The sequence below is a fragment of the Paenirhodobacter sp. genome (assembly GCF_047600745.1).
GTDB lineage: Bacteria > Pseudomonadota > Alphaproteobacteria > Rhodobacterales > Rhodobacteraceae > Rhodobacter.
Genome location: NZ_JASGKI010000003.1, coordinates 56,566 through 114,236 on the forward strand (window position 1 = coordinate 56,566; position 57,671 = coordinate 114,236).

Sequence of the window (57,671 nt, forward strand, 5' to 3'; positions counted from 1 at the left end):
CGGCGATGGCGCGGCACGGCCTTGCGCCCCGGCTGCGGATGGCGGCGCCCACGCCCGAGGCCGGGCATGCCGCGCTCGCCGACCTGCTGTCCGAGAGGCCGGAGGCGGTGGTGCTGTCGAACGGGCTGTTCACCGGGGCGATGCTGCGGCTGTGCCGGGAACGCGCCCTGGCGATTCCGCGCGACATTGCCGTCTGCGGGTTTGACGACGAGGCTTGGGCCTCTTTCGTCGAGCCGGGGATCACGGTGATCCGCCAGCCGCTGGAGACCTTCGGGCGCGAGGCGATGCAGATGCTTCTGGCGCGGCTGGCCCGGCCCGACCTGCCGCATCGCACCGTTACGCTGTCGGGCGAGCTTGTGGTGCGTGGATCGACCGCCCGCTGACATGAACCCTAGGTGTCCGTCGCCATGATCCGCCCCGCCGTTTCGCGGATCAGCCCGCCCAGCCGGTGCAGCACCGGGCCGAGCGCCGAACTCGGGCGCCAGATCAGGCCGATCGTCCGGCTTGGCGGCGGATCGTCCGAGAAGGGCACGAAGCACAGATTGCCTTCGGGCGCCAGCGGGCCGCGCGTGGCGAGCGCGGGCATCAGCGTGATCCCCATCCCCGCCGCCACCATCTGCCGCAGGGTTTCGAGCGATGTCGCCCGGAACCCCGACGTTTCATCGGCACCCGACCGGCGGCACAGGCTCAGCGCCTGATCGCGCAGGCAATGCCCGTCTTCGAGCAGCATCAGCCGCTGCCCCCTCAGGTCGTCGAGCGCGATCATAGGGCGCCCGGCCAGCGGATGGGCGGGCGGCGCGGCCAGAAGGAACGGTTCCTCAAACAGCTCCTCGACCCGATACCCCTCCGCCACCGGCAGCGCGAGCAGCGCCGCATCCAGCCGCCCGGTGCGCAGCTTCTCGATCAGCCGTTCGCTCTTTTCCTCGACCAGTTGCAGTTCCAGCGCCGGGAAGGCCGCCGCGATCCCGGGCACCAGCGCGGGCAGCAGATAAGGGCCGAGCGTCTGAAACACACCGAGCCGCAGCCGCCCGGACTCCGGCGCCCGGTGCCGCTGCGCGAGCGCGCGAATACCCTGCGCCTCGTCCAGCATCCGCTGCGCATGGGCGAGGATCTCCTCCCCCGCCGCAGTCAGGATCACCCGGCGCGCGCCGCGTTCGACCAGCACGACGCCCAGTTCATCCTCCAGCTTGCGCAACTGGGTGGAGAGCGTCGGCTGGCTGACGTTGCAGACCTCGGCCGCGCGGCGGAAATTGCCCAGCCGCGCCAGCTCCACCAGATACTGCAACTCCCGCAGGGTCACCTCAGGCGGCCTGCTCCGTCGCCGGCGCCGTCACGCGGATCAGGTGGTCGAAGGCGGCGAGCGAGGCCGTGGCCCCCGCCCCCATCGCGATCACGATCTGCTTGTAGGGCACCGTCGTGCAGTCGCCCGCAGCGAAGACGCCGGGCATCGAGGTCGCGCCATGGCTGTCGATCACGATCTCCCCGCGCGGGGTCAGATCGACCGCGCCCTTCAGGAAATCGGTGTTCGGCAGCAGGCCGATCTGCACGAAGATCCCTTCGAGCGGGATTTCATGCACCTGCCCGCCCACGCGGTCCTTGTAGACCAGCGCGGTGACCTTCGATCCGTCGCCGGTCACTTCGGTCGTCTGCGCGGAAACGATGATATTGACGTTCGGCAGGCTGCGCAGCTTGCGTTGCAGCACCTCGTCCGCACGCAGCCGCGCGTCGAATTCGATCAGCGTGACATGGGCCACCACGCCCGCCAGGTCGATCGCCGCCTCGACGCCCGAATTGCCGCCACCGATCACCGCGACGCGCTTGCCCTTGAACAGCGGGCCGTCGCAATGCGGGCAATAGGTCACGCCCTTGTTGCGGTATTGCTCTTCGCCCGGCACGCCCATCTGCCGCCAGCGCGCGCCGGTGGACAGGATCACCGTCCGCGCCGACAGCGTGGCGCCCGAGGCCAGCGCGACCTCGACCAGATCGCCCTTCCGGGTCAGGCCGGTGGCCTTTTGCAGGTTCATGATGTCCACGTCATATTCGCGGACATGGGTTTCCAGCGCCTGCGCCAGACGCGGCCCCTCGGTATGCGGCACGGAAATCAGGTTCTCGATCGACATGGTGTCGAGCACCTGCCCGCCGAAACGCTCCGCCGCGATGCCGGTACGGATGCCCTTGCGCGCGGCATAGATCGCCGCCGCCGCACCGGCCGGGCCACCGCCCACCACCAGCACGTCGAACGCCTCTTTCGCCGCAAGGTTCGCCGCCTCGCGCTCCGCCGCGCCGGTATCGACCTTGGACAGGATCTCTTCGAGCGTCATCCGGCCCTGGCCGAAGACCTCGCCGTTCAGATAGACGGTCGGCACCGACATCACCTGCCGGGCATCCACCTCGGCCTTGAAGTCCGATCCGTCGATCGCCACCACCTTCACGCCGGGGTTCAGCACCGCCATCAGGTTCAGCGCCTGCACCACATCCGGGCAGTTCTGGCAGCTTTGCGAGAAATAGGTCTCAAAAGTGAAATCGCCCTTCAGCGCCTTCACCTGATCCAGCACCGCCTGTTCCACCTTCGGCGGGTAGCCCCCCACCTGCAACAGCGCCAGCACCAGCGAAGTGAATTCATGCCCCATCGGCAGCCCCGCAAAGCGCAGGGTGATGTCCTGCCCGGGCGAGGTCAGCGCGAAGGACGGCCGCCGTTCGTCCGTGCCCTCGGTCACCGTCACCTTGTCGGACAGTTCCGCGATTTCGCCCAGAAGCTCCATCATCTCGGCCGATTTCGGCGTATCGTTCGGCGCCGCGACGATGACGACGGGGCGGGTCAGCCGCTCCAGATAAGCCTTGAGCTGCGTCTTCAGATTCTGGTCGAGCATGGGAGGTCTCCGGACAAAGGGGGAGGATCCCGGCGTCGGGCGCCGGGACCGAAAGGCGCGTCAGGTCAGATCTTGCCGACCAGTTCCAGCGACGGCGCGAGGGTCTTTTCCCCTTCCTGCCACTTCGCCGGGCAGACTTCGCCGGGGTGGTTGCGGACGTAGATCGCGGCCTTGATCTTGCGCACGAGGTCCGCCGCATCACGGCCAATGCCTTCGGCGGTGATTTCCATCGCCTGGATCACGCCGTCCGGGTCCACCACGAAGGTCGCGCGGTCGGCCAGCCCTTCGGCTTCGCGCATCGCATCGAAGTTGCGGGTGATGATGCCCACCGGGTCGCCGATCATCGCATAGTTGATCTTGCCGATGGTGTCCGAGGTTTCGTGCCAGGCCTTGTGGGTGAAATGCGTGTCGGTCGAGACCGAGAACACCTCGACGCCCAGCTTTTGCAGCTCGGCATAATGGTCGGCCAGATCGCCCAGTTCGGTCGGGCAGACGAAGGTGAAGTCCGCCGGATAGAAGAAGAAGACCGCCCATTTGCCCGCGATGTCGGCATCGGTCACGTCGATGAACTTGCCTTGCTTGAAGGCCTTCGCCGTGAACGGTTTGATCTTGGTGTTGATCAGCGCCATTTTTTCCTCACTGTCTGCTGGCCGGAAGGGAGGCCCCGGCCTTCTGCGATGCAGTATATATATGCTGCGGCTGCATTGGTAAAATAGATTGAGACGGAAAATGTGATAGATTTTGTCTATGGGCGGCGCCCCGCAAGGCGCCGCCCATGGGGTCACTTGATCCCGCGCGCCGCCACTTCGGCCGCCGTGCGCTCAAGGATCACCGCCATCAGGCGCAGGATCTCCGCCACGTCCGCCTCGGTCACGATCAGCGGCGGGCAGAGCGCCAGCGTGTCGCCGATCGCGCGCAGGATCAGCCCCTCTTCATGGGCGATGGCATTGGCGATCTGGCCAACCTGACCGGGCTTTGCGAAGGGCCGTTTCGTCGCCTTGTCCGCCGAAAGCTCCACCGCCGCCATCATGCCGACGCCGCGCGCCTCGCCCACGATCGGGCTGTCGGCCAGCGCGCGCATGCCCGCCTGAAACGCCGGGGCCAGACGGGCGGCATTGCCGATCAGGTCGCGCTCCTCGATGATCTTCAGGTTTTCCAGCGCGACCGCCGTCGCCACCGGATGCCCCGCCGCGGTGAAGCCATGGGCAAAGGTGCCGATCTTGTGGCTGTTATCCGCCACCGCCTGATAGATCGCATCCGAGAACACCACCGCCGAGAGCGGCATATAGCTCGACGTGATCTGTTTCGAGACGGTCATGATGTCGGGGGTGAAGCCCATCCGCTCCGCCCCGAAGGGCGTGCCAAGGCGGCCGAAACCGTTGATCACCTCATCCGCGACGAGAAGGATGTCATGCTTGCGGCAGATCGCCTCGACCCCCGGCCAGTAGCCCTCGGGCGGCACGATCACGCCGCCCGCGCCCATCACCGGTTCACCGATGAAAGCGGCGATGGTCTCGGCGCCCTCGCGCGCGATGGTGTCCTCAAGCTCCGCGAGCAGCCGGGCGGTGAACTGCGCCTCGGTCTCGTCCGCCGTGCCTTCCTTGTAGAAATGCGGGCAGGTCAGGTGGATCACCGGCAGGATCGGCAGGTCGAAATCCTTGTGATCGACCACGATCCCGGTCAGGCTGCCCGAAGCCATGGTGATGCCGTGATAAGCGTTGTTGCGCGCGAGGAACTTCTTCTTCTCCGGGCGGCCAAGCGCGTTGTTGTAATACCACACCAGCTTGACGACGGTATCGTTCCCCTCGGACCCCGAATTGGCATAAAGCACATGGCTCAGCCCCTCGGGCGCGATCTCGGCCAGCTTCTCGGACAGCCGGATCGAGGGTTCGTGCCCCTTGGCGGAAAAGGTGTGGTAATAGGGCAGCTTGAGCAACTGCGCATAGGCGGCATCGGCCAGCCGCTTTTCGTTGAAGCCGACCGCCACGGACCACAGCCCGGCCATCCCCTCGATGTATTTCTTGCCGGTCGTGTCATAGACATGGATGCCTTCGCCGCGGTCGATGATCAGCGGGCCGTTCTTCTCCAGCACGCGCGCATCGGTGAAAGGGTGCAGGTGATGCGCCGCATCCAGCGCGGCGAGCGAATTTGAAAGGGTCATGTCCATCCTCATGCCTGTCCGGTCCCCCATGGGATGGGTCCGAATCCGTGCCGCCGCAAGGAAAAACGCCGATCCGGCGCGGAATCCGGCGCGCGGCGCGGTGAACGTGCTGCAAATGCGGCGTTTCACAGCCCCGCCGTTCTCTTTGCGCCCCCTCCCACAGGGAAAATGATCCACGCAGAAGCGCCCGGCCCGGCTTTTCTCCCTGAATTTCAAAGCACTCTTGGAGAGCGCGCGGAAAAGCGTCACAAGGAGCCGCTATCCCTGCAAGAAAGCCCGCACCATGACCCCTGCCCCGACCCGCGCGCTGACCCATCTTCGCAATCTCGAAGCGGAAAGCATCCATATCATGCGCGAGGTGGTCGCGACCGCCGAAAACCCGGTGATGCTCTATTCCGTGGGCAAGGATTCCGCCTGCATGCTGCATCTGGCGAAGAAGGCGTTCTATCCCGCGCCGCCGCCGTTTCCGCTCTTGCATGTCGATACGACGTGGAAGTTCCGCGTGATGTATGACCTGCGCGACAAGGCCGCGAAGGATGCGGGGATGGAGCTTCTGGTCTATCAGAACCCCGAGGCGGTGGAGAAGGGCATCAACCCCTTCGACCATGGCAGCCTGCACACCGACATGTGGAAGACCGAGGGGCTGAAACAGGCGCTGACGAAATACGGCTTCGACGTGGCCTTCGGCGGCGCGCGGCGCGACGAGGAGAAATCCCGCGCGAAGGAGCGGATCTTCTCTTTCCGTTCCGCCAACCACCGCTGGGATCCGAAGAACCAGCGCCCCGAGCTGTGGAAGCTGTATAACACCCGCAAGGCGAAGGGCGAGAGCATCCGCGTGTTCCCGCTGTCGAACTGGACCGAGCTTGACATCTGGCAATATATCCACCTCGAAGGCATTGAAATCGTGCCGCTTTACTTTGCCGCCCCGCGCCCGGTGGTGGAGCGTGACGGCCTGCTGATCATGGTGGATGACGACCGCTTCCGGCTGAAGCCCGGCGAGGTGCCGCAGATGAAATCGGTGCGGTTCCGCACGCTCGGCTGCTACCCGCTCACCGGCGCGGTGGAATCCACGGCGGCGACGCTCACCGAGGTGATCCGGGAGATGCTGCTCACCACCACCTCGGAACGGCAGGGCCGCGCGATCGACCACGACCAATCCGCCTCGATGGAAAAGAAGAAGCAGGAGGGCTATTTCTGATGTCCGGCGATCTGAAAGCGCATGTCTACGAGGCCGACCACCTGATTGCCGAGGACATCGAAGCCTATCTCGACCTGCATCAGCACAAGACGATGCTGCGCTTCATCACCTGCGGTTCGGTGGATGACGGAAAATCGACGCTGATCGGGCGGCTGCTGTACGACAGCAAGATGATCTTCGAGGATCAGCTGGCGAGCCTTGAGCATGACAGCAAGACCTCCGGCACGCAGGGCGGCGATATCGACTTTGCCCTCTTGGTGGACGGTCTGGCGGCGGAGCGCGAACAGGGCATCACCATCGACGTCGCCTATCGCTTCTTCGCCACGGAAAAGCGGAAATTCATCGTCGCCGACACCCCCGGGCATGAACAATACACCCGCAACATGGTCACCGGCGCCTCGACCGCCGATCTGGCGGTGATCCTGGTCGATGCGCGGCAGGGCGTGCTGACGCAGACCCGGCGGCACAGCTATCTGGTGAACCTGCTCGGCATCCGCAACATCGTGCTGGCGATCAACAAGATGGATCTGGTCGGCTATGCGCAGGACCGGTTCGACGAGATCGTCCGCGACTATGCCGATTTCGCGCAGCGGATCGGGATGGAGAGCTTTGCCCCGATCCCGATTTCCGGCCTGAAGGGCGACAATATCGTCACCCACAGCCCGGAAATGCCCTGGTATGACGGCCCGACCCTGATGGCGCATCTGGAGCAGGCCCCGGTCAATGCGACCCGGCTGCAAGAAGGCCCGTTCCGCATGCCGGTGCAATGGGTGAACCGGCCGAACCTCGACTTCCGCGGCTTTGCCGGGCAGGTCGCGGCGGGCACGGTGCGCCCGGGCGATGCGGTGCGGGTGCTGCCCTCGGGCAAGACGACGACGGTGAAGGCGATCCCGTCCTTTGACGGCGACAAGGACAGCGCGGTCGCGGGCGAATCCGTCACCCTGACCTTCGCGGATGAAATCGACTGTTCGCGCGGCGACGTCATCACCCGCGCCGATGCGCCCTGCGAAGTGGCCGATCAGTTCGAAGCCTCCATCGTGTGGATGGACGAGGCCGAGATGCTGCCCGGTCGGCCCTATCTGCTCAAGATCGGCACGCAGATGGTCACCGCCACCGTGACCGAACCGAAATACGAGGTGAACGTCAACACGCTCGACCATCTGGCGTCGAAAACGCTGAAGCTGAACGCGATCGGGGTGTGCAACATCTCGACCGACCGGCCCGTGCCGTTCGAGCCCTATGCGGTGAACCACGACCTTGGCGGCTTCATCCTGATCGACCGGATGACGAATGCCACCGTCGCCGCCGGGATGATCCATTTCGCCCTGCGCCGCAGCCAGAACATCCATTGGCAGGCGGTGGACATCAACCGCGAAGCCCATGCCGCGCAGAAGAACCAGAAGCCCTGCGTGGTCTGGTTCACCGGCCTGTCGGGGGCGGGGAAATCCACCATCGCCAATCTGGTGGAAAAGAAGCTGCATGCGATGGGCAAGCACACCTTCCTGCTGGACGGCGACAACGTGCGCCACGGGCTGAACCGCGATCTGGGCTTTACCGATGCCGACCGGGTGGAGAACATCCGCCGCGTGGGCGAGGTGGCGAAGCTGATGACCGACGCCGGGCTGATCGTGCTGACGGCCTTCATCTCGCCCTTCCGCTCCGAACGGCGGATGGTGCGCGAGATGCTGCCCGAGGGCGAGTTCCTGGAGGTCTATGTCGACACCCCCCTCGCCGTGGCCGAAGCGCGCGACGTGAAGGGCCTGTATAAAAAGGCCCGCTCCGGCGCGCTGAAGAACTTCACCGGCATCGACAGCCCCTATGAGGCCCCCGAGGCGCCGGAGGTCGTGGTCAACACCGCCACCCTCAGCGCCGAAGAAGCCGCCGATCAGGTGGTGGCCGCGATCCTCGGCTGAGCGGTGACGATCTTTGCCCGAACCGGTGACGCCCATGGCACCGGTTCGGCATGGCATCCCAACGGGACGGCCCCTGTATCCTTGGGGCGGCGTATGGATACAACTTGGCTCTTGCGGCGGCGGCGCTCCCCCGGCGATAGTGGCGCGACACAGCACAAGATCCGCCATGCCCCGCCAATCCGTCCTCGCGCCCTTCCGCAACCGCAGTTTCCGCGCGCTGTGGACGGCGACGCTCGCCTCGAACCTCGGCGGGCTGGTGCAGGCGGTGGGGGCGGGGTGGATGATGGCCTCGCTGACCTCCTCGCATGGGATGGTGGCGCTGGTGCAGTCGTCCAACACCTTGCCGATCATGGCCTTTTCGCTGATCGCCGGGGCGCTGGCCGACAATTTCAACCGCCGAAGGATCATGATCTTCGCGCAGGGGTTCATGGTGATCGTCTCGGCGGCGCTGGCGGTCTGCGGCTGGTTCGGGCTGCTGACGCCGTGGCTTTTGCTGACCTTCACCTTCCTGATCGGCTGCGGCGCGGCGCTGTTCAACCCGTCGTGGCAGGCGTCGATGGGCGATATCGTCGCGCGCGACGACCTGCCAAGCGCGGTGAGCCTGAACAGCATGGGCTTCAACATGATGCGCAGCCTCGGCCCGGCGGTGGGGGGCATCATCGTCGCGGTGGCGGGGGCGGCGGCGGCCTTCGCGCTCAATGCCGTCAGCTACCTGCCGCTGATCGGGGCGCTGCTGCGGTGGAAGCCCGCCTATCCGGAACCGAAACTGCCGCCGGAATCGCTCGGCTCGGCGCTTGGGGCGGGGCTGCGCTATGTGCTGATGTCGCCCGCGCTCCTGCGGGTGATGGGGCGCGGCGGGATCTTCGGGCTGGCGGCGGTGTCGGTGCTGGCGCTCCTGCCGCTGGTCGCGCGCGATACGCTGCACGGCACGGCGATGACCTATGGCATCACGCTCGGCTGCTTCGGCCTGGGCGCGATCGGCGGGGTGGCGCTGAACGGGCCGCTGCGCGAGCGGCTGGCGAACGAGATCGTGGTGCGGCTGGCCTTCGTCGGCTTTGCGGTGGCGGTGGCGGTGCTGGCCGCTTCGGTCTGGCTGGTGCTGAGCTGCGCGGCGCTGCTTCTGGCCGGGGCGTGCTGGGTGCTGGCGCTGTCGCTGTTCAATGTCACGGTGCAGTTGGCCACGCCCCGCTGGGTCGTCGGGCGGGCGCTGTCGTTTTACCAGACGGCGGTGTTCGGCGGCATGGCGGGGGGCGCATGGCTCTGGGGCGCGCTGGCCGATGCGCGGGGGGTGTCCTTCGCGCTTTATGCCTCCTCGGGAACGCTGCTGGTGGGGGCGGCACTCGGCTTCTGGCTGCGGCTGTCCGAATTCTCGACGCTCGACCTCGACCCGCTCGACAGGTTCCGCGCACCCGAGCCCCGGCTGGACATCAAGGACCGCTCCGGCCCGATCATGGTGATGGTCGATTACCTGATCGACGCCGCCGATACCGATGCCTTCCTTGCCCTGATGCAGGAGCGCCGCCGGATCCGCATCCGCGACGGCGCCCGGCAATGGGTGCTGCTGCGCGATCTGGAGAACCCCGACAGCTGGACCGAGAAGCTATCACGTCCCGACATGGCTCGACTATCTGCGCCACAACCAGCGCCGCACCAAGGCCGATGCCGAGAACCTCGACCGGCTGCGGGCGCTGCACCGGGGGCCGGGCGACATGCCCCGGGTGCACCGGATGATCGAGCGCCAGACCGTCCCGGTCCATGACGACATTCCGCCGCGCCCGGCGCCGGAGATCTGATTTCCCCTGCGATCGTGCTATGCTGGCGCAGGACCAAGGAGGGCGAGATGAAGATCGCGATCATCGGAACCGGCTCGATGGGAGGCCTGTTCGGCTGGAAACTGGCGCAGGCGGGGGCGGAGGTCTGGGGCTACGACGTGTCGCAGCCGCATGTGGATCAGATCAACGCCGTCGGCCTGACCCTTGATTTCACGGATCATTCCGAGGTCGCGCGGATCCATGCCACCACCGACCCCGCCCGGATCGGAGAGGCGGATGCGGTGCTGGTCTTCGTCAAGGGCGGGGCGACCGAAGCGGCGATGACCGCCGCGCGCGGGGTGGTCGGGCCGAAGACCCTGATCGTGACGATGCAGAACGGCATCGGCAATGCGGAACGGATCGCGGCGCTGTTCCCCGGCCATGTCATCGCCCATGGCATGACCACCCTCGCCGCGCAGATCGAGGGGCCGGGCCGGGTGCGCGCCACCTCGGACGGCAAGGGCGAGATCAGCTTCTGGCCGCTGACCGGCGACCCTGATGCCACCGCGCGGGAGCTGTGCCGCCTGCTGGATGGCGGCGGGATGCAGGCCACGCTCGATCCGCAGATCGACCTGCGGATCTGGCGCAAGCTGGTGGTGAACTGTTGCTGCAATTCGGTCTGCGGGCTGCTCGATTGCCGGATTGCGCAGGCGATGGCGCAGCCCGGCATCCAGACCCTGTTCGAGACCCTGACCGCCGAGATCGTCGCCGTGGCCGGGGCGAAGGGCATCGCGCTCGGGCTGGACGAAGCGCTGGCCTATCTGCGCGGGGTCGGGGCGGCGGCGGGGGGGCATTTCCCCTCGATGGTGGCCGATCTGCGCGCCCATCGCCGGACCGAGATCGACGCCCTGAACGGCGCGATCCTGCGCGAGGCGGCGGCGCATGGGCTGACCGCCCCGGCGAATGCGGCGATCACCGCGCTGATCCGGGCAAAGCAGGAGATCGGACGGGGGTGAGTCCCCGCGGAGATTGATCTTCTGTTTTCAGGATCGTAGTAGAATATTTTTCTCTTTCAGGAGAAGAAATAACCGGTTCCCTTTCCTTGTCCGCGGCCCCCTGCTGCCGCTAATAATCGGCACCTGTCACCGGAGCCGCCCCATGACCATGCGCATCGCCCATCTGACCCGCCGCTTCGGCCAGACCGAGGTGCTGCGCGGGATCGACCTAGAGATCGCGAAGGGCGAACTGGTGGCGCTGCTCGGGCCTTCGGGATCGGGCAAGACGACGCTTCTGAAGATCATCGCCGGGCTCGACTGGCCCGATGCCGGCACGCTCACCGTCGATGGCGAGGACTGGCTGAAGAAAAAGGCGCAGGACCGCCGCATCGGCTTCGTGTTCCAGCATTACGCCCTGTTCCCGCATATGAAGGTGCGCGACAACATCGCCTTTGGCCTGAGCGTGTTACCGAAATCGCACCGCCCGCCCGCCGCGCAGATCGCCGCCAAGGTCGAGGAACTGCTGCATTTCCTGCAAATCCCGCATCTGGCGGACCGCTTCCCGGCGGAGCTTTCGGGCGGTCAGCGGCAGCGCGTGGCGCTTGGCCGGGCGATGGCGATCGCGCCGCAGATGCTGTTGCTCGACGAACCCTTCGGCGCGCTGGATGCGCAGGTGCGGCGCGATCTGCGGCGCTGGCTGCGGGGCGTGCTGGAACAGGCGAAGACCACCACCGTTTTCGTCACCCACGATCAGGAGGAGGCGTTCGAGCTGGCCGACCGGGTGGTGGTGATGGGCGCGGGCCGGATCGAACAGATCGGCCGCCCGGACGAGATCCACAACCACCCCGCCACGCCCTTCGTCGCGCGCTTCCTGGGCATGACGGTCGAGGTGCCGGTGGCGCTGCATGCGGGCCGGGCCGAGGCGCCGGGCCTTGACACCACCGCGCTCCCCCGGGTGGCGATGGCGGATGGTGCGGGCACGCTGTTCCTGCGCCCGACCGACATCACCCCGGTTCCCGATCCGCAGGGGCGGTTCCGCGTGACCGAGGCGCTCTCCACCGGCGCGATGCTGCGGCTGACGCTCACGGATACACAGGGCGATCTGTCTCCCGAAATCGAAATCCCCCGCCGTCTGGCCCCGGCGCTGCGCGCGGGCGACCGGCTGCGCCTGCGCCCCGAAGCCGGGCGCCTGTTTCCCGCCGCCGGCGCCGCTCCGGCCCCCGCCCCGGCGCAACGCATCCTCAAGGAGTCCTCGCTGTGAAAACCCGTCTCATTGCCGCCCTGCTCGCGCTTGGCCTTGCCGCTCCGGTCCATGCGCAGGACGCGATCCTGAACGTATCCTATGACATCGCGCGGGAGCTGTTCCAGCAGATCAACCCCGCCTTCGCCGCCGAATGGAAGGCGCAGACCGGGCGCGACGTGACCATCGACCAGTCCCATGCCGGTTCCTCGAAACAGGCGCGCGCGATTCTGGAGGGGCTTCCGGCGGATGTCGTCACCTTCAACCAGGTGACCGACATCGACGTTCTGGCGAAGGGCGGGCTGGTCGATGCCGATTGGCGCAAGGCCTTCCCGAACCAGGCCTCGCCCTATTATTCGCTGCCCGCGTTTCTGGTGCGCAAGGACAACCCGAAGGGCATCAAGGATTGGGACGACCTCGCGCGCGACGATGTGCAGGTGATCTTCCCGAACCCGAAAACCTCGGGCAACGCGCGCTATACCTACCTTGCGGCCTATGAATACGGCTTGCAGAAATTCGGCGGCGATGCGGAACAGACGCAGGCCTTCGTCAAGAAGATCTTCGCCAATGTCCCGGTGTTCGAGACCGGCGGCCGCGGCGCGACCACGACCTTCGCCGAAAAGGAAATCGGCGATGTGCTGATCACCTTCGAGGCCGAGACCGGCGGCATCGCCGCGCAATATGCCGACAAGGGCTTTGTCCGGGTGACGCCCTCGCGCTCGATCCTCGCGGAATTCCCCGTTGCCGTGGTCGAGGAGAACGCGAAGAAGAAGGGCACCGAGGACGTGTCGAAAGCCTATCTGAACTTCCTTTACTCCCCCGCCGGGCAGGAGATTCTGGCGCAGAACTTCAACCGCGTGCATGATGCCGGCGTGCTGGCCCGCCACGCCTTCCCCGATGTGACCCTCGCCACCGTCGAGGATGCCTTCGGCGGCTGGGACAAGGTGACCGCCGAGCATTTCGCCGAGGGCGGCATTCTCGACACGATCTTCGTGAACCAATGAAGCGGGTTCTGCCGGGATTTGGCCTGACGATGGGGGTGACGCTGGCTTATGTCGGCGTCATCGTCCTTCTGCCGGTCGTCGCGCTGGCGCTGAAGGGGGCGGAGATCGGCCCGGCGAAGTTCTTCGCCATTCTGTCGGCGCCGCGCACGCTCGCCGCGCTGCGGCTGACGCTGACGGCGGCGGCGATGGCCACGCTGTTCAACGCGCTTTACGGGCTGTTGATGGCCTGGGTGCTGGTGCGCTACGAATTCCCGGGGAAACGCATTCTCGATGCGCTGATGGACATTCCCTTCGCGCTGCCGACGGCGGTGGCGGGGCTGGCGCTCTCGGCGCTGTTCGCGGGGAACGGCTGGTATGGCGCGGTGCTGGAGCCGCAGGGCATCAAGGTCGTCTATACGATCTGGGGCGTGGCGATCGCGATGGCCTTCACCTCGATCCCCTTCGTGGTGCGCACGGTGCAGCCGATCCTCGAAGACCTCGATCCGCAATATGAGGACGCCGCCCGGACATTGGGCGCGCATCCCTTCACCATCTTCCGCCGCGTGGTGTTCCCGGCGATCCTGCCCGCCTTCATGGTGGGGGTGACGCTCAGCTTTGCGCGCTCGCTCGGTGAATTCGGCGCGGTGGTGTTCATCGCGGGCAACCTGCCGATGAAGACGGAAATCGCCTCGCTCCTCGCCGTGATCCGGCTGGAGGAATACGACTACAACGGCGCGGCGGCGATTGCGCTGGTGCTGCTGATGATCGCGCTGGTGCTGCTCGCGGTGTCGAACCTGCTTCAGGCGCGGGCGCTGCGCTACAAGGGGAAGACCGCATGACCGCCGTTCCGGGGGCGCTGGCCCCGCGCCAAAGCCGCCTTGTGCCGCGGCTGCTGATCGGGCTGGCGCTGGTGCTGACGGCGGTCTTCGTCGTGGTGCCGATGCTCTATATCTTCCACCGGGCGCTGTCGGCGGGATGGGGGCTGTTCGCGCAGAACATCCTCGATCCCGGCACGCTGCATGCGGTGTGGCTCACGGCGCTGGTCGCGCTGATCGTGGTGCCGCTGAACATCGGCTTCGGCATCGCCGCCGCCTGGGCGATCGCGCGCTTCACCTTCCCGGGGCGCAAGGTGCTGCTGACGGTGATTGAAATCCCGTTTTCGATTTCGCCGATCATCGCCGGGATCTGCTACCTGCTGCTTTATGGCCGTAACGGGCTGCTGGGCCCGTGGCTGGGCGCGATGGACCTGAAGGTTTCTGTTCGCGCTGCCCGGCATCGTCATGGTCACGATGTTCGTCACCTCCCCCTTCGTGCTGCGCGAGGTGCTGCCGCTGATGCAGGCGCAGGGGTCAGAGCAGGAACAGGCCGCCGTGACGCTCGGTGCCTCCGGCTGGCAGGTGTTCCGGCGGGTGACGCTGCCGAATATCCGCTGGGCGCTGCTTTACGGCTCGGTGCTGTGCGGTGCGCGGGCGGTGGGCGAATTCGGCGGCGTGTCGGTGGTGTCGGGCTCGATCCGGGGGCAGACGATGACGCTGCCGCTCCAGATCGAGCTGCTGTTCAACGACCTCAACATGGTCGGCGCCTTTGCCGCCGCCTCGACGCTCACGCTGCTGGCGCTGGTGGTGCTGATCCTGAAATCGGTGATGGAAGCGCGGCGCTAGACCACCATCTCGATCAGGAACGGACCGGGGCGGGCAAAACTCGCGCGCATCAGGTCATTCACCTGTTCCATCGTCTCGGCCCGCGCGGCCTCGACCCCGAACCCGCGCGCAAGGCTGACCCAATCGAGCGCGGGCCGCGTCAGGTCCAGCATATCCATCGCCGTCACCCCCGGCACCGCGCCCATCGCGTGATATTCACCGATCAGGATGTTATACCGCCGGTTGCTGATCAGAAGCGTGGTACAGGGCAGGTTCTCACGCGCCTGCGTCCACAGCGATTGCACCGAATAGGCGGCCGAACCATCGGCCTGCAAACTCACCACCCGCCGCCCGGAGGCCAGCGCCGCCCCCGTCGCCATCGGCAGCCCGCCGCCAATCGCCCCCCCGCTCAGCGCGAGCCAGTCATGCGGCCGCATCATCACCGGGCCGAAGCCGCGGCCGAAGGTGATGCTTTCGTCAACGATGATCGCATCCTCGGGCATCAGCGCGCCGACACTCGCCGCCACCGCCTCGGGCGTGATCGCACCGGTGCCGGGTTCGGGCAGCGGCTGGCCGGAGGGCAAGGCCACCTCCGGCGCCGAGAGCGCATCGGCCAGCGCCTGCAACGCCTGTGCCGCATCCTGTTCGGGGCGGGCCAGCACATGCACCTGCGCGCCCTCGGGCAGCAGGGCCGAAGGTTTCCCCGGATAGCCGAAGAACGCCACCGGCGCCGGCGCCCCCGCCAGAATCACCGTATCGTAACCCTTCAGCGCCTCCAGCGCGATGTCGATCGGATAGGGGATGCGCGGGATCGGCAGCCGCCCCTGCCCGCGCTCCATCCGCGCGGTGACAAGCTCCATCATCGCCCCGGCGCCGGTGACCCCGGCGATCCGCGCCACCGCGCGCTGTCCGGGTTCCATCCCCGCATTGCCGCCGAGGAACAGCAGCACCCGCCGCCCCGGTTCGCGCAGGATCCGCGCGGCACGCTCCACCGCGAAATTGTCCACCCCCTGCGTGGCCGTGGGCTGCGCCACTGCGGGCACCCCGCCCTCCATCCACGACGCATCCGCCGGAAGGATCAGCGTCGCGATCTGCCCCTGCCGCGCGGTTTCCACCGCAGCCGCCGCCGCCGCGCCGATCCGCCCGGGCGTGGCCGCGACCTCGACCCGGTGCGAGAGCGTGCGCGCCATCCCCTCGGTATCCGCCGTGAGCGGGGCATCGAAGGGCCGGTGATACACCGCCTGATCGCCGACGATATTGACGATGCCGCTGCGCCCGCGCCGGGCATTGTGCAGGTTCGCCATCCCGTTCGCGAGCCCCGGCCCGCAATGCAGAAGCGTCGCCGCCGGTTTCTGCGCCATCCGGAAATAGCCGTCCGCCGCCCCCGTCACCACCGTTTCATGCAGGCCGAGCACGCATTTCATCCCCGGCACCCGGTCGAGCGCGGCGACAAAGTGCATCTCCGACGTGCCCGGATTGGCGAAACAGACCTCCACCCCCGAAGCAAGCAACGTTTTCACAAGGCTTTCTGCACCGTTCATCTGATCCTCCCGGTTTTCGGGCAGGCTAAGCAGCCGCCGCCACCGCCGCAACCCCGCTTGACCGCGCCCGCGCAAACGGGTCACCTGCGCGCATGGCCTTCACCCTCCGACAGCTCCGCTACTTCGTCGCCGCCGCCGAAAGCGGCACCGTCTCCGGCGCGGCGCTTTCGCTGTCGATCTCGCAATCGGCGGTGACCGAGGCGATCCGCGACCTGGAGGCCGACCTGGGCGTGGTGCTGTTCAACCGCCATCCGCGCGGGCTGGAGATCACGCAGAAGGGGCATCAGTTCCTGCGCCATGCCCAGGGGATTCTGGCGGGCGTGGCCGATGCGCGGCAGGCGGTGGCCTCGGACAGCGAGCGGCTGGGCGGGCGGTTGCAGGTGGGGGTGACCTCGCTGGTGGCGGGCTATGTGCTGTCGGACATCCTCGCGCGGTTCCGCCGGGCGAATCCGGGGGTCGAGGTCACGGCGCTGGAGGAGAATGGCGACCATCTGGAACATCTGCTGATCGGGGGCGAACTCGATGTGGCCGTGATGGTTACCTCGGCGCTGCGCGACCGGATGGCGCTTCAGGCAGAAATCCTTGAGGTCTCGCCCTATCAGCTCTGGCTGCCGAACGGCCATCCGCTGGCCGCGGCGCCTTCGGTTTCCATCGGCGATCTGGCGGGCGAACCGATGATCATGCTCAGCCTCGACGAGATCGAGGAAGCGACCCGCACCCTTCTCGCCGCCTTCGGCGCGCGTCCCCGGGTGGCGTTCCGGACCCGCTCGGTCGAGGCGGTGCGCTCGCTGGTGGCGACGGGGGCGGGGATCGCCTTGCTGCCGGAACTGGTCTATCGGCGCTGGTCGCTGGAAGGCGACCGGATCGTGTCGCGCGATGTCTCGGCGACGCTGCCGGTGGTGCAGGTGGGCGTGGTCTGGCGCCGGGGCGCGCCGCTTGCGCCGCCCGCGCGCGACTTCATCCGCATTGCGCAAAGCCAGCAGCGGCGCTGAGCCATCGGAATTTCCGATGGCCGCGTTCTGTCAATTGAATTTGAGAAACCGCGCCATCTGCCCCACGCTTGCACCCGAGAGGCCAGAGAGCCTCAGCTCAACAGGGAACATGCAGATGAAAACGCTTCTGAACCTCTGTGCCTCGGGGCTGGCCCTTGGCGCGGCGCTGGCGCTTCCGGCGCAGGCCGAGATGCTGAAGGAACTGGGCACGCCCGAAGGCGCGCTGTCGATCGTCGCCTGGCCGGGCTATATCGAGCGCGGCGAAACCGATCCGGCCTATGACTGGGTGACGAAATTCGAGGAAAAGACCGGCTGCAAGGTCGAGGTCAAGACCGCGGGCACCTCCGACGAAATGGTCTCGCTGATGAATCAGGGCGGGTTCGATCTGGTGACGGCCTCGGGCGATGCCTCGCTGCGGCTGATCGCGGGGGGCAAGGTGCAGCCGATCAACACCGCGCTGGTCCCCGGCTGGGCGCGCGTGGACGACCGGCTGAAGGAGGCGCCCTGGCACACCGTGGAGGGGGTGCATTACGGCACGCCCTTCATGTGGGGGCCGAACGTTCTGATGTATGACACCACCGTGTTCCAGACCCCGCCCGACAGCTGGGACATCGTGTTCCGCGAACAGACCCTGCCCGATGGCAAGTCGAACACCGGCCGGGTGCAGGCCTATGACGGACCGATCTACATCGCCGATGCGGCGCTTTACCTCAAGACGCATCGGCCGGAACTGGGGATCACCAACCCCTATGAACTGAACGAAGACCAGTATGCCGCCGCGCTGGACCTGCTGAAGGGTCAGCGCAAGCTGGTCTCGCGCTACTGGCACGATGCGATGGTGCAGATCGACGATTTCAAGAACGAAGGCGTGGTGGCGTCCTCCACCTGGCCGTTCATGGTCAACCTGATGCAGGCGGACAAGGCGCCCGTTGCCTCGGTCTTTCCGAAGGAGGGGGTGACCGGCTGGGCCGATACGCTGATGCTGCACACGGACTCGAAACATCCGACCTGCGCCTATCTGTGGATGGAGCATTCGCTGACTTCGAACCTGCAATCCGACCTGTCGGTGTGGTTCGGCGCGGTGCCTTCGGTGCCCGAAGCCTGCACCGACGGATCGGGCCAGCAGACCGCCGAAGGCTGCGCCGCCAACGGGTTGAAGGATTTCGACAAGATCTGGTTCTGGCGCACGCCCACGTCGAAATGCGAGGCGGGCGGCTGTGTGCCCTATCACCGCTGGGTGTCCGACTATATCGCCGTGATGGGGGGCTGATGTCTGCGGTAAGTTTCCGCGCCGTCTGCCGCCATTTCGGCGCGGTGCGGGCGGTGGATGGCGTGGACCTCGACATCGCGGATGGCGAATTCTTCGCCATGCTGGGGCCTTCGGGCTCTGGCAAGACGACCTGCCTGCGGCTGATCGCGGGGTTCGAGCAGCCCAGTTCCGGGACGATTTCGATCTATGGCGCGGCGGCGGAGGGCATCCCGCCCTACCGCCGCAACGTCAACACGGTGTTTCAGAACTACGCCCTGTTCCCGCATATGAACGTGCGCGACAACGTGGCCTTCGGGCTGCGGGTGAAGGGCGTGGGCAAGGCCGAACGCCATGCGCAGGCCGAACGGGCGCTGGCGCTGGTGGAACTGTCGGGCTATGGCGAGCGCCGCGCGGGCGAATTGTCGGGCGGGCAGCGGCAGCGGGTGGCGCTGGCCCGCGCGCTGGTGAACAAGCCGAAGGTGCTGCTTCTGGACGAACCGCTGGGCGCGCTGGACCTGAAGCTGCGCGAGCAGATGCAGGAGGAGTTGAAGCGCCTGCAACGCGCGCTTGGCCTGACCTTCGTCTTCGTGACCCATGACCAGGAAGAGGCGCTGTCGATGGCCGACCGCATCGCCGTCTTTGCCGAGGGCCGGATCCAGCAGGTCGGCACGCCCGAGGAGATCTACCGCCGCCCGGCGAGCCGCTTCGTCGCGGATTTCGTCGGATCGTCGAACGTCATCCCGGCGGAATATGCCGGCACCGGGCCCGATGGCCATTGGGCCAGCCTGCGCCCCGAGGACATCCGCCTCGACCCGGCGGGGCGTCCGGCCACCGTGACCGCGCGCGCCTATCACGGCCGGGTGGTAAAGCTCGGGCTGAACCTCGGCGGGCAGGAACTGACCGCGCTGGTCCCGCCGGGCGACCTGCCCGAACCCGGCGAGGTCACCCGAATCTCGTGGGATCTCGCAAAGGTCCATGTGATGGGGCCGCAGGCATGAGCGCCGCGATCTTCCCGCCCCGCTCCGGCGTGCTGGCGCGCGGCGTGGACTGGGTGATCCGGCATCCGCGGATGTTCACCTTCCTGATGGTCCTGCCGATCGTGCTGTGGCTGGGCATCGTCTATATCGGCGCGCTGATCGCGCTTTTGATGCAGAGCTTCTTTTCGATCGACGAATTCTCCGGCGTGGTGCGGCATGAATTCACCCTCGCCACCTATGCCGAACTGCTGCGCCCGTCGAATTTCGACATCATCGTCCGCACGGTGGTGATGGCGGCGGCGGTGACGCTGGCCTCTGCCGTACTGGCCTTTCCGGTTGCCTATTACGCGGCCCGCTACGCGCGCGGCAAATGGAAGGCGCTGTTCTACATCGGCGTCATGCTGCCGCTGTGGTCGAGCTATCTGGTCAAGGTCTACGCCTGGAAGCTGGTTCTGGCGAAGGAGGGGATCCTGAACTGGATCTTTGCCAAGCTGCACCTGACATGGCTGCTCGATGCGGTGCTGGCGCTGCCGGTGATCGGGGGCAATTCGCTTTCGGTCAGCTATATCGGCACCTTCATCGTGTTCGTGTATATCTGGCTGCCCTATATGATCATCCCGGTGCAGGCCGCGCTGGAGCGGGTGCCCGATGCGCTGCTTGAGGCGGCATCGGACCTTGGCGCGGCGCCGGGTCAGGCGTTCCGGATGGTGCTGCTGCCGCTGGCGCTGCCGGGTATGGTGGCGGGGTCGATCTTCACCTTCTCGCTGACGCTGGGGGATTACATCATTCCGCAGATCATCGGCTCGTCGCGGCTGTTCATCGGCCAGGCGGTCTATACGCAGCAGGGCACGGCGGGGAATATCCCGCTGGCGGCGGCGTTTACCGTGGTGCCGATCGTCATCATGGGGCTGTATCTGTGGGGCGCGCGGCGGATGGGGGCGTTCGATGCGCTCTAGGGCCCCCCTTCTGCTGCGGCTGGCGGCGCTTGGCGGGCTGGTGTTCCTGCTGGCGCCGATCGCGCTGATCTTCCTTTACGCCTTCACGACCGAGGAAAAGAGCTATCAGTTCCCGCCCCCCGGCCTCACGCTGCGCTGGCTTTCGGTGACAGCGGGGCGGGCGGATGTCTGGGCGGCGCTCGGCCTGTCGCTGAAGGTCGCGGCGATTTCCACCGCCATCGCGCTGGTTCTGGGCACGCTCACCGCCGCCGCCGTCAGCCGCTCGCGCTTCTTCGGGCGGGAAACGGTGTCGCTGCTGGTGATCCTGCCGATCGCGCTTCCGGGCATCATCACCGGGATTTCGCTGCGTTCGGCCTTTGCCCTGATGGAGATTCCGTTCAGCACCTGGACCATCGTTCTGGGCCACGCCACCTTCTGCATCGTCGTGGTCTACAACAATGCCGTGGCGCGGTTCCGCCGCACCTCCGGCGCGCTGATCGACGCGGCGATGGACCTTGGCGCGGACGGGATCCAGACGTTCCGGCTGGTGATCCTGCCCAATATCGGCACGGCGCTGCTGGCGGGGGGAATGCTGGCCTTCGCGCTGTCCTTCGACGAGGTGATCGTGACCACCTTCACCGCCGGGAACCAGTCGACCCTGCCGATCTGGATGCTCGAAGAGCTGGTCCGCCCGCGTCAGCGCCCGGTGACCAATGTCGTCGCCATGGCCGTGGTGCTGGTCACCGTGCTGCCGATCCTTGCCGCCTATTACCTGACCCGCGACGGGGAACACACCGCCGGATCCGAGAAATGAGGGAGACCCGAATGCAGACGCAGATGCTGATCGGCGCCGATCTGGTGGCCGGCACCGAGACCGAGGAGCAGATCCTCAACCCCCGCACCGGCGAGGTGATCACCATCCTGCCCGAAGCCTCCCTCGCGCAGGTCGAGGCGGCGGTGCAGGCGGCCGAGCGCGCCTTTGCGCAATGGTCGCGCACCACGCCCGCCGAACGCTCGGGCTATCTGCTGAAGATCGCCGAGCGGATCGAGGCGGCGGCCACGGAGCTCGCGGCCCTTGAGGCGCTGAACTGCGGCAAGCCGGGGCATCTGGCGCTGAACGACGAACTTCCGGCGATCATCGACTGCTACCGCTTCTTCGCGGGCGCGGTGCGGGTGATGCAGGGGCCGGTTGCGGGGGAATATCTGGCGGGGCATACCTCGATGATCCGGCGCGATCCGGTGGGGGTGGTGGCCTCGATCGCGCCCTGGAACTATCCGCTGATGATGATGGCGTGGAAGATCGCCCCGGCGATCGCGGCGGGCAATACGGTGGTGTTCAAACCCTCGGAACAGACGCCGCTGACCGCTCTGTTCATGGCCCGGGTCTTTGCCGAGGTGCTGCCCGAGGGCGTGGTGAACATCGTCCTGGGGCGCGGCGAGACGGTGGGATCGGCGCTGATCAACCATCCGAAGGTTGCGATGATCTCGCTCACCGGAGACATCGCCACCGGGCGCAAGATCCTTGAGGCTGCGAACAAGACGATCAAGCGCACCCATCTGGAACTGGGCGGCAAGGCACCGGTCATCCTGTGCGACGATGCCGATATTGCGGCGGCGGTCGAAGGGCTGCGCGCCTTCGGCTATTACAACGCCGGGCAGGACTGCACCGCCGCCTGCCGGATCTATGCTCAGGACGGGATCTATGAGCGCTTCGTGGCGGATCTGGCGGCGGCGGTGTCCACCATCGGCTATGCGCAGGCGGATGACAGCCTGAACGAGATCGGCCCGCTGATTTCGCCCCGGCAGCGCGACCGCGTGGCCGCTTTCGTCACCCGCGCAAAGGAGCAGCCGCATATCGAAGCCGTCACCGGCGGCGCGATCCCCGATGGCCCCGGCTTCTTCTACCAACCCACGGTGCTGGCCGGTGCGGTGCAGACGGATGAGATCGTGCAGCGCGAAGTCTTCGGCCCCGTCGTCTCGGTCACCCGGTTTTCCGATGTGGAACAGGCGGTTGGCTGGGCGAACGATTCCGATTACGGGCTGGCGTCCTCGGTCTGGACCCGCGACATCGGCAAGGGGATGCAGCTCGCCGGGCGGCTGCGCTATGGCTGCACCTGGGTCAACACGCATTTCATGCTGACCAACGAGATGCCGCATGGCGGGCTGAAGCAATCGGGCTACGGCAAGGACATGTCGCTCTATGCGCTGGAGGATTATTCCGTCGTGCGCCACATCATGGTCGCCCTGTAAGCGCGGCGGGAAGGCCGCGCGCAGATCAGGGCGCCGATACGCCAGCGGCAGAGCAGATCGTTGAGGCAGGGACCGAAGCGGGAAACCATGATGACGACTGTCGATGGGGGGTAGGCGCCGCGATGCCCCGTCGAGGGGCATGCGCGGCGCGAGGGGCCGGGGCCCCTCAGGCCGTCAGGCCCTCGGGTTCGGGCAGGTGGTGGGCAGGGTCCGGGTGCGGTCGGGTCGCCGGATCAGCGCGGATTTGGGGGTGTCCGCGGGCAGCCGCTTCCCGCGTCTGGACGCCCTTGTTCCGGACGTAAACCGCCGAAGCACGGTCGTCCCCCACCACGGATCGCAGCCGGGGCAACGTGGCATCTGAAACCGGGCAGATGCCTTCCTTTTCAAGGCTTCGACCGGCAGGACATGAGCTTCACCTCGACCGGTTCATCTTCAACACCCCGGCCGACCATTTCATGGAGTTGCACCAAGCAGCTTCGGATCCGGCACAGCCTCGCTCTCTTGCTGGTTCGCCTGACCAAGGGCGCCGGCAATCTGCGCTTCGGCATCGGTCCGACCCCTGTCCCGCCTGTGACGCAATGTTCCAATCAGCGCGTCTTGCCCGAAGCCGGTGGGGCCGTTAGCGTCAACGGCACGAGGACATCCGGGGAGGGATGGCATGGGAGTTTCAGGGATGCGCGTGGCGGTCGTCGGCGCGGGAACGATTGGTGCGGGCTGGGCCGCGCTGTTTCTGGCGCGCGGGATGGAGGTCGCGGTCAGCGATCCAGACCCCGCCGCCGAGGCCAGCCTGCGCGGCTTTGTCGAACGGGCCTGGCCGGTGATGGAACGTCTGGGCCTGATGCCCGGGGCCGATCCGGGGCGCCTGCGCTTCCACGCCGATCCGCGTGACGCCGCCGAGGGCGCCGCCTTCGTGCAGGAGAACGCGCCGGAACGGCTCGACGTCAAGCGACAGGTCTACGCGCAGCTCGAAGAGGTGATCGCGCCCGGCACCATCGTCGCCTCCAGCACCTCCGGCCTCGTCATGTCCAGCCTTCAGGAGGGCACGCGCCACCCGGAGCGCTTTGCCATCGGCCATCCGTTCAACCCGCCGCATATCATCCCGCTGGTCGAGGTGGTCGGCGGGCGCGCGACCAGCGAGGAAACGATCCGCCGCCTGATGGCATTCTACGCCGCGCTCGGCAAACGCCCGATCCGGCTGCGCAAGGAAGTGCCCGGCCATCTGGCGAACCGGCTTCAGGCCGCGCTCTGGCGCGAGGCGGTCCATGCGGTGGAAAGCGGCCTTGCCAGCGTCGAGGATGTCGACACCGCCATCGCCGAGGGGCCGGGGCTCCGCTGGGCGCTGATGGGGCCGAACATGATCTTCGCCCTAGCCGGCGGCGCGGGCGGGATGAGCCATTTCCTCGACCATATCGGCCCGGCGATGGAGGGTTGGTGGGCCGACCTGGGCCAGCCGCGCCTGACGCCGGAACTGCGGGAACGGCTGATCGCCGGTTCGCGCGACGAACTGGCCGGGCGGACCATCCCCGCCCTGTCGGCGGACCGCGACCGAATGCTCCTCGCGCTGCTCGAAATGCTCCGGCGCGAACGCGCACAGACAGACCACGAAGAGGGAGGCCAGCCATGAGACAATCGAAGAAGGTCATCATCACCTGCGCGGTGACGGGTTCGATCCACACACCCACCATGTCCGAACATCTGCCGATCACGCCCGAGCAGATCACGGCCGAAGCGGTGGCGGCGGCCGAGGCGGGGGCCGCGATGATCCACCTGCATGCGCGCGATCCGGAAACGGGCCGCCCCTCGCCCTCGCCGGAACTGTTCGCGCAGTTCCTGCCGCGCATCAAGCAGCAGTCGGACGCGATCCTGAACGTCACCACCGGCGGCGGGATGGGGATGACGCTGGACGAACGGCTGGCGGCGGCGAAATGGGCACAGCCCGAGGTCGCCTCGATGAACATGGGGTCGCTCAACTTCAACATCTCGGGCGCGGCGGCGAAGATCCGCGATTTCAGGCACGACTGGGAACGCCCCTATCTGGAACAGACGAAGGATCTGATCCTGTCGAACACCTTCGCGCAGATCGAACGCTGCATGCGCGAGCTTGGCGATCTCGGCACGAAGTTCGAGTTTGAATGCTATGACGTGAGCCACCTCTACAACCTCGCGCATTTCGCCGACATGGGCATCATCAAGCCGCCCTTCTTCATCCAGTGCATCTTCGGCATCCTGGGCGGCATCGGCCCGGAGCCGGAAAACCTGATGCACATGAAGGCGACGGCGGACCGGCTGTTCGGACAGGATTACTACCTCTCCGTTCTGGCGGCGGGGCGCCATCAGATGCCCTTCGTCACCCTGAGCGCGATCCTTGGCGGCAATGTGCGCGTCGGGCTGGAGGACAGCCTCTATCTCGGCAAGGGCCGGATGGCGGTCTCCAACGCCGAACAGGTGGCGAAGATCCGGCGCATTCTGGAGGAGTTGAGCCTGGAAATCGCCACGCCGGAGGAGGCGCGCGCGATGCTTCAGACCAAGGGTGCGGCCAACGTCGCGTTCTGAGCGACCATCGAGGGAGGAAGAACCATGAGGACAGTCCTTGCGACCACGGCCTGCGCGCTGGCGCTTGCGGCCGGAACGGCGGATGCCGAGATTTCGGACGGCAAGGTCAAGATCGCCGTGCTGACCGATATGAGCGGCGCCTATGCCGATGCGAGCGGGATGGGCTCGGTCGAGGCCGCGCGCATCGCGGTGGAGGAATTCGGCGGCACCGTGGCGGGCGTGCCGATCGAGATCATCTTCGCCGATCACCAGAACAAGCCCGACGTGGGCGCCGCACTCGCCAACCGCTGGATCGACACCGAACAGGTGGATGCGATCGCCGATGTGCCGACCTCCTCGGTCGCGCTGGCGGTGCAAGACATCACGCGGCAGAAGAACCGGGCCTTCCTGATTTCCGGCGCGGGGGCGGAGCAGCTGACGGGCGCCCCCTGTTCGCCCACCACGGCGCAATGGACCTATGACACCTACGCACTGGCGCAGGGCATGGGGAAATACGGCGTCGAGACCATTGGCGACACATGGTTTTTCGTCACGGTGGACTATGCGTTCGGCCAGGCGCTGGAGGCGTCGCTGTCGAAGGTGCTGGTCGAAAACGGCGCGACCATCGTCGGATCGGTCAGGCATCCGCTGGGATCGACGGATTTCTCCTCCTTCGTGCTTCAGGCGCAATCCTCCGGGGCGAAGGCCATCGCGCTTGCCAATGCCAGCGGCGACACGGTGAATGCGATCAAGTCGGCGCAGGAATTCGGCCTGCCGCAGGGCGGGCAGACCCTCGCCAGCCTGCTGATGTTCCCCTCCGACATCAGGTCGCTGGGGCTCGACGCCGCGCAGGGGCTGGCGATGATTGACGGCTGGAACCCCGACCGGGACGAGGACAGCCGCGCCTTCGCCAAGACTTACATCGCGCGCACGGGCAACCTGCCCAGCATGATCCAGGCCGGGGTCTATTCCGCCGTCCGCCATTACCTGAAGGCAATCGAGGCGCTTGGCGCCGACGATGCGACGGCGGTGGTGGCCAGGATGCGCGAAACGCCGGTGAACGACGCCTTCACCAAGGGCGGCGTGCTGCGGGCGGACGGGCGGATGGTGCATGACATGTATCTGATGCAGGTGAAATCGCCCGCCGAATCCTCCGGCGACTGGGATTTCTACAAGGTGCTGGCCACCATCCCCGGCGATGAGGTCTATCGTCCGCTCGACGCGGGCGGCTGCCCGCTCGCCCGGAACTGACCCCCGTCAGGGGGTCGCGGCGGCGACGGGGGAGCGGCTGACGGAGGGCGCCCGGAAACTCCCGCAGCAATAGGCCATGAGCTGACGGATCAGCTCCTCGTCGTCGTCGGTGTCGCACATCCCGCCCGAAAGCCGCTTCAGCCGCCGGGTATCGGGGTCCGAGTCGATCAGCACCTGCATGATCGCGCCAATGGTAAAGTTGTAGCGCCAGAACACTTCGGCGCGCGACAGCCCGGGCGCCACCTGTTGCAGCGCCTCGATGAAGCGCAGCACGACCGGATCAACACGCTCGACGAAGAACTTCGCGCTGGTGGGGCTCGGGCGGGCGCGGACCTGCTGCACCAGATGGGTCAGCGGCCGCTGCCCGGCCTCGTCGCGGCTCATCATCACCATCGGCCGGATCAGCGCATCCATCACCCCTTCGAGCGTCAGCCCCCCGGGCGCCCGTTCATGCGCCTCCAGCGCCGTCAGCCGCGCCCGGGTATAGGGCTGCATCATCTCGTTCAGGACTTCGTTGATCAGCCCGTCCTTCGAGCCGAAGTGATAATGGATCGACGCCACGTTCACCCCGGCGCGCAGGGTGATGTCGCGCACCGTCGCCAGCTCGAACCCTTTCGCGACAAAGACCTCCCGCGCGGCGGCCAGAATGCGGCTGCGCGCGCTTTGATCCGCGGGGCGAGAGGTTCCTGATGGCATCCGATCGTCCTTTTTGCTCATGGAAGAACCGGCCCCGTCATTCCTCGAACGCCTGTTCTCGCACGCCCCTCAGGCGCGGCAGCGACACCACCACCAGCGCCAGCACCGCCGCAAGCAGAAGCCCCGCCGAAATCGGCCGGTCGAGGAAGGTCAGCGCATTCCCGCGCGCCAGAAACATCGCCCGGCGGAAGTTTTCTTCCATCATCGGCCCCAGAAGCAACCCCATCACCAGCGGCGCGGCATCGCAGTCCAGCTTCGAGAACACATAGCCCAGCAGCGCGAAGAGCGCGAGCATCCACACCGCGAAGGGCGAATTGCCCAGCGAATAGGCGCCGAGCGCGCAGAACACCAGGATCGCCGGATACATGTAGCGGAACGGCACCGTGAGCAGCTTCGTCCACAGCCCGACCAGCGGCAGGTTCAGCACCAGAAGCATCAGGTTGCCCACCCACATCGAGGCGATCACCCCCCAGAAGATCTCCGGATGATCGGTGATCAGCGTCGGCCCGGGCGGAATGCCCTGCATGATCAGCGCCCCGAACATCAGCGCCATCACCGCATTCGACGGCAGCCCGAGCGTGAGCAGCGGCACGAAGGAGGTCTGCGCCCCGGCGTTGTTGGCGCTTTCGGGGGCCACCACGCCTTCGATCGCACCGCCGCCAAAGCCTTCGGGCGGGGTCGAGACGCGCTTTTCCACCGCATAGGCGGCGAAAGCCGCGAGCAGCGCGCCGCCCCCCGGCAGGATGCCCAGCACCGAGCCGATCCCCGTGCCGCGCAGCATCGGCCCGATCATCCGCCGCAGATCCGCGCGCGAGGGCCAGAGCGAGCGGAAGCTCGTATGGATCGCCGTGCGGGTGCCGCTGCTTTCCAGGTCGTGGATCACCTCGCCGATGCCGAACAGCCCCATCGCGACGATCACGAAGTCGATGCCGCTCGTCAGGTTGTCATTGCCGAGGGTAAAGCGCGCCTCGCCGGTCTGCACATCCTGCCCGACGAGGCCGATCAGGATGCCGGTGCAGACCATCGCCACCGCCCTGAGCACCGAGCCCCGCGACAGCACGACCGAGGCGATCAGCCCCAGCACCATCAGCGAAAAATACTCTGCCGCGCCGAACATCAGCCCCACTTCGGCCATCGCCGGGGCGAAAAGCGCGAGGAAGATGGTGGCCACCGTTCCGGCAAAGAACGACCCCATCGCCGCCGCCGAGAGCGCCACCCCGGCGCGGCCCTTGCGCGCCATCTTGTAGCCGTCGATCGCCGTCACCACCGATGAGGTCTCGCCCGGCAGGTTGAGCAGGATCGCCGTGGTCGAACCGCCGTATTGCGCGCCGTAATAGATCCCCGCCATCAGGATCAGCGCCGTCACCGCCGGCAGGCCGATGGTGAAGGGCAGCAGGATCGCCATCGTCGCCGCCGGGCCAAGCCCCGGCAGGATCCCCACCAGCGTGCCGAGCAGAACCCCCGCGAAACACCAGCCGAGGTTCGACCATGTGGTCGCCTGATCGAAGCCGAACCAGATCGCGCCGAGGATCTCCATCTCAATAGCCTCCGAACCAGGGGCCGAGGATCTGCGTCGTCATGCCAAGACCCTTGACGAAGGCCAAGCTGCACAGCGCGCCGAGGCCCAGCCCATAGGCCGCCATCCGCAGCGGCTGAAACGGCCGGGTCGCGAAAGAGGCGACGAGGCAGCACACCGCCACCGCAGGCAGCATCCCGCCGCCCCGGATCACCAGCCCGAACGCCACGATCGCCGCCAGGATCACCGCGACCCGGCGCAGATCGAAACGCAGCCGCTCCTCCTCCCGCCGCATCAGCGCCTTTGCCGTGAGCGCCAGCCCCAACACCAGCAGCAGCCCGGAAACCAGCATCGGAAAGCCCCCCGGCCCGATCCGGCGCCAGGTGCCGAGGTCCATCCCGACACTTCCGGCCAGAAACGCCCCCCCGATCGCGGCGAAAAGCAGACCTGCGACCAGATCCTTGCCCAGATGCGTGTTCATCGGCTGTCCGCTTTCATCGGTCGTCTGCCGCTGTCCGGCGCAAGGTCGAGGCGGTCGTAGATGGTCACCGGGGGGACCGGGCCGGGAAACGGCGCGATCTCGACAAGGCAGGAATTCGGGCTCGGCCCCTGCGACAGGGTGGAGGCGCCATGATCCGGGGTCAGGACATTGGGATTGCCGTTGACCTCAAGACTGCCCGGCAGGGCGGGGTCCAGCGGGTCGAACCACGCCCCCGTCGCGATCTGCACCACGCCCGGGCGCAGCGCCGGGGTGACATCGGCCACCGCGAGGCAGGCGCCACGGTCGTTGAACACCCGCACCAGATCGCCGCTCTGCACGCCCCGGGCCTGCGCATCGGCGGGGTTGATCCGCACCGGCTGCCGCCCGCCCGCCTTGGTGCGTTGCGAGGGCGCGGCGTGATCCCATTGGCTATGCAGCTTGTCCGAGGGCTGGCAGGTGAGCAGATGCAGCGGCCAGCGGCCCGCCGCCGCCAGCCATTCGCCCGGCGCGATCCACGCCGCATGCCCCGGACAATCCTTCAGGCCGAAGCCCCGGATCCGCTCCGACGCCAGTTCGATCCGGCCCGAGGGGGTGCGCAGCGGATGCGCCTCCGGATCCGCCCGGAACTCCGCCAGGAACGGCAGGTCTTCGCCCTGCGGTTCGGGTTCGGCCACGCCCGCCGCGATGAACGCTTCCGCCTCCGGCAGGGTCACACCGGCCTGCGCCGCCGCCCCGCGCGCCTGATCGTAAAGCCGGGCGAGCCAGTCCGCCGCGCCGAGCCCCCCGGTAAAGGCCGCCTCCGCGCCCAGACGGGCCGCGATCCGGCGCAGGATCTCGAAATCCGTCGGCACGCCCTCCGGAGGCTCCGCCGCCCGCCGCGACAGCGCCAGAAAGGCATCCCGCCCCGTCGCCGTCAGGTCGTCACGCTCGAAGGCCGTGGCGACGGGGAAGACGATATCGGCACGCCGGGCCAGCGCGTTCCAGAAATGCTCGTGGACGATGACCGTCTCCGGCCGCTGCCAGGCTTCGTTGAGGCGGTTCAGATCCTGATGGTGATGGAACGGATTGCCCCCGGCCCAGTAGACCAGCCGCACATGGGGATAGGTCTTCTCCGCCCCGTCATGCAGGTAGTGCGCGCCGGGATGGAGCAGCATGTCCGTGATCCGCGCCACCGGGATCGACAGCGACACCGGGTTCGTGCCCTGCGGCACCGAAGGCCAGTGCACCGGCGGGCGACGCGCGCCGATACTATCGACCGAAGCATAGCCGAAGCCGAACCCCTGCCCGGGCAGGCCGATCCCGCCGAGGAGCGCGGCCAGCGTGATCAGCGCCCAATAGGGCTGTTCGCCATGATCGGCCCGCTGCAATGCCCAGGCCATCATCAGGAAGGTGCGTTTTTCACAGATCAGCCGCGCCAGCCCGTCGATCCGGTCCGGCGCAATCCCGGTCAGGGTGGCAGCCCAGGCGCTGGTCTTCGGCGTGCCGTCGCTCTCACCCAGGATATAGCGGATCGCCCCCTCCGCGCCGGTGGTATAGCGGCGCAGGAACCCGTGATCCGCCCGCCCCGACACGATGACATGATGGCACAGCGCCAGAATGAGCGCGGTATCGCTGCCCGGCACGATCGGCAGCCAGTCGGCCATGAAGGCGCCGTCGAGGTCGTCTTGCACCGGGGAGATGTTGATGAAGCGCCGCCCCAGCCCCTCCATCCCCGCCCGTGCGCCGTGGCGCAGCGCGCCGCCGGCGTTGACCTGCGCATTGCGCAGCGGCACCCCGCCGAAGGCCAGGATCACCTCCGCCGCGCGGATCTGCTGCCAGGAGCTGTGCCCCGACACCATCCCCGCCGTCGAGCCGATGACATGCGGCAGCAGCACCTCGCCCGCCGCATAGCTATAGGTCTGGGTCGAACGGACAGAACCGCCGATCGCGTTGAAGAACCGTTTCACCTGACTTTGCGCATGGTGAAAGCGCCCCGCGCTCGACCAGCCATAGCAGCCGGAATACAGCGCCTCCGGCCCCCATCTGTCGCGGATCCGGGCGATTTCACCGGCGGCCAGCCGCTCGGCCTCGTCCCAGGACACTTCGACGAAACGCTCCGCCCCGCGCCGCCCATGCCCGGGGCCGTTCTCAAGAAAGGACTGCCGCACCGCCGGGCGCAGGATCCGGCAGGGCGCCAGCCGCGCGGCGGGCAGATCCGCCGCGAAGCCCGCCGGGTCCGGGTCCGAAGGCGCGGGGCGCAGGCTCTCGGCCCGCCCGTCATGGCGGTAGAACCCCCAATGCGTGCCGACCTGACCCGCCGCAGGCTCCGCCAGCAGCGCCGCAAAGGCCGCTTCCGAACCCTGCGCCATGATCACTCCGTCTTCAGCCCGGCCTTGGCCACGATGTCACGATAGCGCGCGGTCTCGCTCTCGGCAAAGCCTTGCAGACCGGCGGGATCCTTGAACATCGGGGTAAAGCCGAAGGTCGCGAGCTTGTCCCCGAAGGTCGCGGAGGTGACCACCTTCTCCATCGCCTCCGTCAGATAGGCGGCGGCCTTCGGGTCGAGCGTCTTCGGCGCCCAGACGCCATACCACGACGACAGCGCCAGCGCGGGCATCCCGCTTTCGGCGACCGTCGGGATTTCCGGGGCCAGCGGCGAGCGTTCGGCGCTGGTGATCGCAAGCGGCTTCAGCTTGCCCGCCTTCACCTGCGGCAGCGACGACATCATCGGATCCGCCATCAGCTGCACCTGCCCGCCGATCAGATCCGACAGGGCCGGGCCGCCGCCCTTGTAGCTGACGACCTCGGTATCGACGCCCGCATCCTGCTTCAGCACCTCGACCGCCAGATGCCCGGCGGAGCCATAGCCCGAGGTGGCGAAGTTGTAGTCATCCGGGCTCGCCTTCACCGCGTCGAAGAATTCCCTGAGCGTGTTCGCCTTGGTCGAAACCGGCGTGCTGACGATCAGCGGCCCCTCGGCCACGCCCGCCACCGTCGCGAAATCGGTCAGCGGGTTGTAGGGCGTCTTCGAGTTGAGGATCGGCGTGACCACGAAGATCGAGGCGTTGAACAGCAGCGTATAGCCATCGCCCGCGGCCTTCTGCACATCGGTCGAGCCCACCACGCCCCCGGCCCCACCGGCGCGGTTGTCCACGACGAAGGTCTTGCCCGTCTGCTCGGTCAGTTCCGTCGCCAGAACGCGCGCCACGCTGTCGACCGAGCCCCCCGGCGGATAGGGCACGACCAGCGTCACCGGATGCGTCGGGAAATCCTGCGCGAGCGCGCCCTGCCCGAGGGGCAGCGCCAGAACGGCCGAGATCACAAGCGAACTGAAAGGTTTCATTGGTCCGTTTCTCCTGTCCTGATATGTCATGCGCCTGCCGCCCGCAGGCGGGCCGGGCCGTTTCGGGGCGCGTCCCTCAGAACGTGCCGGGGTATTGGCCGCCGTCGATGAGCAGGTTCTGCGCCGTCACGAAACCCGCCTGCGCCGAACACAGGAAGGCGATGTAGCTGCCCACCTCGTCGGGTTCGCCGAAGCGCCCCGTGGGGTTCTGCGCGATGCGCGAGGCCCAGACCTCCGCGAAGGGGCGTCCGCTCTGCCGCGCGATTTCGGCCACATGCTGGCGCTGCCCGTCCGAGGCGATGACGCCGGGCAGGACGTTGTTGATCGTCACCCCCTGCCCCGCCACGCTGCGCGCCAGCCCCGCGACAAAGCCCACGAGCCCCGAACGCGCCGCGTTCGACACCGGCAGGTCGGCCTGCGCGACCTTGACGCTGCGCGAGACGATGTTGACGATCCGGCCGAAGCCGCGCCCCGCCATGCCGTCGATGGTGCGCCGGATCATGTCGACCGGGGCGAGCAGCATCAGGTCCAGCCCGCGATGCCAGTCTTCGGCCGTCAGATCGCGGAAATCCGCGGGCGGCAGTCCATCGGCATTGTTGACGAGAATATCGGGCTCCGGACAGGCGGCAAGCGCCGCATCGCGCCCGGCGGGCGTGGTGATGTCGGCGGCCACCGCCGTCACCACCGCTCCGGTGCGGGCGCGGATCTCCTCCGCCGCCGCCTCAAGCGTCGCGGGTGTGCGCGCGACGATGGTGAGCACAACCCCCTCCGCCGCGAGGGCCAGCGCGGTCGCCTTGCCCATGCCCCGGCTCGCGCCGATCACCAGGGCCTTCCGTCCGCTCAATCCGAGATCCACACCGGCCCCCTTACGCTGCGAACGACGATACCGGCTTGATCTTCCAGCCGTATTTCTTGTCGAGTTCAAGCTCCTGCACGATCCGCAGACCCGTCGCCAGCGCCTCGGGCGCAAGCCCGGTGAGCGGCTTGCGCAGCTCCCCCGCGGGCAGGCCCACCGCCTTCATCAGCGATTTCACCGCAACCGGATTGATCGCCGAATAGTTGAAATGCAGCAGCGGCAGGATCCGCAGATAGGTGTCACGGAACGCCTCCGCCTCGGCATAAGAGGTCCAGGGGCGCGAGATGGCGGCGATTTCCGCCGGGGCGATGTTGCCGCCCATGTTAGCCGTGCCGTGGCCGCCCAGGCTCATCGTCGGCACGACAAGGCCGAGGTTCGGGCTGTCGCAGCACATCACCGACACATCGGGGCGCGCGCGCAGCACCTGCGCCACCTGACCGACGCGGCCGGTCGATTCCTTGTGGATGATGTAGTTCGGATGCTTGAACAGCCGCAGCAGGCTGTCCCAATGCAGATCGCTCTTCACCCGCGGCGGGTTGTTGTAGATGCCGAGCGGCAGATCCGTGGAATCCGCGACTTCGAGGAAATAGGCCTCGATATCGGCCTCCGGCGCGCAGATATAGGCGGGCGCCGCCAGGATCGCGCCATCGGCGCCGTTGTCGCGGGCGAATTTCACATAGTCGATGGTGGTCTGGGTGTTCGTGCCGGTGCAGCCGTAGAACAGCGGCATCCGGTCAGTCTTCATTTTCGCGGTTTCGACGATGACCTGACGGCGCTCCTCGGGCGACAGCATCGAGACTTCGCCGGTCGATCCCATGATCAGGATCGCCGAGGTGCCGTTGGCTTCGTGGAACTGCAACAGTTCCCGGAACGCGCCGAAATCGACGGCCCCCGATTTGTCGAACGGCGTGATGATGGCGCAGAACGAACCTGTGATCTTGGGAGTCTGGAGGGTCATGACAGTTCCTGCGGGCTGGTGAACACTGTTTGAAGTGTCGCTTGAAACCGGCGCCTGTCAATCATGCCCCGATCTGAAAAGACGGGGGTAACCGGCTTCGTCGCCAAGTCGAACAGAACGATCCAATTTCGGGCGGGATCTGGAAATTTCCTCCTCTGCGGCGGTGCGGCAGGCCCGAATCATCCGGCCCGCGCGCAGCCGGTCAGACCCCGGCAGCGGCCTCCTTGATCGGGAAACAGTTCCCCGCTTCCGGGCTTTTCCGCTCTGTCAGGGTCGCCGTTTTTCCAGACGAATGTCCCCGCCGCCGATCTCCTGCGCGTTCCCCCATCCCAGATGGCGGTAGAACCCAGCGGCCCGCGATGCCTGCGCCGTTTCAAGCCATATCACCGCATGGCGCGCGAAAAGCTGCGCCTCCGCCTCCGCAACAAGACGGCGCCCCACGCCCAGTCCCTCATGGCCGGGCAACACGAAAGCGGCGAACAGGGCGCCTTCCTCCGCGTCGATCATCGAAAATCCAATAATGGCCTCGTCCGCGACGGCAACCCACGCGCAGCGATCCGTTGCGATCATCGCCGCAACGGATGCTTCGGTGATGCCCATCGCGGCGAGTTCAGCGCGCGATGCCGCGTTCTCGCTCACCGAGGTCCGGACATGAAAGATGGCCGCCACATCCGCCGGGTCCGCCGCCCGGATCCGGATGAAGCCCCCCGGGGACCGGGGGGCAAGCCCTGATGTCAGAGCCCTGCCGCCTTGCGCAGCGCGCGCCGGTCCTGAAGCTCCTCGGCGACGAGGAAGGCCAGTTCCAGCGATTGCGACGCGTTCAGGCGCGGGTCGCAGGCGGTGTGGTAGCGGCTCGACAGGTCTTCGTCCGACACCGCGCGCACGCCGCCGGTGCATTCGGTCACGTCCTGGCCGGTCATCTCGAAATGCACGCCGCCGGGGATCGTGCCCTCGGCCTTGTGGATCGCGAAGAACTCCCGCACCTCGCGCAGCACGGAATCGAAGGGCCGGGTCTTGAAGCCCGAGGCTGATTTGATCGTGTTGCCGTGCATCGGGTCGCAGGACCACAGCACGTTCGCGCCCTCCTGCTGCACGGTGCGGATCAGGCGCGGCAGATGCTCGCCGACCTTGCCCGCCCCGAAGCGCGCGATCAGCGTCAGCCGGCCCGCCTCGTTCTCCGGGTTCAGCCGGGCCATCAGCACCTTCAGATCCTCGGCCGTGGTCGAGGGGCCGCATTTCAGCCCGATCGGGTTCTGCACGCCGCGGCAGAATTCCACATGCGCGCCATCGGGTTGCCGGGTGCGGTCGCCGATCCAGAGCATGTGGCCCGACCCCGCGACCGGAATCCCCGTGGTGCTGTCCACGCGGCACAGCGCCTCTTCGTATTCCAGCAGCAGCGCCTCGTGCGAGGTGTAAAAATCCACCGTGCCCAGTTCATGCGCGGTGTCCGAGGTCACCCCCGCCGCCGCCATGAAATCCATCGCATCCGAAATCCGCTCCGCCACTTCGCGGTAGCGCGCGGCGCCGGTTTCGTCGGTGAAGCCGGAAATCCACGACTGCACCCGGTGAATATCGGCATAGCCGCCGGTCGAGAACGCGCGCAGCAGGTTCAGCGACGCCGCCGCCTGGGTATAGGCCTGCAACATCCGCGCGGGATCGGGCACCCGGGCATCGGCGGTGAAGTCGAAGCCGTTGATGATGTCGCCGCGGTAGCTGGGCAGTTCGACGCCCTCGATCGCCTCGGTCGGCGCCGAACGCGGCTTTGCGAATTGTCCCGCCATCCGGCCGACCTTGATCACCGGCACCTTCGCGCCCCAGGTCAGCACGATCGCCATCTGCAACATCACCTTGAAGGTGTCGCGGATGTTGTCGGCCGAGAATTCGGCGAAGCTCTCGGCACAATCGCCGCCCTGCAACAGGAAGGCCTCGCCGCGCGCCGCCTTTGCCAGATCCGCCTTGAGCCGCCGCGCCTCGCCCGCAAAGACGAGGGGGGGCATCCGGGCAAGCTGCGCCTCGACCGCCGTCAAGGCCGATTGATCGGGATAATCGGGCATCTGGACCCGCGGTTTCGCGCGCCAGCCCGACTTCATCCATCCCTTGGCCATAGTCCCCTCCGAACCTTACAGAATTGTCCGCCGTGTATAGAGCCTGCGGCGGCGGGAACAAAGCAGATTCTCGACCTGCTCAATTTTCCGGCAATGCCCAAAATCATGCAGCCCGCGCATCGGGAATTTCTTGCCGATGCGCGCAAAGCCTGTAGAGAGATTCGCGAAACGACATGCCAGAGGTCGCAAATGCGCCTGCCAGCCCAGATTCGCACCCATGCCCGGCCCGCGCCTTCGCATGGCACGCTCCGGCTCCCCACCGCGGAAAAGCCACGGCGATTCCTGTTCCTGCTGCTCGACCGATTCACGATGATCGCCTTCGCCTCGGCGATCGAACCCTTGCGGCTGGCCAATCAGGTCTCGGGGCAGAAGCTTTACGACTGGAAGCTGCTGTCGGAGGACGGCCATGATGTGGCCTGTTCGAACGGTACGGTGATGCGGGTGGATGCCGGGCTGGGCGCGGTCGGGCGCGACGATACGGTGCTGGTCTGTGGCGGGATCGACGTGGCCGAATCGACGTCGAAGGCGGTGCTCGGGTGGCTCCGGCGCGAGGCGCGGCAGGGCGCGGCGGTGGGCGGGCTGTGCACCGGGGCGTGGTCGGTCGCCAAGGCCGGGCTGCTCGATGGCCGCCGCGCCACGATCCACTGGGAAAACCAGGACAGCTTCGCCGAGGATTTCGACGAGATCCAACTGACGCAATCGGTCTTCGTGATCGACGGCAACCGGCTGACCACGGCGGGCGGCACCGCGTCGATCGACCTGATGCTGCGGCTGATCGCGGGCGACCATGGCGAGGCGCTGGCCAATACCATCGCCGACCAGCTGATCTACAATTCGATCCGCACCGATCGCGACACGCAGCGGCTCTCGATCCCGACCCGGATCGGCGTGCGGCATCCGAAGCTCGCGCAGGTCATCGCGCGGATGGAAACCCATATCGAGGAACCCGTCAGCCCCGCGACCCTCGCCGAAGGTGTCAACATGTCCACGCGGCAGCTTGAGCGGCTGTTCCGCCGTTATCTCGGGCGCTCGCCGAAGCGGTATTACATGGAAATCCGGCTGCAAAAGGCGCGCAACCTGCTGATGCAGACGGAGATGAGCGTGATCAACGTCGCGCTGGCCTGTGGCTTCGCGAGCCCCTCGCATTTCTCCAAATGCTACCGGGCGCAGTATCACACCACCCCCTATCGCGAACGCGGCGCCTCGGCACCCCTGGGCGAACCGGAGCCCGTTGCCGAAGCCTGCGACCTCCCGGACGAGATCTGAGCCGCCTGCGCACTTTTCTTTTGCCCGATCGGGGTCTAACCTCTCCGGGAACAAACACCAATTGGGAGTGAACCACATGCGGAAACTGCTTCTGGCGAGCGCGGCGATCACGCTGACCGCGGGCGGTGCGTTTGCCGAAACCATCACGATGGGGGTCGATCTGGCCTTTACCGGCCCGCTGGAATCCATGGCGCCGCCGATTGCGCAAAGCATCGAGATGGCGCTCAAGGAGGTTTCCGACTCCGGCAAGCTGCTCGATGGCGTCACGCTCACGCCGGTGCGCGGCGATACGACCTGTGTCGATGCTGCCGCCGCCACCGCGACGGTCGAACGGCTGGTCACCGCAGAGAAGGTGCGCGGCATCGTCGGCGGCATGTGCTCGGGCGAAACCATCGCCTCGCTCACCAATGTCGCGATCCCGAACGGCGTGGTGATGATCTCGCCCTCGGCAACCTCGCCGGCGCTGTCGACGATGGACACCAGGGGCTTCTTCTACCGCACCTCGCCGTCGGACGCGCGGCAGGGCGAAGTGATGACCGACATCATCCTGGAACACGGGGTCAAATCGGTCGCGGTGACCTATACCAACAACGATTATGGCAAGGGCCTGGCCGACAGCTTTGCCGAATCCTTCAAGGCGAAGGGCGGCACGGTGACCATCGTCGCCGCGCATGACGACGGCAAGGCCGACTATTCGGCCGAGGTCGCGGCGCTGGCGGCGGCGGGCGGCGATGCGCTGGTCGTGGCGGGCTACGTCGATCAGGGCGGCTCGGGCATCCTGCGCGGCGCGCTCGACACCGGCGCGTTCGAGACCTTCGTGCTGCCCGATGGCATGGTGACCGCGACGCTGGAAAAGAACTTCGGTTCGGAACTCGACGGCTCCTTCGGCCAGATGCCCGCCTCCGAAGGTGCGGGGCATGACAAGTTCCTCGAAATCGCCAAGGCCGCCGGGTTCGAAGGGTCGGCGATCTATGCCGCCGAGGCCTATGACGCCGCCGCGCTGATGATGCTGGCGATGCAGGCGGCGGGCTCGACCGATCCGAAGGTCTACAAGGACAAGATCGTCTCCATCGCCAACGGCCCGGGCGAAAAGATCCTGCCCGGCGAACTGGCCAAGGGGCTGGAGCTGATCAAGGAAGGCAAGGCGATCGACTATGACGGCGCGACTGCGGTCACCTTCGTCAACGAACGCGAAAGCGCGGGCACCTTCCGCGAGATCGAGATGAAGGACGGCAAGATCACTACGGTGAAATACCGCTGATCCGAACGGCCCGGGGAAACCCGGGCCTTTCCAAACGAGGCCCGAACGGCCCGCGGCAGGAAACAGGGGACGGAATGATACGGGTCGAGAACCTGCACAAGCATTTTGGCGGTTTCCATGCCGTCGATGGCGCGTCGCTCGAAATCGCCACGGGCACGATCACCGGGCTGGTGGGGCCGAACGGCGCGGGGAAATCGACGCTGTTCAACGTGATCGCCGGGGTCTATGCGCCGACATCGGGGCGCGTGCTGATGGATGGCGAGGATATTTCCGGCCTGCCGCCGCACGCGCTGTTCCACAAGGGGCTGTTGCGGACGTTCCAGATCGCGCATGAATTCCCCACGCTGACGGTGCGCGAAAACCTGATGATGGTGCCCGGGGGCCAGTCGGGCGAGACGCTGTGGAACAGCTGGTTCCATCGCGGCCGGATCGCGCGGGAGGAACGCGCGCTGCGGAAGAAGGCCGACGAGGTGCTTGATTTCCTGACGATTTCGCATCTGAGGGACGAACGCGCGGGGAACCTTTCGGGCGGACAGAAGAAGCTGCTGGAACTCGGCCGGACGATGATGGTCGATGCCAAGATCGTCTTTCTGGACGAGGTTGGCGCCGGGGTGAACCGGACGCTTCTGAACACCATCGGCGATGCGATCGTGCGGCTGAACCGGGAGCGCGGCTATACCTTCTGCGTCATCGAACACGACATGGATTTCATCGGTCGGCTGTGCGATCCGGTGATCGTGATGGCCGAGGGCAAGGTTCTGGCTGAGGGCAGCCCCGCCACGATCATGCAGAACGAAGCGGTGATCGAGGCCTATCTGGGCCGGGGCCTGAAGAACAAGGGGGCGCGGGCATGAGCTTTCTTGACGCCTCCGGCATGACGGGCGGCTATGGCGCCACCGACATCCTGCACGGCTGCACGCTGCGGGTGGACCGGGGCCAGATCGCGGTGATCGTCGGCCCGAACGGCGCGGGCAAATCCACGGCGATGAAGGCGGTTTTCGGCATGCTGACGCTGCGCGGGGGCACGGTGACGCTCGACGGCGCCGACATCACCCGCCTTTCGCCACAGGAACGCGTGCGCCGCGGCATGGGGTTTGTCCCGCAGGTCAACAACGTCTTCCCCACCATGTCGGTGGAGGAGAACCTGGAAATGGGCGCCTTCATCCGCGACGACGATTTCACCGAGACGATGGAACAGGTCTACGACCTCTTCCCGATCCTGCGTGACAAGCGGCACCAGAACGCGGGCGAACTGTCGGGCGGGCAGCGCCAGCAGGTCGCCGTGGGGCGGGCGCTGATGACGCGGCCGAAGCTTCTGATGCTGGACGAACCCACCGCCGGGGTGTCGCCGATCGTGATGGACGAACTCTTCGACCGGATCATCGAGGTGGCGCGCACCGGGATTTCGATCCTGATGGTGGAACAGAACGCCCGGCAGGCGCTGGAGATCGCCGACATCGGCTATGTCCTCGTGCAGGGCGCGAACCGCTATACCGACACGGGCGCAGCCCTGATGGCCGACCCGGAGGTCCGCCGCACTTTCCTCGGGGGCTGAGATGGACCTTCTCAACGCGCTGGTCGCGGTTCTCAACTATGTCGTCGTCCCCGCCACCGCCTATGGCGCGCAACTGGCGCTCGGCGCGCTTGGGGTGACGCTGATCTACGGCATCTTGCGGTTTTCCAACTTCGCCCATGGCGACACGATGGCCTTCGGCACGACGATGACGATCCTGGTGACCTGGGGGTTGCAGGCGATGGGGGTAGGGTTCGGCCCGCTGCCCACGGCGCTGCTCGCGCTGCCCTTCGGGATCGCGCTCACGGCGGCGCTGATGCTGCTCACCGACCGGGCCGTCTATCGCTATTACCGCCGGGTGCGGGCGGCGCCGGTCATTCTGGTGATGGTGTCGATCGGGGTGATGTTCGTGATGAACGGCCTGACCCGGCTGATCATCGGCGTGGAGGAGATCAAGTTCGACGACGGCGCCCGCTTCCTGATCACGGCGAAGGAATGGCGCGACTGGACCGGGCTTGCGGAACCGCTGGCGATCCGCTCGACACAGGCGATCACGGTGGTTGTGGCGGGGCTGATGGTCTGGGCGCTGTTCTGGTTTCAGGCGCGCACCCGCACCGGCAAATCCATGCGCGCCTATGCCGATAACGAAGACCTCGCGCTCTTGTCGGGCATCAACCCCGATCGCGTCGTGGCGGTGACATGGATCATCGCGGCGGCGCTTGCGACCACGGCGGGGGTGCTGTTCGGGTTGGACAAATCCTTCAAGGCATTCAACTACTTCCAGCTTCTCCTGCCGGTTTTCGCCGCCGCCGTGGTGGGCGGTCTGGGCAGCCCCCTCGGCGCCATCGCCGGGGGCTTCATCGTCGCCTTTTCCGAGGTCGGCGTGACCTATGCCTGGAAGAAGGTCGCCACCTATCTCGGCCTGCAATCGGACGGGCTTTTGCAACTGCTGTCCACCGAATACAAATTCGCGGTCAGCTTCGTGATCCTGATCATCGTCCTGCTGTTCCGGCCCACGGGCCTATTCCGGGGGAAAGCGTTTTGAGCACCCGTCAACCCGATGCCGCCCCGGGCGGCAAGATGCGCGCGCCGCTGCTGTTTGCCGCGATGGCCGCCCTGATCGTGATCGAGGGGCTGACCACCGGCTGGAACGGGGCGCTGGTGATCCTGAACATGGGGCTGATCTCGGCGGTGATCGCGCTCGGCCTCAACATGCAATGGGGCTATGCGGGGCTGTTGAATTCGGGCGTGGTCGGGTTCATCGCGCTTGGCGGTCTGGCGCCGGTGCTGGTGGCGATGCAGCCGACGCCGGGGGCCTTCGCGGCGGGCGGCTGGGGCGTGTTGCTGGCGCTGGTCATCGCGCTGATCGCGCTGGCGCTCGCGGTCTGGCTCAGCCAGCGCCTGCGCGGCAAGGCCAAGGCGGCGGCGATCACGGCGGTGCTGCTGGGCGGGTTTTTCCTCTATCGCGCGGTGTTCGACCCGGCCGTCGCGGCGATTCAGGCGATCAACCCCTCGTCGCAGGGCTACCTTGGCGGGCTCGGCCTGCCGGTGCTGCTTTCGTGGCCGGTGGGGGCGCTGCTCGCGGCGGTGGCGGCCTGGGGCGTGGGGAAAACGGCGCTCGGGCTGCGGTCGGATTACCTTGCCATCGCCACGCTCGGCATCGGTGAAATCATCGTCGCCGTGCTGCGCAACGAGGAATGGCTGGATCGTGGCGTGCTGAACGTCACCGGCATTCCGCGGCCCTGGCCGGTGCCCTATGAGCTCGACCTGCAATCCGATCCCGCCTTCGTGCAGCGGATGGCGGAGTGGGGCATCGACCCGACGACGGGCTCCACCGTGCTGGTCAAGCTGCTGTATCTGGGCCTCTTCGCGGTGGTGCTGGCGGTGATCCTGCTCGGCGCGCAGCTCGCGCTGAAATCACCCTGGGGCCGGATGATGCGCGCGATCCGCGACAACGAAGTCGCCGCGAGCGCGATGGGCAAGAACGTCACTGGGCGGCATTTGCAGATCTTCATCCTCGGCGCCGCGGTCATCGGGCTGGGCGGGGCGATGATGATCACGCTCGACGGGCAGATGACGCCCGCCTCCTACAACCCGCTGCGCTATACCTTCCTCGTGCTGGTGATGGTGGTGGTCGGCGGATCGGGCAACAACTGGGGCTCGGTTCTGGGCGCGGTGCTGATCTGGTATGTCTGGATCAAGGCCGAGGTCTGGGGCCCGGTGATCATGCACCTCGTCACCGCGCCCCTCCCCGAAGGCGCGCTGCGCCAGCACCTTTACGATTCCGCGCCGCATATGCGGGTGATCATCATGGGCGCGATCCTGCTTCTGGTCTTGCGGTTCAGTCCGCGCGGTCTGCTGCCGGAGAAGTAAGACCACATCCATTTTCTGATCGCGGGTCCGGCAAGGATCCCATCGCTTGACCTGCGGATTGCCGGGTCGATTGATCGGGAGAACAGGGATCCGCCCCGGCTTTCGGTGATCCACCGCACCCGATGCGCATGGCACCGGATTGACCCCGTTTGGCCGGGCATTTCGCGCAGGAACTGTTCGGCGGCCCACCCGAGCCGTGCGAAAGCCTGCCCATCAGCGCCCTGCACCCGCATATTGCCCGGGCGCAGCAGCGCTACGCGCATGAGGCATGGTTCTTCGGCGCTTCGGACCTTCCAAGATGGCTGGGCTATCGTCTAGCGGCACATCCCCGGGCGCGGGCCTCCGGCTTGGTCCATGCGGATGCCGAAATCTTCTCACCGCAGCTTGCCGAGATCAGTCCGGCGCATCCTTGGCGCGGTCGAAGACCCCCGCCAGCGCGCGGCCGGTCAGCGCGGTGACGCGGGGTTTCGGCAGGGCGCGGAACGGCATCGGGCGGCAGACCTCCATTGCGGCGACGCCGACCCGCGCGGTCAGCGCGCCGTTCACCACGCCCTCGCCGAAGCGGCGCGAGAGTTTGGCGAAGATATGCCCGCCGGTCACCGTTTCGACCAGATCATCCCCCGCCGCCACCGCGCCCGTGGCGACCAGATGCGTCAGCACGGTCCGCGCGAGGCGCATCGCCCCCAGCGTCCCGGCCCGCCCGCCATAGATCTCCGCCACGCGCCGGATCATCCGCAGGTTCGCCGTCAGCGCCGCGAAGACATCGGCGAGCGCGAGCGGCACCAGCGCCGTCACCGTGGCCACGGTGCGCGCGGCGGCCTCGATCTCCAGCCGGGCGGCGGCGTCGAGGGGGGCCATCAGCTCGGTTTCCGCCAGCGTCAGCAGGGTCTGGGGGTCCAGCTGCTCGGGCGCGCGCTCGGCCAGACGCTGGCGCGGCCAGGCCATATCGTCGCGCGCGGAATACAGCCCCGCGACCCGCTCCACCGCCTTGCGCGCGCGGGCGAGGTCATCCCACCGCGCAGGACTACCCGCTGACCGCGCGGCTTCCACCGCCTTGCGCGCGCGGGCGAGGTCATCCGCCTCCAGCACCGCGCGATGCACATGATCCAGCCGCGCGAGCCGGGCGAAGGCCGCCAGTTCGCGCAGCGCGACCAGCGCCGCCGCCAGAACGAACAGCCCGATCAGCACCGCCGCGATCCCGCCCAGCAACGGGCTAGAGGCCAACAGCCCCTCGACAAACCGCCAGGCCGCGACGGAGACCACAAACCCCAGCAGCACCGAAGCCGCCGCCCAGAAGAACCGCCCCAGCCGGGACCGGGGCCGCGCCGCCAGCCGCGCGGCGATCTGCATCGCCCGGCCCTGCGGCGGGTCATCCATCACGGGCGGCGCCTCGGCGGGGGATGGACTCTCCGAAAGTTCAACGATCAGCGGCTTTTTCACAGCTTGTCTCCGATCAGGAATTCCGCGGCCCGGTCGAGCCGGATATGCGGCGGCCCCTCGCCGGAGCGCAGGGTCACGGGCGCGGGGGCGAAATCCATCACCGCGAAATCGCCATCGAGCCAGCGCGCCGCCCCCTCCCGCGCCGGGGCCAGAAGCTGCGCCGGATCCTCGGGCAGGTCACCGGGATAAAGCGCGACCGACCGGCCATCCGCCAGCCGCCCCCGCACCGCGGGCAGGGCCTCGCCATCCGCCGCCAGCATGTCCTCGGTCGTGGTGCGCAGCGACGCGAGCGACAGCGCCAGCGTCTTCGCCCCGGAAAAATCCGCCCGGTCCTTCGCCTCGCGCAGCAGCGCGCCGGTGATCGCGGTCAGCCGGGCGTGCTGTGTATGGTGCAGATGGTCGGCCTTGGTCGCGGCGAACAGGATCCGCTCCACCCGCTTCGCCCCCAGAAGCGAGGCCAGGAACCCCGCCGTCCCCGGCCGGAACGCCATCAGGATCGCCGCCATCGACTGCCGCAGATCCTCCAGCGCGGCGGGCCCGGCATGGATCGCGCCCAGCACATCGACCAGCACCACCTGCCGGTCGATCCGGGCGAAATGGTCGCGGAAGAAGGGCCGCACCACCTGCGATTTATAGGCATCGAAGCGCCGCGCCATCTCCCGCCCCAGCGAGCCGCGCGGATATTCCCCCGGCGGCACCGGCGCGAAGGTCAGGACGGGCGAGCCCTCCATCTCTCCGGGCAGGAGAAACCGCCCCGGCGAGCAATCGGACCACCCCGCCACCCGCGCCGCGCGCAGATGCGCGGTGAAAGTCTCGGCCAGCGCCTTCGCCGCGGGCTCCTGCATCCGCGCGCTCAGGTCGGTCGCGGCGAGCCGGGTCAGGAACGCCTCCGCCCCCGGCCGCGCGGGCATCCGCGCCAGCACGCCCTCGGACCATTGCGCGAAGCTGCGGTCGATCAGGCCCAGATCCAGCAGCCATTCCCCCGGATAATCCACGATGTCGAGATGCACCGTCCGCAGCCCGCGCAGCCCCCCCAGCAACCCCGAAGGCGCGACGCGAAAGCTCAGCCGCAGTTCGGACACCGCCCGCGTGCCCTCCGGCCAATGCGGATCCGGCCCGGTCAGCGCGGCCAGATGCCCCTCGTAGTCGAAGCGCGGCACGGTATCGTCGGGCTGCGGTTGCAGGAAGGCCGCGCGGATATTCGCCCCCCCGCTCAGCGCCGGCATCCGCCCCCGGTCGAGCAGATTGGCCACCAGCGAGGTGATGAACACCGTTTTCCCCGCGCGCGACAGGCCCGTGACGCCCAGCCGGATCACCGGCTCGAACAGGGTTCCCGTCACCGAGGCCCCCAGGCTTCTCGATACTGCGGCCAAGGCCGTCGGTCAGGTCGGATATCCGCAAGGCGCTGCTCCCACTCGTCTTTCCGAACATAGGGGCGGCGGGGCGGATTTCACAGGGGGGATTGTCAAGGCCGGGTGGCACGGTTAAGGCGCCCTCATGCCCAGATATGCGCTCAGGATCGAATATGACGGCGGCCCCTTCGCGGGCTGGCAACGGCAGGCCGGACAGCCATCGGTGCAGGGCGCGGTGGAGGCGGCGCTCGCGCGGCTCGAACCCCGGGCGCATACGATCGCCGCCGCCGGGCGCACCGATGCCGGGGTTCATGCCACGGCGCAGGTCGCGCATGCGGACCTGTCCCGCGACTGGGATCCGTTCCGGCTGTCCGAGGCGCTGAATTTCCACCTGAAGCCCGCGCCCGTCGCGGTGACCGCCTGCACCCGGGTGGATGACGCATTCCACGCCCGGTTTTCGGCGATCGAGCGGCGCTACCTGTTCCGGCTGGTCGCCCGGCGCGCGCCGGTAACCCATGACCGGGGCCGGGTGTGGCAGGTGCAGAACCCGCTGAGCGCCGAAGCGATGCGGGCGGGGGCGGCGCATCTGATCGGGCGGCACGACTTCACCACCTTCCGCTCGACCATGTGCCAGGCGAACAGCCCGGTGAAGACGCTGGACGAGCTCCGGATCGACGAACTGCCCTATCCCGGCGGGCGCGAATACCGGTTCCACCTGCGCGCGCGCAGCTTCCTGCACAATCAGGTGCGCTCCATCGTCGGCACGCTGGAGCGGGTGGGCGCGCGGTCCTGGGCGCCCGAAGACGTGGCCACCGCGCTGGAGGCCCGCGACCGCGCCGCCTGCGGCCCGGTCTGCCCGCCGCAGGGGCTATACCTGTGCGGCGTCGGCTACCCCGCCGATCCGTTCCGCTGACGATCCTTCCCCGTCTGACACCCTGACAGACCGCCCCGCCAACGGTTGCGCCGCCCCCTCTCACGGCAAGCCAGAAAACGGTTCCGGAAATGCCACCCTCCACCGCAGCGGGCCGCATCCCCTCAAATGGGGCACTACCGCAGCGGGCGGGGATTCCGATTGCGCGGCGATGGGGAAAACCCACCCGCCGCCCTATTCCGCCGGGCGCTCCGCGGCGCGGCGGGCCTGCACCACGCGGCATTGCAGCGCGGTTTCCGGCAGGCTTTGCGGCTCATATTCCCGCACCGCGCGGGCGATCACCGCGATCACCGCCTCGTCGTCGCCCGCATCCACCGCCTCGCGCAGGTCGCGCAGCGCGGCGGCGATTTCCAGTTGCGACAGGCTGTCCTCGCGCACGCGGATGATCTTCGGATGCGCCGTCGCCTGCGCACCGCGCCGCACCATCAGTTCCTCGTGCAGCTTTTCGCCCGGACGCAGCCCGGTGATGACGATCTCGATGTCGCCCGCCGGATTGGCCGCGTCGCGCGCGGTATAGCCCGCCGCCTCGATCATCCGCCGCGCCAGATCGACGATCTTCTGCGGCTTGCCCATGTCGAGCACATAGACCTCGCCGCCCGCCGCGAACGACCCGGCGAGCAGCACCAGCCGCGAGGCTTCCTCGATCGTCATGAAATAGCGGGTCACGCGCGGATCGGTCACCGTCACCGGCCCGCCGCGCGAAATCTGTTCCTGAAACCGCGGGATCACCGAGCCCGAAGACCCCAGCACATTGCCGAACCGCACGATCGAAAAAATCGTCCCCGACGCGCGCGCGGCCAGTTCCTGCACGATCAGTTCGGCCATCCGCTTCGACGCGCCCATCAGATTGCCCGGCCGCACCGCCTTGTCCGACGAAACCAGCACGAACCGCCGCACCCCGGCCTCGCGCGCCGCACGCGCCAGAACGGCGGTGCCCAGAACGTTGTTCGCGATGCCGACGCGGGGGTTCATCTCGACCAGCGGGACGTGCTTGTAGGCCGCCGCATGCAGCACCACGGCAATCTCCTGCGCGGCCAGCACCTGCGCCACATGCACCCCGTCGCAGATCGAGCCCAGCACCGAGACGATTTCGGTGCCGGACGTCTCCGCCAGCACCCGCATCTCGGCCTCGGCATTGTAAAGCGCGATCTCGGATTGCTCGAACAGCACCAGCCGCGCCGGGTTGCAGGCGATCACCTGGCGGCACAACTCCAGCCCGATCGAGCCACCCGCCCCCGAAATCAGCACATTCGCCCCGGTATAGGCCGCGCAGCCCTTCACCATCGTTTCGTTCAGCGCATCGCGGTGCAAGAGCGCCGACGGGCGCGAGGGCGTCAGCCGCCCCATCAGCTCCTCCCCGCCATAAAGCTGCGTGAAGGCCGGCAGGGTCTGCACCTCCAGCCCCAGCTTCTCCAGCCGCCGCGCGATGAAGGTCTGTTTGTCCACCGACAGCGAGGGCATCGCCAGAATGACGCGGTTGATCTTGAACTGATCCTTGACCCGCCCGGCATGGACCCCGGAATAAATCGGCAGGCCGTTTACATTCATGCCCGAAAGCGTCGCATTGTCGTCAAGGAAGGCATAGACGACCAGATCATCCGCCTTGCGCAATTCGCGCGCCAGCGCCATTCCCGTGCGCCCGGCGCCATAGATCGCCGCGCGGGTGAAAACCGGCGAGCGGCGATACATCTCGGTCAGCAGCCGGACCAGAAAGCGGCGGCTGACGAAGAAGCCGACGAAATAGACCAGCGCGAAGATGATATGGAACCCCGTCGGCAGGCCGGTGTCGAAGAAGCCCGACATCCCCGCCGCGACCACGCCCAGCCCCGCCGCGACGAGCATCGAGCGGGTGATCGCATCGCCCTGATAATCCTTCAGCTTCTGCCGGTTGATCCCGCTGAGCGAAACCAGCGCCGCCGCCGCGATCATCAGGATGCCGATCAGCGGGAGATGGCGGGTGAACAGGTCATGCACCTCGGCCCGCCTGCCCAGCAACAGCAGCGACAGCCCGAGCGCAACGGGAACGGCGGCCACATCAAGCGCAAGAAGGATCAGCACCTTCTGCATCCGACTGAGCGAAATGATCGTCTTCAGCATATTCGGTCAGCCAGCCCGCGCAGGAAATCTTTTGCCATTAATACCCGCCTGTTTCCCGGCAAGCAACTGTGCCCCATTGTCCTGCCCCGGATCAAGCCCCATGGCGGCATGTTTCTGCCGTATTTAGGGCGGAATTCTTCCAATTTAGTTAATCAGCTTTCGGATGGTGCGGAAAATCAGCACCAGATCGAAGCAGACCGAGGCATTGCTCGCATAAAGCAGATCCAGCCGCGCCTTCGCGGGGATGCAGCGGCGGCAATACACGCGGTCGGTTTCCTCGGGCGTCGTGCAGCGCGACAGCAGCCATTCCTCGTGCCGGTGATAGTGGATCGAGGCGAGGCCGGTGACTCCGGGCCGGGATTTCAGCACCCGATTGTATACCTTAGGGAAACGATCAACATATTCGCGCAGCGGCGGGCGGGGGCCGACGAAGCTGATGTCGCCGCGCAGGATATTCCAGATCTGCGGCAGTTCATCCAGCCGGAACCGCCGCAGGAACCGCCCCGCCGGCGTGATTCGGGCCGCCTTGTCCGCCCCCGACACGCCCCGATCCGCCGCCGCCACCGTCATCGTGCGCAGCTTCCACAGCCGGAACGCGTGATCGGGGCTGTTCATCCGTTCGGCGGCATAGAAAAACGGCCGCCCCTGCGTCAGCGCCAGCACCAGCAAAATCCCCAGCAGCAGCGGCAGCACGATCGGCAGGATCGCCAGCGCCAGCACAATATCCAGAAGCCGTTTCGAGCGCGTCATGCCCGCACCCGCGCAAGGTCCGCCACCAGCGCCGCGGCGCGCGCGGGCGCCTCGGGCACCAGACCGAGCGCCACCGCCCGGCGCACGTCGAGCTCCACCACCGGGATCACCCCTTCGGGCGCCGGGCGCGGGGTCCAGCCCTCGCCCGCCGCGCGCAGCAACGCGTCCATGCCGCAGGCGCCGGGCAGCGCGAGGTTCAGCACCCCGGGCACCTCCGCCCCCGCCGCCACCAGCCGCACCAGCCGCGCCAGCGCCCGCGACAGCGCCACCGGCCCGATGAAGCTGCGCCGGGGTGCCAGCCCATCGGCGCAGATGTCCAGCACCCGCCCCGGCACCACACGGCCCAGAAGCGCATCCGCCCCCACCACATTGCCGATCCGCAGCATCACGGCCCGCCCCCGCACCGCCTGCTCCATCGCCAGCTTCGCCCGGCCATAGGGCGCCAGCGGATGGGGCGTGTCGTCCTCGGAACACGGGCCCGCGCCGTAGACCGCAGCCGAAGACGCCAGCAGCACCGGCACCGGGCTCGCATCGACCACCGCCTGCGCCAGCGTCACATTCGCCGCCAATTCCTCCGCGCTCCCCGCCGTGACGCCCGCAAGGCACAGCACCACATCCGCCGCGCCCGCAGCCGCCGCCAGCGCCCCCCGGTCGGCCAGCGGATCGAAGACCAGATCCGGCCCGCCTGAGCCCGCGAAAGCCGTTTCGCGCCGCGCCTGCCAGACGAAGGGAATGTCCTCCCCCTCCAGCGCCCAGGCCCGCCGCAACAGCGGCCCGAGCCGCCCGGAGCCGCCGATCACCAGCACACGCGGAATCTTCGGCTTGAGAATTGACTGGTTTCTGATCATAGACAGAAAAACATGCTGGGGGCCTCGCGCTACCGCTGCACGTCATAGCATCATGCGCCTTGGCGCGAAACGGGGGAAGATCGAATGAGAACCATGCTGACGGTCGCAGCGGTTCTGATGACGTCGGTTGCGGGATGCACCCTGCCGCGCGGCGCCGCGATGGAACATGAGATCCTGCGCGAACAGGACGCCCAGACCCCGAGTTTCGTGCATTATCAGGTGGATGCCGCCCTGCTTCCCGCCGTGCAGCACTGGCCCGCGGGCAGCGGGGCCGACCCTGTGCGGGGCTGGCCGAAGGGCGGCGCGGGCGCGCCGGGGCAGATCCTCGCGCGGGGGGACATGGTGAAACTGGCGATCTGGGAGAGCGGCGAGAACAAGCTGCTGACCACGCCCGACGCGCCGACCGCCGCGCTCCAGCCCTCGCAGGTCTCGGCGGGGGGGTCGATCTTCGTGCCTTATGTCGGGCCGGTGAAGGTGGCGGGCCTGTCGCCCGAAGCCGCGCGGCAGAAGATCCAGGATCAGGTGTCGGGGATGATCCCTTCGGCACAGGTGCAGCTTGAGGCGACGCCGGGCAGCGGCAATTCGGTCGATCTGGTGGGGGGCGTCGCGCATCCCGGACGGATGCCGCTGATGGACCGGTCGCTGACGGTGCTGGGGCTGATCTCGCAGGGGGGCGGCCCGAGCGCGACGATCGAGAACCCGCAGGTGCGGCTGATGCGCGGGGGCCGCGCCTATCGGATCGCGATGCAGCGGCTGCTCGACGATCCGGCGCTCGACACCGGGCTGCGGCCCGGCGACAAGGTTTCGGTGGAAAAGGACCGGCGCTATTTCCTCGCGCTCGGCGCCGCCGGGAAGCAGCAGCTGATCAACTTCCCGAAGGAAGACCTCACCGCGATCGAGGCCGTCACCATGGCGGGCGGCATCAACGCCGGGCGGGCCAATCCGAAGGGCGTGCTGATCCTGCGCGAATACCCGGCCGCGGCGGTGCGGGCCGATGGCAAGGGCGGGCCAAGCCAGCAGCGCGTGGTCTTCACCATGGATCTGACTTCGACCGACGGGCTGTTCTCGGCGCAGAACTTCACGATCCAGCCGAAGGATCTGGTGCTGGCCACCGAAAGCCCGCTCAACAACACGCGCACGGTGCTGAGCCTGATCGGCTCGGTCTTCGGCATCGCCAATACGGCGCAGAACGCCACGGAGTGAGGCTTGACACCGATACAATGCGGCCGCTGGACCTTTGTCCGGCGGCGTGGTTAAGTCCGCGCCGCGATCAAGGAGGCCAAGATGTCTTTCGGCAAGAATATTCGCACCTATTTCGAGGGCCAGTGGCACGAGGGGGACATCCCCGTCATGCGCGCCGCCGACCATGGCATGTGGCAGGGCTCGTCGGTCTTCGACGGGGCGCGGCTGTTCGACGGGCTGATCCCCGATCTGGATCAGCACATGGCACGGGTGAACCGCTCGGCCGCGGCGCTGATGATCACGCCCACCGTGGAAACCGAGGCGATGATCGAGATCGCCCGCGAGGGGCTGCGCAAATACGAAAAGGGCGCGGCGGTCTATGTCCGGCCGATGTATTGGGCGCTGAACGGGTCGGACCTCGGCGTGGCGCCGGCGATGGGCGCCACGGGCTTCGCGCTCTGCCTTGAGGAAGTGCCGATGCCGCCCGCCGATGCGGCGACGACGCTCACCACCACCTCCTTCCGCCGCCCGGTTCTGGCCGACAACGTGTGCAACGCGAAGGCCGGGTGCCTCTATCCGAACAACGCCCGGATGCTGGTCGAGGCGCAGAAAAAGGGCTTCGGCAACGCGCTGGTGCAGGACGCGATGGGCAATGTCGCCGAAACCGCCACGGCCAACGTCTGGATGGTGAAGGACGGCGAATTCTTCACGCCGATCGCCAACGGCACCTTCCTGTCGGGCCTGACGCGGCGGCGCCACATGATCAACCTGCGCGCGGCGGGCTATACGGTGCAGGAGGCGGTCCTCACGCTCGACGACTTCCGCAACGCGGATGAGGTCTTCCTGACCGGGAACTTCGCCAAGGTCACGGCGGTGGCAAAGTTCGACGATGTGACCTATGGCGACAACCCGCTGACCCGCAAGGCGCGCGAAATCTATATGGATTGGGCGCTGTCGAGCCCGCTCTGAGCTTGCCAAAGGGCCGCGGGCCACGTCATCATCACGACAGAAGGAGACAGAAATGCGCAAGTTCCTCGTGGTGCTGGACGACACCCGCGAATGCCTGAATGCCATGCGTTATGCCGCGATGCGCGCCGCCCATACGGGCGGCGGCGTCAGCGTCATCGCGGTGATCCCGCCCGAGGAGTTCCAGCACTGGATCGGCGTGGCCGAGATCATGCGCACCGAAGCCCGCGAGCGGATCGAGGCACATTTCGAGGTCTATGCCAAATGGATGCGCGACAAGCAGGGGGTTACGCCGGAGCTGATCATCCGCGAGGGCGAGCCGGTGACCGAGATCCTCGACGTGATCCACACCGATCCGGAGATCGGCGTTCTGGTCCTGGGCGCGGCGACCGAGAAATCCGGCCCCGGGCCGCTGGTCACGCAGATGAGCCGCAATTCCGGCTCGCTGCCCTGCCCGCTGACCGTGGTGCCGGGCGACATGTCGAAGGAACGGCTCGAAGCGATCACCTGAGCGCGCCTTGACCTGCGGGGGTTGCGGGGCCATATCTGCCGCAACCGAGAATTTGCCGCCGAGGAGGCGCCGATGTTCATCCAGACCGAAACGACCCCGAACCCCGCCACGCTGAAATTCCTGCCCGGCCAGACCGTGCTGGAGGTCGGCACCGCCGATTTCCCAACGGCGGAGGCGGCGGCGAAATCGCCGCTGGCCACGCGGCTCTTCGCCATTCCGGGGGTGACCGGCGTGTTCTTCGGCACCGATTTCGTGACGGTGACGAAGGATGGCGCGACCGACTGGGCCCATGCGAAGCCCGCGATTCTTGGCGCGATCATGGAACATTTCCAGTCCGGCGCCCCGGTGATGGAGGGCGAAGGCGGACCGGCGCATGCCGATTTCGACGGTGAAGACGGCGCCATCGTCAGCCAGATCAAGGAACTGCTCGACACCCGCGTGCGCCCCGCCGTGGCGCAGGATGGCGGCGACATCACCTTCCACGGCTTTGAACGCGGCGTGGTCTACCTGAACATGAAGGGCTCCTGCGCGGGCTGCCCGTCCTCGACCCTGACGCTGAAGATGGGGATCGAGAACCTGCTGCGCCACTACATCCCCGAAGTGACCGAGGTGCGCCCTGTCTCGCTCTGACCTCGTTCTGGGCTTCGACACATCGGCCGCGCATTGCGCGGCCGCTTTGCTGCGCGGCGGGGCGGTGATCGCCGAACGCTGCGAAGAGATGACGAAGGGCCAGGCCGAACGGCTGATGCCGATGCTGGAGGAAATGCTCGCAGGCGCCGGGGTCCGCTGGGCGGATCTGGGGGTGATCGGCGTCGGCATCGGGCCGGGGAATTTCACCGGGGTGCGGATTTCCGTCGCCGCCGCGCGCGGTCTGGCGCTGTCGCTCGGCATTCCGGCGATCGGCGTCAGCCGGCTGGAGGCGCTGGCTGAAGGCGGCCCCCGCCCGGTGGTGGTGCTCGAAGATGCCCGGCGCGGGCAGGCCTATCGGCAGCACTTCGCGGCGAGCGCAGAACCGAACACCCTGAGCGTTTCTGCGCCGACATCGACCGCGCTCGACATTCCCACCGTTTCCGGAACGGAGCCGAACGCCCCGCCCGTCTTGGCCCCGGAACCGGACACCCGGCCCATTTCGGGGGCAGGCATCCGGCCCGTTTCCGAGCCAGAACCGGACACCCGCCCTGTTGCAGAACCGGATACCTCGACGCCGGAACTGGTGGAACTCGACGCCCTGCCCGTTACCGCGCCGGAGATCGGGTCGGCGGCGCGGAACGGGATTGCCCCGGCGCTGCCCCTGGCGGTGGCGACGGCGCTGATCGCTGCGCGGAGGGCCGGGGTGCCGCAGCCCCGCCCTGCCCCGCTGTATCTGCGCGGCGCCGATGCCGCGCCGCCTTCGGACCCGCCGCCGGTGTTGCTCGACTGATGACGCCCGCCGACCTTGCCGCGCTGCATGCCCGTTGCTTCACCACGCCCCGACCCTGGTCGGAGGGCGAATTCCGCGATCTGCTCGCCGCGCCCTTCACCTTTCTGCTCACGGCGCCGCAGGGGTTCCTGCTCGGCCGCGTGATCGCCGGGGAGGCGGAGCTTCTTACCCTCGCCGTCGCCCCCGAAGCGCGGCGCCGCGGCACCGGGCGCGCCCTGCTCGCAGGCTTTGCGGAAACCGCCCGCGCGCGTGGCGCCGACAGCGCCTTCCTCGAAGTGGCCGAGGACAACGCCCCCGCCCGCGCGCTCTATGCCGCCGCCGGCTGGCGCGAGGCCGGGCGGCGCAGGGGTTACTACCACCCGGGGATCGACGCGCTGGTTCTCACCCTGCCCGACATTTGATCACCCGCCCGAACCGCAGGCGGCGGGGGCCGAATCCGGCTTGACCCGCCCCCCGCTCTGGGCGCTAATCATTGGTGCCTGCGGGGTTTTCCCCGCCAATGACCGGGAGTGACCGATGACCCTCAGCAAGCCCTTCCTCGGCGCCACCGCCGCGCTCGCCCTCCTTGCCGGAGCGGCCTGTGCCGAACCCGCGCTGATCTACGATCTGGGCGGCAAGTTCGACAAATCCTTCAACGAAGCCGCCTATGGCGGGGCGGAACTCTGGGCGAAGGAAACCGGCGGCACCTATAAAGAGCTTGAGATGCAGTCCGAGGCGCAGCGCGAACAGGCCCTGCGGCGGCTGGCCGAGTCGGGCGCGAATCCGATCGTAATGACGGGCTTCGCCTTCGGCGACGTGCTCAATATCGTGGCGCCGGACTATCCCGACACGAAATTCGTCATCATCGACGCGGTGGCGGAACAGCCGAACGTGCGCTCGGTCGTGTTCACCGACGAGCAGGGCTCCTATCTGGTCGGCATGCTGGCGGCGATGGCATCGAAAACCGGGACGGTGGGCTTCATCGGCGGCATGGACATCCCGCTGATCCGCAAATTCGGCTGCGGCTATGCGCAGGGGGTGAAGGCCGCGAAACCGGATGCGAAGCTGCTGACCAGCTTCACCGGCACCACCCCCGCCGCGTGGAACGATCCGGTCAAGGGCGGCGAACTGGCCAAGGCGCAAAAGGCGCAGGGTGCCGATGTGATCTATGCCGCCGCGGGGGGCACCGGAATCGGCGTGTTGCAGGCGGCGGCGGATGAGGGGATCCTGTCGATCGGCGTCGATTTCGAACCAGAACCACCTGCACCCGGGCAAGGTTCTGACCTCGATGATCAAGCGCGTCGACAATGCCGTGGCCGAGGCGTTCCGCGCGGGGCCGGACCTGAGCACCGGCGTCGTGGTGATGGACCTCGCGCAGCAGGGCGTTGCCTATGCGCTCGACGACAACAACGCCGCGCTGATCACGCCCGAGATGAAGGCCGCCGTCGATGCCGCCACGGCCAAGATCGTTTCGGGCGAAATCAAGGTCCACGACTATATGACAGACAACACCTGCCCGGTGGAGTGATGGCGGCCGCTCCGGCGATCGAACTGCGCGGGGTGTCGAAGTCCTTTGGCCCCGTGCAGGCGAACCGCGATATTTCGATCCGGGTGATGCCGGGCACGATCCACGGCATCATCGGCGAAAACGGCGCGGGGAAATCGACGCTGATGTCGATCCTTTATGGCTTTTACCGGGCGGATGCGGGGGAAATCCTGATCCACGGTCGCCAGACGGCGATTCCGGACAGTCAGGCGGCGATCCGGGCCGGGATCGGCATGGTGTTTCAGCATTTCAAGCTGGTGCCGAATTTCACCGTGCTGGAGAACATCATTCTGGGCGCGGAGGACGGGCCGCTCCTGCGCCCCTCGCTCGCCAAGGCGCGCAGGGAGCTGAAGCAACTGGCGCGGGACTATGAGCTGGAGGTCGATCCGGATGCGGTGGTCGAGGATCTTTCCGTCGGCCATCAGCAACGGGTGGAGATCCTCAAGGCGCTGTATCGGCAGGCCGACATCCTGATCCTCGACGAGCCGACCGGGGTGCTGACGCCCGCCGAGGCGGACCACCTGTTCCGGATCCTGTCGAACCTGCGCGCACAGGGCAAGACGGTGCTGCTGATCACCCACAAGCTGCGCGAAATCATGGAGATCACCGATACCGTCAGCGTGATGCGCCGGGGGGAGATGACCGCGACGGTCGAGACCCGCGCCACCACGCCCGAGGCGCTGGCCGAACTGATGGTGGGGCGCAAGGTGCTGCTGCATGTCGACAAGGCCCCGGCGCAGCCCGGCAAGGTTCTGTTGCAGATCAAGGGCCTGCGGGTCAAGGACGCGGGCGGGGTCGAGCGGCTGAAGGGCATCGACCTGACGCTGCGGGCGGGGGAAATCCTCGGCATCGCGGGGGTTGCGGGCAATGGGCAATCCGAACTGCTGGAGGCTCTGGGCGGGTTTTGCACCGCAACCGGGGAGGCCACGCTGAACGGCCAGCCGCTGGACCTGAGCCGCGCGCGGCGCCATGCGGGGATCGGCCATGTGCCGGAGGATCGCCACCATCTGGGCCTGATCCTCGACTTTCCGGCCTGGGAAAACACCGCTTTGGGCTATCAGGACAGCTACAGGAAGGGCCTGCTGATGGACAATGCCGCGATCGTGGCGGAGACCGAGGGCAAGATCGCGCGGTTCGACATCCGCCCGCCGAACCCGTTCCTGCCCGCGCGGGGGTTCTCCGGCGGCAATCAGCAAAAGATCGTCGTCGCGCGGGAAATCGAGCGCAACCCGGATGTGCTGCTGATCGGCCAGCCGACGCGGGGGGTGGACATCGGCGCGATCGAATTCATCCACAAACGCATCGTGGCGCTGCGCGACGCGGGCAAGGCGGTGCTGCTGGTGTCGGTCGAACTCGATGAAATCATGTCGCTTTCCGACCGGATCGCGGTGATGTTCGACGGCCGGATCATGGGCGAGCGGCTGCCCGCCGGGACGAATGAACGCGAACTGGGCCTGTTGATGGCGGGGGTGGCGGCATGACCCGGCTGCCGAAATGGGCCGATCTGGTGCTGGTGCCGCTGATCTCGCTGGCGCTGGCGGCGGCGATCTCGGCGCTGGTGATCGTGCTGATCGGCGGCGACCCGCGCGAGGCGGTGCAGGTGATGGTGACGGGCGCGCTCGGCTCGGCCTATGGCTGGGGCTATACGCTGTATTATGCGACGTCGTTCATGTTCACCGGGCTTGCGGTGACGGTGGCCTATCACGCCGGGCAGTTCAACATCGGCGGCGAGGGGCAGGCGCAGCTTGGCGGCCTTGGCGTGGCGCTGGTGTGTCTGGCCCTGCCCTGGCCGCATTGGTCGCTGGCGCTGATGGCGGCGATGGT

Annotated in this window: 50 protein-coding genes and 3 pseudogenes (2 of these 53 only partly in view); 34 read left to right on the forward strand and 19 right to left on the reverse strand. The window is 67.4% G+C overall.

The annotated features are described in order from the left end of the window. Nucleotides 1-383 carry the 3' end of a LacI family DNA-binding transcriptional regulator gene (locus QM789_RS06850; protein ID WP_420351212.1) on the forward strand. Its footprint begins 589 nt before the window's first position, so only the last 383 of its 972 coding nucleotides appear in the window; its start codon lies beyond the left edge, outside the window; it ends in the stop codon at nt 381-383. Between the two features lie 8 nt (nt 384-391). On the opposite strand, the gene QM789_RS06855 is transcribed toward QM789_RS06850, so the two are convergent. From QM789_RS06855 to QM789_RS06870, 4 genes are all read right to left on the reverse strand, one after another. Next, nucleotides 392-1,300, reverse strand: coding sequence for a LysR substrate-binding domain-containing protein (locus QM789_RS06855; RefSeq protein WP_420351213.1), 909 nt, complete (start codon nt 1,298-1,300; stop codon nt 392-394). Between the two features lies 1 nt (nt 1,301). Beyond that, complete coding sequence (gene ahpF, locus QM789_RS06860) at nt 1,302-2,870, reverse strand: alkyl hydroperoxide reductase subunit F (RefSeq protein WP_420351214.1); 1,569 nt, start codon at nt 2,868-2,870, stop codon at nt 1,302-1,304. Between the two features lie 65 nt (nt 2,871-2,935). Continuing rightward, nucleotides 2,936-3,499 carry an alkyl hydroperoxide reductase subunit C gene (gene ahpC, locus QM789_RS06865; RefSeq protein ID WP_420351215.1) on the reverse strand — a complete coding sequence of 188 codons (564 nt, stop codon included), beginning with the start codon at nt 3,497-3,499 and terminating at the stop codon, nt 2,936-2,938. A 152-nt stretch (nt 3,500-3,651) separates the two neighbouring features. Further along, the gene (locus QM789_RS06870; protein WP_420351216.1) at nt 3,652-5,031 is read right to left on the reverse strand and encodes an aspartate aminotransferase family protein; all 1,380 of its coding nucleotides are present in this window, start codon (nt 5,029-5,031) and stop codon (nt 3,652-3,654) included. 283 nt (nt 5,032-5,314) lie between these two features. Between QM789_RS06870 and cysD the strand changes: the two genes are divergently transcribed. From cysD to cysW, 8 genes and pseudogenes are all read left to right on the forward strand, one after another. Beyond that, a complete protein-coding gene (cysD, locus tag QM789_RS06875) occupies nt 5,315-6,229 on the forward strand; it encodes a sulfate adenylyltransferase subunit CysD (protein WP_420351217.1) in 915 nt (304 codons plus the stop codon). After that, entirely contained in the window at nt 6,229-8,142 is a 1,914-nt protein-coding gene (gene cysN, locus QM789_RS06880) for a sulfate adenylyltransferase subunit CysN (protein WP_420351218.1), read from the forward strand. The genes cysD and cysN overlap by 1 nt, the downstream gene beginning before the upstream one ends. 166 nt (nt 8,143-8,308) lie before the next feature. After that, nucleotides 8,309-9,935, forward strand: a pseudogene (locus tag QM789_RS06885) (MFS transporter). A gap of 47 nt (nt 9,936-9,982) precedes the next feature. Next, nucleotides 9,983-10,909, forward strand: a complete 927-nt coding sequence (locus tag QM789_RS06890; RefSeq protein WP_420351219.1) for a ketopantoate reductase family protein — start codon at nt 9,983-9,985, stop codon at nt 10,907-10,909. 142 nt (nt 10,910-11,051) lie between these two features. Further along, complete coding sequence (locus tag QM789_RS06895; RefSeq protein WP_420351220.1) at nt 11,052-12,149, forward strand: sulfate/molybdate ABC transporter ATP-binding protein; 1,098 nt, start codon at nt 11,052-11,054, stop codon at nt 12,147-12,149. Then, nucleotides 12,146-13,132, forward strand: a complete 987-nt coding sequence (locus tag QM789_RS06900; protein WP_420351221.1) for a sulfate ABC transporter substrate-binding protein — start codon at nt 12,146-12,148, stop codon at nt 13,130-13,132. Before QM789_RS06895 ends, QM789_RS06900 begins: the two co-directional genes overlap by 4 nt. Continuing rightward, a complete protein-coding gene (cysT, locus tag QM789_RS06905) occupies nt 13,129-13,950 on the forward strand; it encodes a sulfate ABC transporter permease subunit CysT (protein WP_420351222.1) in 822 nt (273 codons plus the stop codon). The genes QM789_RS06900 and cysT overlap by 4 nt, the downstream gene beginning before the upstream one ends. Then, nucleotides 13,947-14,772 (forward strand): annotated as a pseudogene (cysW, locus tag QM789_RS06910) (sulfate ABC transporter permease subunit CysW). The gene cysT and the pseudogene cysW overlap by 4 nt, the downstream one beginning before the upstream one ends. Here the strand turns inward: cysW and QM789_RS06915 are convergent. Further along, a complete protein-coding gene (locus QM789_RS06915; protein ID WP_420351223.1) occupies nt 14,769-16,292 on the reverse strand; it encodes an acetolactate synthase large subunit in 1,524 nt (507 codons plus the stop codon). The pseudogene cysW and the gene QM789_RS06915 overlap by 4 nt on opposite strands. A 92-nt stretch (nt 16,293-16,384) precedes the next feature. Here QM789_RS06915 and QM789_RS06920 point away from each other — a divergent pair, with 92 nt between their 5' ends. From QM789_RS06920 to QM789_RS06960, 9 genes are all read left to right on the forward strand, one after another. Further along, on the forward strand, nt 16,385-17,284 hold the full coding sequence (locus QM789_RS06920) for a LysR family transcriptional regulator (RefSeq protein WP_420351224.1): 900 nt from the start codon (nt 16,385-16,387) through the stop codon (nt 17,282-17,284). 115 nt (nt 17,285-17,399) lie between these two features. Next, the gene (locus tag QM789_RS06925; RefSeq protein WP_420351225.1) at nt 17,400-18,554 is read left to right on the forward strand and encodes an ABC transporter substrate-binding protein; all 1,155 of its coding nucleotides are present in this window, start codon (nt 17,400-17,402) and stop codon (nt 18,552-18,554) included. After that, on the forward strand, nt 18,554-19,531 hold the full coding sequence (locus tag QM789_RS06930) for an ABC transporter ATP-binding protein (protein WP_420351226.1): 978 nt from the start codon (nt 18,554-18,556) through the stop codon (nt 19,529-19,531). The genes QM789_RS06925 and QM789_RS06930 overlap by 1 nt, the downstream gene beginning before the upstream one ends. Then, a complete protein-coding gene (locus tag QM789_RS06935) occupies nt 19,528-20,466 on the forward strand; it encodes an ABC transporter permease (protein ID WP_420351227.1) in 939 nt (312 codons plus the stop codon). The genes QM789_RS06930 and QM789_RS06935 overlap by 4 nt, the downstream gene beginning before the upstream one ends. Beyond that, a complete protein-coding gene (locus QM789_RS06940; RefSeq protein ID WP_420351228.1) occupies nt 20,456-21,259 on the forward strand; it encodes an ABC transporter permease in 804 nt (267 codons plus the stop codon). The genes QM789_RS06935 and QM789_RS06940 overlap by 11 nt, the downstream gene beginning before the upstream one ends. Nucleotides 21,260-21,270: 11 nt before the next feature. After that, nucleotides 21,271-22,695, forward strand: coding sequence for a gamma-aminobutyraldehyde dehydrogenase (locus QM789_RS06945; protein ID WP_420351229.1), 1,425 nt, complete (start codon nt 21,271-21,273; stop codon nt 22,693-22,695). A gap of 673 nt (nt 22,696-23,368) precedes the next feature. Further along, entirely contained in the window at nt 23,369-24,319 is a 951-nt protein-coding gene (locus QM789_RS06950; RefSeq protein ID WP_420351230.1) for a 3-hydroxyacyl-CoA dehydrogenase NAD-binding domain-containing protein, read from the forward strand. Beyond that, a complete protein-coding gene (locus QM789_RS06955; RefSeq protein WP_420351231.1) occupies nt 24,316-25,248 on the forward strand; it encodes a 3-keto-5-aminohexanoate cleavage protein in 933 nt (310 codons plus the stop codon). The genes QM789_RS06950 and QM789_RS06955 overlap by 4 nt, the downstream gene beginning before the upstream one ends. 24 nt (nt 25,249-25,272) lie before the next feature. Further along, nucleotides 25,273-26,478, forward strand: a complete 1,206-nt coding sequence (locus QM789_RS06960) for an ABC transporter substrate-binding protein (RefSeq protein ID WP_420351232.1) — start codon at nt 25,273-25,275, stop codon at nt 26,476-26,478. Nucleotides 26,479-26,484: 6 nt separating this feature from the next. On the opposite strand, the gene QM789_RS06965 is transcribed toward QM789_RS06960, so the two are convergent. The 9 genes from QM789_RS06965 to QM789_RS07005 all read right to left on the reverse strand — a co-directional run bounded on the left by QM789_RS06965 (nt 26,485) and on the right by QM789_RS07005 (nt 36,412). Next, a complete protein-coding gene (locus QM789_RS06965; protein ID WP_420351233.1) occupies nt 26,485-27,174 on the reverse strand; it encodes a TetR/AcrR family transcriptional regulator in 690 nt (229 codons plus the stop codon). Nucleotides 27,175-27,211: 37 nt separating this feature from the next. Further along, nucleotides 27,212-28,711 (reverse strand): tripartite tricarboxylate transporter permease, encoded by a 1,500-nt coding sequence (locus QM789_RS06970; RefSeq protein ID WP_420351234.1) that lies wholly within the window; start codon nt 28,709-28,711, stop codon nt 27,212-27,214. A gap of 1 nt (nt 28,712) precedes the next feature. Further along, nucleotides 28,713-29,171, reverse strand: a complete 459-nt coding sequence (locus QM789_RS06975; protein WP_420351235.1) for a tripartite tricarboxylate transporter TctB family protein — start codon at nt 29,169-29,171, stop codon at nt 28,713-28,715. Then, nucleotides 29,168-31,519, reverse strand: a complete 2,352-nt coding sequence (locus QM789_RS06980) for a molybdopterin-dependent oxidoreductase (protein WP_420351236.1) — start codon at nt 31,517-31,519, stop codon at nt 29,168-29,170. Before QM789_RS06980 ends, QM789_RS06975 begins: the two co-directional genes overlap by 4 nt. A 2-nt stretch (nt 31,520-31,521) precedes the next feature. Further along, a complete protein-coding gene (locus tag QM789_RS06985) occupies nt 31,522-32,493 on the reverse strand; it encodes a Bug family tripartite tricarboxylate transporter substrate binding protein (protein WP_420351237.1) in 972 nt (323 codons plus the stop codon). Between the two features lie 76 nt (nt 32,494-32,569). Then, complete coding sequence (locus QM789_RS06990; protein ID WP_420351238.1) at nt 32,570-33,337, reverse strand: SDR family oxidoreductase; 768 nt, start codon at nt 33,335-33,337, stop codon at nt 32,570-32,572. 22 nt (nt 33,338-33,359) lie between these two features. After that, nucleotides 33,360-34,307, reverse strand: a complete 948-nt coding sequence (locus QM789_RS06995; protein WP_420351239.1) for a 4-hydroxy-tetrahydrodipicolinate synthase family protein — start codon at nt 34,305-34,307, stop codon at nt 33,360-33,362. A gap of 267 nt (nt 34,308-34,574) precedes the next feature. Then, a complete protein-coding gene (locus QM789_RS07000) occupies nt 34,575-34,946 on the reverse strand; it encodes a GNAT family N-acetyltransferase (RefSeq protein ID WP_420351240.1) in 372 nt (123 codons plus the stop codon). A gap of 95 nt (nt 34,947-35,041) precedes the next feature. Beyond that, nucleotides 35,042-36,412: a class II 3-deoxy-7-phosphoheptulonate synthase gene (locus QM789_RS07005; protein WP_420351241.1), complete on the reverse strand. Its 1,371-nt coding sequence runs from the start codon at nt 36,410-36,412 to the stop codon at nt 35,042-35,044. 189 nt (nt 36,413-36,601) lie between these two features. Between QM789_RS07005 and QM789_RS07010 the strand changes: the two genes are divergently transcribed. The 6 genes from QM789_RS07010 (at nt 36,602) to QM789_RS07035 (ending at nt 42,825) form a co-directional block, all read left to right on the forward strand. Continuing rightward, nucleotides 36,602-37,678 (forward strand): GlxA family transcriptional regulator, encoded by a 1,077-nt coding sequence (locus tag QM789_RS07010; protein WP_420351242.1) that lies wholly within the window; start codon nt 36,602-36,604, stop codon nt 37,676-37,678. Nucleotides 37,679-37,754: 76 nt separating this feature from the next. Further along, entirely contained in the window at nt 37,755-38,939 is a 1,185-nt protein-coding gene (locus QM789_RS07015; RefSeq protein WP_420351243.1) for an ABC transporter substrate-binding protein, read from the forward strand. A gap of 74 nt (nt 38,940-39,013) precedes the next feature. Next, nucleotides 39,014-39,793: an ABC transporter ATP-binding protein gene (locus tag QM789_RS07020; protein WP_420351244.1), complete on the forward strand. Its 780-nt coding sequence runs from the start codon at nt 39,014-39,016 to the stop codon at nt 39,791-39,793. Continuing rightward, entirely contained in the window at nt 39,790-40,494 is a 705-nt protein-coding gene (locus QM789_RS07025) for an ABC transporter ATP-binding protein (RefSeq protein ID WP_420351245.1), read from the forward strand. The genes QM789_RS07020 and QM789_RS07025 overlap by 4 nt, the downstream gene beginning before the upstream one ends. Nucleotide 40,495: 1 nt before the next feature. Continuing rightward, nucleotides 40,496-41,497 (forward strand): branched-chain amino acid ABC transporter permease, encoded by a 1,002-nt coding sequence (locus tag QM789_RS07030; protein WP_420351246.1) that lies wholly within the window; start codon nt 40,496-40,498, stop codon nt 41,495-41,497. Between the two features lie 35 nt (nt 41,498-41,532). Next, on the forward strand, nt 41,533-42,825 hold the full coding sequence (locus QM789_RS07035; protein WP_420351497.1) for a branched-chain amino acid ABC transporter permease: 1,293 nt from the start codon (nt 41,533-41,535) through the stop codon (nt 42,823-42,825). A gap of 393 nt (nt 42,826-43,218) precedes the next feature. Here the strand turns inward: QM789_RS07035 and QM789_RS07040 are convergent, their stop codons facing one another. Both QM789_RS07040 and QM789_RS07045 read right to left on the reverse strand, forming a co-directional pair. After that, nucleotides 43,219-44,265, reverse strand: a complete 1,047-nt coding sequence (locus QM789_RS07040; protein ID WP_420351247.1) for a YcjF family protein — start codon at nt 44,263-44,265, stop codon at nt 43,219-43,221. Beyond that, a complete protein-coding gene (locus tag QM789_RS07045) occupies nt 44,262-45,605 on the reverse strand; it encodes a YcjX family protein (RefSeq protein WP_420351248.1) in 1,344 nt (447 codons plus the stop codon). Before QM789_RS07045 ends, QM789_RS07040 begins: the two co-directional genes overlap by 4 nt. Before the next feature lie 157 nt (nt 45,606-45,762). On the opposite strand from QM789_RS07045, the gene truA reads away from it, so the two are divergent. Beyond that, complete coding sequence (truA, locus tag QM789_RS07050) at nt 45,763-46,530, forward strand: tRNA pseudouridine(38-40) synthase TruA (protein WP_420351249.1); 768 nt, start codon at nt 45,763-45,765, stop codon at nt 46,528-46,530. A gap of 192 nt (nt 46,531-46,722) precedes the next feature. Here truA and QM789_RS07055 read toward each other — a convergent pair whose 3' ends face one another. The 3 genes from QM789_RS07055 to QM789_RS07065 form a co-directional block, all read right to left on the reverse strand. Continuing rightward, nucleotides 46,723-48,645 carry a polysaccharide biosynthesis protein gene (locus QM789_RS07055; RefSeq protein ID WP_420351250.1) on the reverse strand — a complete coding sequence of 641 codons (1,923 nt, stop codon included), beginning with the start codon at nt 48,643-48,645 and terminating at the stop codon, nt 46,723-46,725. Between the two features lie 144 nt (nt 48,646-48,789). Then, nucleotides 48,790-49,395: a sugar transferase gene (locus QM789_RS07060; protein WP_420351251.1), complete on the reverse strand. Its 606-nt coding sequence runs from the start codon at nt 49,393-49,395 to the stop codon at nt 48,790-48,792. After that, complete coding sequence (locus tag QM789_RS07065) at nt 49,392-50,243, reverse strand: NAD-dependent epimerase/dehydratase family protein (protein ID WP_420351252.1); 852 nt, start codon at nt 50,241-50,243, stop codon at nt 49,392-49,394. The genes QM789_RS07060 and QM789_RS07065 overlap by 4 nt, the downstream gene beginning before the upstream one ends. Nucleotides 50,244-50,336: 93 nt before the next feature. On the opposite strand from QM789_RS07065, the gene QM789_RS07070 reads away from it, so the two are divergent. The 9 genes and pseudogenes from QM789_RS07070 to QM789_RS07110 all read left to right on the forward strand — a co-directional run. Next, nucleotides 50,337-51,446: a polysaccharide biosynthesis/export family protein gene (locus QM789_RS07070; protein WP_420351253.1), complete on the forward strand. Its 1,110-nt coding sequence runs from the start codon at nt 50,337-50,339 to the stop codon at nt 51,444-51,446. Between the two features lie 81 nt (nt 51,447-51,527). Next, nucleotides 51,528-52,394 (forward strand): branched-chain amino acid aminotransferase, encoded by an 867-nt coding sequence (locus tag QM789_RS07075; protein ID WP_420351254.1) that lies wholly within the window; start codon nt 51,528-51,530, stop codon nt 52,392-52,394. 52 nt (nt 52,395-52,446) lie between these two features. After that, a complete protein-coding gene (locus QM789_RS07080) occupies nt 52,447-52,902 on the forward strand; it encodes a universal stress protein (protein WP_420351255.1) in 456 nt (151 codons plus the stop codon). A 72-nt stretch (nt 52,903-52,974) separates the two neighbouring features. Continuing rightward, on the forward strand, nt 52,975-53,532 hold the full coding sequence (locus tag QM789_RS07085; protein WP_420351256.1) for a NifU family protein: 558 nt from the start codon (nt 52,975-52,977) through the stop codon (nt 53,530-53,532). A gap of 7 nt (nt 53,533-53,539) precedes the next feature. Next, complete coding sequence (gene tsaB, locus QM789_RS07090; RefSeq protein WP_420351498.1) at nt 53,540-54,322, forward strand: tRNA (adenosine(37)-N6)-threonylcarbamoyltransferase complex dimerization subunit type 1 TsaB; 783 nt, start codon at nt 53,540-53,542, stop codon at nt 54,320-54,322. Next, nucleotides 54,322-54,723 (forward strand): GNAT family N-acetyltransferase, encoded by a 402-nt coding sequence (locus QM789_RS07095; RefSeq protein ID WP_420351257.1) that lies wholly within the window; start codon nt 54,322-54,324, stop codon nt 54,721-54,723. The genes tsaB and QM789_RS07095 overlap by 1 nt, the downstream gene beginning before the upstream one ends. Nucleotides 54,724-54,838: 115 nt before the next feature. Then, a pseudogene (locus QM789_RS07100) lies at nt 54,839-55,829 on the forward strand (BMP family lipoprotein). Continuing rightward, the gene (locus tag QM789_RS07105) at nt 55,829-57,328 is read left to right on the forward strand and encodes an ABC transporter ATP-binding protein (RefSeq protein WP_420351258.1); all 1,500 of its coding nucleotides are present in this window, start codon (nt 55,829-55,831) and stop codon (nt 57,326-57,328) included. Before QM789_RS07100 ends, QM789_RS07105 begins: the two are co-directional and overlap by 1 nt. Beyond that, nucleotides 57,325-57,671 carry the 5' portion of an ABC transporter permease gene (locus QM789_RS07110; RefSeq protein ID WP_420351259.1) on the forward strand. The gene runs 733 nt beyond the window's last position, so the window shows 347 of its 1,080 coding nt (coding positions 1-347); its start codon is at nt 57,325-57,327; its stop codon lies off the right edge, out of view. Before QM789_RS07105 ends, QM789_RS07110 begins: the two co-directional genes overlap by 4 nt.

Bases quoted from the DNA above. Each gene is read 5' to 3' on its own strand.
- ahpF (WP_420351214.1), bottom strand. From the start codon at position 2,870: ATGCTCGACCAGAATCTGAAGACGCAGCTCAAGGCTTATCTGGAGCGG.
- ahpC (WP_420351215.1), bottom strand. From the start codon at position 3,499: ATGGCGCTGATCAACACCAAGATCAAACCGTTCACGGCGAAGGCCTTC.
- QM789_RS06870 (WP_420351216.1), bottom strand. From the start codon at position 5,031: ATGACCCTTTCAAATTCGCTCGCCGCGCTGGATGCGGCGCATCACCTG.
- cysD (WP_420351217.1), top strand. From the start codon at position 5,315: ATGACCCCTGCCCCGACCCGCGCGCTGACCCATCTTCGCAATCTCGAA.
- cysN (WP_420351218.1), top strand. From the start codon at position 6,229: ATGTCCGGCGATCTGAAAGCGCATGTCTACGAGGCCGACCACCTGATT.
- QM789_RS06890 (WP_420351219.1), top strand. From the start codon at position 9,983: ATGAAGATCGCGATCATCGGAACCGGCTCGATGGGAGGCCTGTTCGGC.
- QM789_RS06895 (WP_420351220.1), top strand. From the start codon at position 11,052: ATGACCATGCGCATCGCCCATCTGACCCGCCGCTTCGGCCAGACCGAG.
- cysT (WP_420351222.1), top strand. From the start codon at position 13,129: ATGAAGCGGGTTCTGCCGGGATTTGGCCTGACGATGGGGGTGACGCTG.
- QM789_RS06915 (WP_420351223.1), bottom strand. From the start codon at position 16,292: ATGAACGGTGCAGAAAGCCTTGTGAAAACGTTGCTTGCTTCGGGGGTG.
- QM789_RS06920 (WP_420351224.1), top strand. From the start codon at position 16,385: ATGGCCTTCACCCTCCGACAGCTCCGCTACTTCGTCGCCGCCGCCGAA.
- QM789_RS06925 (WP_420351225.1), top strand. From the start codon at position 17,400: ATGAAAACGCTTCTGAACCTCTGTGCCTCGGGGCTGGCCCTTGGCGCG.
- QM789_RS06930 (WP_420351226.1), top strand. From the start codon at position 18,554: ATGTCTGCGGTAAGTTTCCGCGCCGTCTGCCGCCATTTCGGCGCGGTG.
- QM789_RS06935 (WP_420351227.1), top strand. From the start codon at position 19,528: ATGAGCGCCGCGATCTTCCCGCCCCGCTCCGGCGTGCTGGCGCGCGGC.
- QM789_RS06940 (WP_420351228.1), top strand. From the start codon at position 20,456: ATGCGCTCTAGGGCCCCCCTTCTGCTGCGGCTGGCGGCGCTTGGCGGG.
- QM789_RS06945 (WP_420351229.1), top strand. From the start codon at position 21,271: ATGCAGACGCAGATGCTGATCGGCGCCGATCTGGTGGCCGGCACCGAG.
- QM789_RS06950 (WP_420351230.1), top strand. From the start codon at position 23,369: ATGCGCGTGGCGGTCGTCGGCGCGGGAACGATTGGTGCGGGCTGGGCC.
- QM789_RS06955 (WP_420351231.1), top strand. From the start codon at position 24,316: ATGAGACAATCGAAGAAGGTCATCATCACCTGCGCGGTGACGGGTTCG.
- QM789_RS06960 (WP_420351232.1), top strand. From the start codon at position 25,273: ATGAGGACAGTCCTTGCGACCACGGCCTGCGCGCTGGCGCTTGCGGCC.
- QM789_RS06965 (WP_420351233.1), bottom strand. From the start codon at position 27,174: ATGCCATCAGGAACCTCTCGCCCCGCGGATCAAAGCGCGCGCAGCCGC.
- QM789_RS06970 (WP_420351234.1), bottom strand. From the start codon at position 28,711: ATGGAGATCCTCGGCGCGATCTGGTTCGGCTTCGATCAGGCGACCACA.
- QM789_RS06975 (WP_420351235.1), bottom strand. From the start codon at position 29,171: ATGAACACGCATCTGGGCAAGGATCTGGTCGCAGGTCTGCTTTTCGCC.
- QM789_RS06980 (WP_420351236.1), bottom strand. From the start codon at position 31,519: ATGGCGCAGGGTTCGGAAGCGGCCTTTGCGGCGCTGCTGGCGGAGCCT.
- QM789_RS06985 (WP_420351237.1), bottom strand. From the start codon at position 32,493: ATGAAACCTTTCAGTTCGCTTGTGATCTCGGCCGTTCTGGCGCTGCCC.
- QM789_RS06995 (WP_420351239.1), bottom strand. From the start codon at position 34,307: ATGACCCTCCAGACTCCCAAGATCACAGGTTCGTTCTGCGCCATCATC.
- QM789_RS07005 (WP_420351241.1), bottom strand. From the start codon at position 36,412: ATGGCCAAGGGATGGATGAAGTCGGGCTGGCGCGCGAAACCGCGGGTC.
- QM789_RS07010 (WP_420351242.1), top strand. From the start codon at position 36,602: ATGCGCCTGCCAGCCCAGATTCGCACCCATGCCCGGCCCGCGCCTTCG.
- QM789_RS07015 (WP_420351243.1), top strand. From the start codon at position 37,755: ATGCGGAAACTGCTTCTGGCGAGCGCGGCGATCACGCTGACCGCGGGC.
- QM789_RS07020 (WP_420351244.1), top strand. From the start codon at position 39,014: ATGATACGGGTCGAGAACCTGCACAAGCATTTTGGCGGTTTCCATGCC.
- QM789_RS07025 (WP_420351245.1), top strand. From the start codon at position 39,790: ATGAGCTTTCTTGACGCCTCCGGCATGACGGGCGGCTATGGCGCCACC.
- QM789_RS07030 (WP_420351246.1), top strand. From the start codon at position 40,496: ATGGACCTTCTCAACGCGCTGGTCGCGGTTCTCAACTATGTCGTCGTC.
- QM789_RS07035 (WP_420351497.1), top strand. From the start codon at position 41,533: ATGCGCGCGCCGCTGCTGTTTGCCGCGATGGCCGCCCTGATCGTGATC.
- truA (WP_420351249.1), top strand. From the start codon at position 45,763: ATGCCCAGATATGCGCTCAGGATCGAATATGACGGCGGCCCCTTCGCG.
- QM789_RS07055 (WP_420351250.1), bottom strand. From the start codon at position 48,645: ATGCTGAAGACGATCATTTCGCTCAGTCGGATGCAGAAGGTGCTGATC.
- QM789_RS07060 (WP_420351251.1), bottom strand. From the start codon at position 49,395: ATGACGCGCTCGAAACGGCTTCTGGATATTGTGCTGGCGCTGGCGATC.
- QM789_RS07065 (WP_420351252.1), bottom strand. From the start codon at position 50,243: ATGATCAGAAACCAGTCAATTCTCAAGCCGAAGATTCCGCGTGTGCTG.
- QM789_RS07070 (WP_420351253.1), top strand. From the start codon at position 50,337: ATGCTGACGGTCGCAGCGGTTCTGATGACGTCGGTTGCGGGATGCACC.
- QM789_RS07075 (WP_420351254.1), top strand. From the start codon at position 51,528: ATGTCTTTCGGCAAGAATATTCGCACCTATTTCGAGGGCCAGTGGCAC.
- QM789_RS07080 (WP_420351255.1), top strand. From the start codon at position 52,447: ATGCGCAAGTTCCTCGTGGTGCTGGACGACACCCGCGAATGCCTGAAT.
- QM789_RS07085 (WP_420351256.1), top strand. From the start codon at position 52,975: ATGTTCATCCAGACCGAAACGACCCCGAACCCCGCCACGCTGAAATTC.
- QM789_RS07095 (WP_420351257.1), top strand. From the start codon at position 54,322: ATGACGCCCGCCGACCTTGCCGCGCTGCATGCCCGTTGCTTCACCACG.
- QM789_RS07105 (WP_420351258.1), top strand. From the start codon at position 55,829: ATGGCGGCCGCTCCGGCGATCGAACTGCGCGGGGTGTCGAAGTCCTTT.